Annotated in this window: 55 protein-coding genes and 1 pseudogene (1 of these 56 running past the window's edge); 32 read left to right on the forward strand and 24 right to left on the reverse strand. The window is 68.6% G+C overall.

The annotated features are described in order from the left end of the window. Positions 1 to 350 (forward strand): sugar phosphate isomerase/epimerase family protein (locus tag ABVF28_RS00005; protein ID WP_371029011.1); only part of this gene is annotated, 350 nt, incomplete at its 5' end. Between the two features lie 14 nt (positions 351 to 364). Here ABVF28_RS00005 and ABVF28_RS00010 read toward each other — a convergent pair. After that, positions 365 to 865 carry an Lrp/AsnC family transcriptional regulator gene (locus ABVF28_RS00010; RefSeq protein WP_104310324.1) on the reverse strand — a complete coding sequence of 167 codons (501 nt, stop codon included), beginning with the start codon at positions 863 to 865 and terminating at the stop codon, positions 365 to 367. Between the two features lie 91 nt (positions 866 to 956). Here ABVF28_RS00010 and ABVF28_RS00015 point away from each other — a divergent pair, with 91 nt between their 5' ends. The 4 genes from ABVF28_RS00015 (at position 957) to deoC (ending at position 4,049) form a co-directional block, all read left to right on the forward strand. After that, a complete protein-coding gene (locus ABVF28_RS00015; protein WP_371029012.1) occupies positions 957 to 1,589 on the forward strand; it encodes a YitT family protein in 633 nt (210 codons plus the stop codon). Positions 1,590 to 2,291: 702 nt separating this feature from the next. After that, complete coding sequence (locus ABVF28_RS00020; protein ID WP_371029013.1) at positions 2,292 to 2,897, forward strand: GNAT family N-acetyltransferase; 606 nt, start codon at positions 2,292 to 2,294, stop codon at positions 2,895 to 2,897. 34 nt (positions 2,898 to 2,931) lie between these two features. Next, positions 2,932 to 3,357: an organic hydroperoxide resistance protein gene (locus tag ABVF28_RS00025; RefSeq protein ID WP_104251527.1), complete on the forward strand. Its 426-nt coding sequence runs from the start codon at positions 2,932 to 2,934 to the stop codon at positions 3,355 to 3,357. Next, a complete protein-coding gene (gene deoC / locus ABVF28_RS00030) occupies positions 3,357 to 4,049 on the forward strand; it encodes a deoxyribose-phosphate aldolase (RefSeq protein WP_371029014.1) in 693 nt (230 codons plus the stop codon). Before ABVF28_RS00025 ends, deoC begins: the two co-directional genes overlap by 1 nt. A 93-nt stretch (positions 4,050 to 4,142) precedes the next feature. Here the strand turns inward: deoC and ABVF28_RS00035 are convergent, their stop codons facing one another. The 4 genes from ABVF28_RS00035 to ABVF28_RS00050 all read right to left on the reverse strand — a co-directional run bounded on the left by ABVF28_RS00035 (position 4,143) and on the right by ABVF28_RS00050 (position 7,420). Next, a complete protein-coding gene (locus ABVF28_RS00035) occupies positions 4,143 to 4,508 on the reverse strand; it encodes a hypothetical protein (protein WP_371029015.1) in 366 nt (121 codons plus the stop codon). A gap of 7 nt (positions 4,509 to 4,515) precedes the next feature. After that, on the reverse strand, positions 4,516 to 5,571 hold the full coding sequence (locus ABVF28_RS00040) for a DUF2599 domain-containing protein (protein WP_371029016.1): 1,056 nt from the start codon (positions 5,569 to 5,571) through the stop codon (positions 4,516 to 4,518). A 155-nt stretch (positions 5,572 to 5,726) separates the two neighbouring features. Next, entirely contained in the window at positions 5,727 to 6,362 is a 636-nt protein-coding gene (locus tag ABVF28_RS00045) for a GntR family transcriptional regulator (protein WP_371029017.1), read from the reverse strand. Next, positions 6,359 to 7,420 carry a cation diffusion facilitator family transporter gene (locus tag ABVF28_RS00050; protein WP_371029018.1) on the reverse strand — a complete coding sequence of 354 codons (1,062 nt, stop codon included), beginning with the start codon at positions 7,418 to 7,420 and terminating at the stop codon, positions 6,359 to 6,361. The genes ABVF28_RS00045 and ABVF28_RS00050 overlap by 4 nt, the downstream gene beginning before the upstream one ends. Positions 7,421 to 7,507: 87 nt before the next feature. On the opposite strand from ABVF28_RS00050, the gene ABVF28_RS00055 reads away from it, so the two are divergent. Next, the gene (locus tag ABVF28_RS00055) at positions 7,508 to 7,843 is read left to right on the forward strand and encodes a chorismate mutase (RefSeq protein ID WP_104251534.1); all 336 of its coding nucleotides are present in this window, start codon (positions 7,508 to 7,510) and stop codon (positions 7,841 to 7,843) included. Here ABVF28_RS00055 and ABVF28_RS00060 read toward each other — a convergent pair. Next, entirely contained in the window at positions 7,840 to 9,027 is a 1,188-nt protein-coding gene (locus ABVF28_RS00060; RefSeq protein ID WP_371029019.1) for a MalY/PatB family protein, read from the reverse strand. The genes ABVF28_RS00055 and ABVF28_RS00060 overlap by 4 nt on opposite strands. A 99-nt stretch (positions 9,028 to 9,126) precedes the next feature. Here ABVF28_RS00060 and ABVF28_RS00065 point away from each other — a divergent pair, with 99 nt between their 5' ends. After that, on the forward strand, positions 9,127 to 10,428 hold the full coding sequence (locus ABVF28_RS00065) for an O-acetylhomoserine aminocarboxypropyltransferase/cysteine synthase family protein (RefSeq protein WP_371029020.1): 1,302 nt from the start codon (positions 9,127 to 9,129) through the stop codon (positions 10,426 to 10,428). Positions 10,429 to 10,471: 43 nt separating this feature from the next. Here the strand turns inward: ABVF28_RS00065 and ABVF28_RS00070 are convergent, their stop codons facing one another. Then, positions 10,472 to 11,008, reverse strand: coding sequence for a CGNR zinc finger domain-containing protein (locus ABVF28_RS00070; protein WP_371029021.1), 537 nt, complete (start codon positions 11,006 to 11,008; stop codon positions 10,472 to 10,474). A 26-nt stretch (positions 11,009 to 11,034) separates the two neighbouring features. Here ABVF28_RS00070 and ABVF28_RS00075 point away from each other — a divergent pair, with 26 nt between their 5' ends. Together ABVF28_RS00075 and ABVF28_RS00080 are read left to right on the forward strand one after the other, a co-directional pair. Then, positions 11,035 to 11,334 (forward strand): hypothetical protein, encoded by a 300-nt coding sequence (locus ABVF28_RS00075; protein ID WP_371029022.1) that lies wholly within the window; start codon positions 11,035 to 11,037, stop codon positions 11,332 to 11,334. Positions 11,335 to 11,439: 105 nt separating this feature from the next. Beyond that, complete coding sequence (locus tag ABVF28_RS00080) at positions 11,440 to 11,907, forward strand: hypothetical protein (RefSeq protein WP_104310335.1); 468 nt, start codon at positions 11,440 to 11,442, stop codon at positions 11,905 to 11,907. 250 nt (positions 11,908 to 12,157) lie between these two features. On the opposite strand, the gene ABVF28_RS00085 is transcribed toward ABVF28_RS00080, so the two are convergent. Both ABVF28_RS00085 and ABVF28_RS00090 read right to left on the reverse strand, forming a co-directional pair. Further along, on the reverse strand, positions 12,158 to 12,622 hold the full coding sequence (locus ABVF28_RS00085) for a DIP1984 family protein (protein WP_371029023.1): 465 nt from the start codon (positions 12,620 to 12,622) through the stop codon (positions 12,158 to 12,160). Between the two features lie 45 nt (positions 12,623 to 12,667). Further along, positions 12,668 to 13,219: a hypothetical protein gene (locus ABVF28_RS00090; RefSeq protein ID WP_371029024.1), complete on the reverse strand. Its 552-nt coding sequence runs from the start codon at positions 13,217 to 13,219 to the stop codon at positions 12,668 to 12,670. 107 nt (positions 13,220 to 13,326) lie between these two features. Between ABVF28_RS00090 and ABVF28_RS00095 the strand changes: the two genes are divergently transcribed. From ABVF28_RS00095 to ABVF28_RS00105, 3 genes are all read left to right on the forward strand, one after another. Next, entirely contained in the window at positions 13,327 to 14,400 is a 1,074-nt protein-coding gene (locus ABVF28_RS00095) for an aminotransferase class V-fold PLP-dependent enzyme (protein ID WP_371029025.1), read from the forward strand. Between the two features lie 32 nt (positions 14,401 to 14,432). Next, positions 14,433 to 16,109, forward strand: a complete 1,677-nt coding sequence (locus ABVF28_RS00100) for a threonine/serine exporter ThrE family protein (protein WP_371029026.1) — start codon at positions 14,433 to 14,435, stop codon at positions 16,107 to 16,109. 99 nt (positions 16,110 to 16,208) lie between these two features. After that, positions 16,209 to 17,249, forward strand: a complete 1,041-nt coding sequence (locus tag ABVF28_RS00105; RefSeq protein ID WP_104310341.1) for an NAD(P)-dependent alcohol dehydrogenase — start codon at positions 16,209 to 16,211, stop codon at positions 17,247 to 17,249. Between the two features lie 420 nt (positions 17,250 to 17,669). On the opposite strand, the gene ABVF28_RS00110 is transcribed toward ABVF28_RS00105, so the two are convergent. After that, positions 17,670 to 18,851, reverse strand: a complete 1,182-nt coding sequence (locus ABVF28_RS00110) for a Gfo/Idh/MocA family protein (RefSeq protein WP_371029027.1) — start codon at positions 18,849 to 18,851, stop codon at positions 17,670 to 17,672. A 147-nt stretch (positions 18,852 to 18,998) separates the two neighbouring features. On the opposite strand from ABVF28_RS00110, the gene ABVF28_RS00115 reads away from it, so the two are divergent. After that, positions 18,999 to 21,575 carry an excinuclease ABC subunit A gene (locus ABVF28_RS00115; RefSeq protein ID WP_371029028.1) on the forward strand — a complete coding sequence of 859 codons (2,577 nt, stop codon included), beginning with the start codon at positions 18,999 to 19,001 and terminating at the stop codon, positions 21,573 to 21,575. An 81-nt stretch (positions 21,576 to 21,656) separates the two neighbouring features. On the opposite strand, the gene ABVF28_RS00120 is transcribed toward ABVF28_RS00115, so the two are convergent. Both ABVF28_RS00120 and ABVF28_RS00125 read right to left on the reverse strand, forming a co-directional pair. Next, a complete protein-coding gene (locus ABVF28_RS00120; protein ID WP_179555932.1) occupies positions 21,657 to 21,857 on the reverse strand; it encodes a twin-arginine translocase TatA/TatE family subunit in 201 nt (66 codons plus the stop codon). 77 nt (positions 21,858 to 21,934) lie between these two features. Continuing rightward, on the reverse strand, positions 21,935 to 22,936 hold the full coding sequence (locus tag ABVF28_RS00125; protein WP_371029029.1) for an intradiol ring-cleavage dioxygenase: 1,002 nt from the start codon (positions 22,934 to 22,936) through the stop codon (positions 21,935 to 21,937). 170 nt (positions 22,937 to 23,106) lie between these two features. Between ABVF28_RS00125 and ABVF28_RS00130 the strand changes: the two genes are divergently transcribed. The 3 genes from ABVF28_RS00130 to ABVF28_RS00140 are packed head-to-tail and all read left to right on the forward strand — an operon-like array spanning position 23,107 to position 27,956. Beyond that, a complete protein-coding gene (locus tag ABVF28_RS00130) occupies positions 23,107 to 24,726 on the forward strand; it encodes a phenylacetate--CoA ligase family protein (protein ID WP_371029030.1) in 1,620 nt (539 codons plus the stop codon). 3 nt (positions 24,727 to 24,729) lie between these two features. Beyond that, a complete protein-coding gene (locus ABVF28_RS00135) occupies positions 24,730 to 26,718 on the forward strand; it encodes a hypothetical protein (RefSeq protein WP_371029031.1) in 1,989 nt (662 codons plus the stop codon). Continuing rightward, positions 26,715 to 27,956: a hypothetical protein gene (locus ABVF28_RS00140; protein WP_371029032.1), complete on the forward strand. Its 1,242-nt coding sequence runs from the start codon at positions 26,715 to 26,717 to the stop codon at positions 27,954 to 27,956. The genes ABVF28_RS00135 and ABVF28_RS00140 overlap by 4 nt, the downstream gene beginning before the upstream one ends. Before the next feature lie 49 nt (positions 27,957 to 28,005). Here the strand turns inward: ABVF28_RS00140 and ABVF28_RS00145 are convergent, their stop codons facing one another. Further along, positions 28,006 to 28,902 (reverse strand): alpha/beta hydrolase, encoded by an 897-nt coding sequence (locus ABVF28_RS00145; RefSeq protein ID WP_371029033.1) that lies wholly within the window; start codon positions 28,900 to 28,902, stop codon positions 28,006 to 28,008. 37 nt (positions 28,903 to 28,939) lie between these two features. Here ABVF28_RS00145 and ABVF28_RS00150 point away from each other — a divergent pair, with 37 nt between their 5' ends. The 4 genes from ABVF28_RS00150 to ABVF28_RS00165 all read left to right on the forward strand — a co-directional run bounded on the left by ABVF28_RS00150 (position 28,940) and on the right by ABVF28_RS00165 (position 32,683). Then, positions 28,940 to 29,599, forward strand: coding sequence for a hypothetical protein (locus tag ABVF28_RS00150; protein WP_371029034.1), 660 nt, complete (start codon positions 28,940 to 28,942; stop codon positions 29,597 to 29,599). Between the two features lie 57 nt (positions 29,600 to 29,656). After that, positions 29,657 to 30,706, forward strand: a complete 1,050-nt coding sequence (locus tag ABVF28_RS00155; protein ID WP_371029035.1) for an aromatic acid exporter family protein — start codon at positions 29,657 to 29,659, stop codon at positions 30,704 to 30,706. Between the two features lie 458 nt (positions 30,707 to 31,164). After that, complete coding sequence (locus ABVF28_RS00160) at positions 31,165 to 32,226, forward strand: zinc-binding dehydrogenase (RefSeq protein WP_371029036.1); 1,062 nt, start codon at positions 31,165 to 31,167, stop codon at positions 32,224 to 32,226. A gap of 46 nt (positions 32,227 to 32,272) precedes the next feature. Continuing rightward, positions 32,273 to 32,683, forward strand: coding sequence for a cupin domain-containing protein (locus tag ABVF28_RS00165; protein ID WP_371029037.1), 411 nt, complete (start codon positions 32,273 to 32,275; stop codon positions 32,681 to 32,683). Positions 32,684 to 32,862: 179 nt separating this feature from the next. Here the strand turns inward: ABVF28_RS00165 and ABVF28_RS00170 are convergent, their stop codons facing one another. The 4 genes and pseudogenes from ABVF28_RS00170 to ABVF28_RS00185 all read right to left on the reverse strand — a co-directional run bounded on the left by ABVF28_RS00170 (position 32,863) and on the right by ABVF28_RS00185 (position 35,919). Next, complete coding sequence (locus tag ABVF28_RS00170) at positions 32,863 to 33,744, reverse strand: helix-turn-helix transcriptional regulator (RefSeq protein ID WP_371029038.1); 882 nt, start codon at positions 33,742 to 33,744, stop codon at positions 32,863 to 32,865. Between the two features lie 571 nt (positions 33,745 to 34,315). After that, on the reverse strand, positions 34,316 to 34,684 hold the full coding sequence (locus ABVF28_RS00175; protein WP_371029245.1) for a hypothetical protein: 369 nt from the start codon (positions 34,682 to 34,684) through the stop codon (positions 34,316 to 34,318). 44 nt (positions 34,685 to 34,728) lie between these two features. Beyond that, a pseudogene (locus ABVF28_RS00180) lies at positions 34,729 to 34,863 on the reverse strand (hypothetical protein); the annotation flags it as partial. A gap of 171 nt (positions 34,864 to 35,034) precedes the next feature. Continuing rightward, positions 35,035 to 35,919, reverse strand: coding sequence for an aldo/keto reductase (locus ABVF28_RS00185; RefSeq protein ID WP_371029039.1), 885 nt, complete (start codon positions 35,917 to 35,919; stop codon positions 35,035 to 35,037). Positions 35,920 to 36,194: 275 nt separating this feature from the next. On the opposite strand from ABVF28_RS00185, the gene ABVF28_RS00190 reads away from it, so the two are divergent. The 6 genes from ABVF28_RS00190 (at position 36,195) to ABVF28_RS00215 (ending at position 41,406) form a co-directional block, all read left to right on the forward strand. Beyond that, positions 36,195 to 36,797, forward strand: coding sequence for a PTS glucitol/sorbitol transporter subunit IIC (locus ABVF28_RS00190; protein ID WP_104251554.1), 603 nt, complete (start codon positions 36,195 to 36,197; stop codon positions 36,795 to 36,797). Next, positions 36,794 to 37,873, forward strand: a complete 1,080-nt coding sequence (locus tag ABVF28_RS00195; protein ID WP_104310355.1) for a PTS glucitol/sorbitol transporter subunit IIB — start codon at positions 36,794 to 36,796, stop codon at positions 37,871 to 37,873. The genes ABVF28_RS00190 and ABVF28_RS00195 overlap by 4 nt, the downstream gene beginning before the upstream one ends. A gap of 73 nt (positions 37,874 to 37,946) precedes the next feature. Beyond that, positions 37,947 to 38,321 (forward strand): PTS glucitol/sorbitol transporter subunit IIA, encoded by a 375-nt coding sequence (locus ABVF28_RS00200; protein WP_179555944.1) that lies wholly within the window; start codon positions 37,947 to 37,949, stop codon positions 38,319 to 38,321. A 3-nt stretch (positions 38,322 to 38,324) separates the two neighbouring features. Next, complete coding sequence (locus ABVF28_RS00205; protein WP_371029040.1) at positions 38,325 to 38,810, forward strand: transcriptional regulator GutM; 486 nt, start codon at positions 38,325 to 38,327, stop codon at positions 38,808 to 38,810. A 48-nt stretch (positions 38,811 to 38,858) separates the two neighbouring features. Next, the gene (locus tag ABVF28_RS00210) at positions 38,859 to 40,160 is read left to right on the forward strand and encodes an NAD(P)H-dependent oxidoreductase (RefSeq protein WP_104310358.1); all 1,302 of its coding nucleotides are present in this window, start codon (positions 38,859 to 38,861) and stop codon (positions 40,158 to 40,160) included. 292 nt (positions 40,161 to 40,452) lie between these two features. Then, positions 40,453 to 41,406, forward strand: a complete 954-nt coding sequence (locus tag ABVF28_RS00215; RefSeq protein ID WP_371029041.1) for a sugar-binding transcriptional regulator — start codon at positions 40,453 to 40,455, stop codon at positions 41,404 to 41,406. A 473-nt stretch (positions 41,407 to 41,879) separates the two neighbouring features. Here the strand turns inward: ABVF28_RS00215 and ABVF28_RS00220 are convergent, their stop codons facing one another. From ABVF28_RS00220 to ABVF28_RS00230, 3 genes are all read right to left on the reverse strand, one after another. Beyond that, positions 41,880 to 42,410: a YjbQ family protein gene (locus tag ABVF28_RS00220; protein WP_104310360.1), complete on the reverse strand. Its 531-nt coding sequence runs from the start codon at positions 42,408 to 42,410 to the stop codon at positions 41,880 to 41,882. 89 nt (positions 42,411 to 42,499) lie between these two features. Then, on the reverse strand, positions 42,500 to 43,348 hold the full coding sequence (locus tag ABVF28_RS00225) for a class II fructose-bisphosphate aldolase (protein WP_371029042.1): 849 nt from the start codon (positions 43,346 to 43,348) through the stop codon (positions 42,500 to 42,502). 27 nt (positions 43,349 to 43,375) lie between these two features. Beyond that, positions 43,376 to 44,110 carry a triose-phosphate isomerase gene (locus ABVF28_RS00230; RefSeq protein WP_104310362.1) on the reverse strand — a complete coding sequence of 245 codons (735 nt, stop codon included), beginning with the start codon at positions 44,108 to 44,110 and terminating at the stop codon, positions 43,376 to 43,378. 197 nt (positions 44,111 to 44,307) lie between these two features. Here ABVF28_RS00230 and ABVF28_RS00235 point away from each other — a divergent pair, with 197 nt between their 5' ends. The 3 genes from ABVF28_RS00235 (at position 44,308) to ABVF28_RS00245 (ending at position 46,699) form a co-directional block, all read left to right on the forward strand. Beyond that, positions 44,308 to 45,084, forward strand: a complete 777-nt coding sequence (locus ABVF28_RS00235) for a lysophospholipid acyltransferase family protein (protein WP_371029043.1) — start codon at positions 44,308 to 44,310, stop codon at positions 45,082 to 45,084. Between the two features lie 323 nt (positions 45,085 to 45,407). Further along, entirely contained in the window at positions 45,408 to 46,244 is an 837-nt protein-coding gene (locus ABVF28_RS00240) for a GyrI-like domain-containing protein (protein WP_104310364.1), read from the forward strand. A 101-nt stretch (positions 46,245 to 46,345) separates the two neighbouring features. After that, positions 46,346 to 46,699: a VOC family protein gene (locus tag ABVF28_RS00245; protein WP_371029044.1), complete on the forward strand. Its 354-nt coding sequence runs from the start codon at positions 46,346 to 46,348 to the stop codon at positions 46,697 to 46,699. 87 nt (positions 46,700 to 46,786) lie between these two features. Here the strand turns inward: ABVF28_RS00245 and ABVF28_RS00250 are convergent, their stop codons facing one another. From ABVF28_RS00250 to purL, 4 genes are all read right to left on the reverse strand, one after another. Further along, positions 46,787 to 46,954: a methionine/alanine import family NSS transporter small subunit gene (locus ABVF28_RS00250; protein ID WP_104310366.1), complete on the reverse strand. Its 168-nt coding sequence runs from the start codon at positions 46,952 to 46,954 to the stop codon at positions 46,787 to 46,789. Then, a complete protein-coding gene (locus ABVF28_RS00255) occupies positions 46,951 to 48,510 on the reverse strand; it encodes a sodium-dependent transporter (RefSeq protein WP_371029045.1) in 1,560 nt (519 codons plus the stop codon). Before ABVF28_RS00255 ends, ABVF28_RS00250 begins: the two co-directional genes overlap by 4 nt. 152 nt (positions 48,511 to 48,662) lie before the next feature. Beyond that, the gene (gene zapE, locus ABVF28_RS00260; RefSeq protein WP_371029046.1) at positions 48,663 to 49,883 is read right to left on the reverse strand and encodes a cell division protein ZapE; all 1,221 of its coding nucleotides are present in this window, start codon (positions 49,881 to 49,883) and stop codon (positions 48,663 to 48,665) included. Between the two features lie 25 nt (positions 49,884 to 49,908). Then, positions 49,909 to 52,266 (reverse strand): phosphoribosylformylglycinamidine synthase subunit PurL, encoded by a 2,358-nt coding sequence (purL, locus tag ABVF28_RS00265; RefSeq protein ID WP_371029047.1) that lies wholly within the window; start codon positions 52,264 to 52,266, stop codon positions 49,909 to 49,911. A 270-nt stretch (positions 52,267 to 52,536) separates the two neighbouring features. Here purL and ABVF28_RS00270 point away from each other — a divergent pair, with 270 nt between their 5' ends. The 3 genes in view from ABVF28_RS00270 to ABVF28_RS00280 are tightly spaced (each overlapping or abutting the next) and all read left to right on the forward strand, a layout consistent with a single transcriptional unit that may run on beyond the window. Further along, a complete protein-coding gene (locus ABVF28_RS00270; RefSeq protein ID WP_371029048.1) occupies positions 52,537 to 53,664 on the forward strand; it encodes an ABC transporter substrate-binding protein in 1,128 nt (375 codons plus the stop codon). Then, positions 53,664 to 54,614 carry an ABC transporter permease gene (locus ABVF28_RS00275; RefSeq protein ID WP_371029049.1) on the forward strand — a complete coding sequence of 317 codons (951 nt, stop codon included), beginning with the start codon at positions 53,664 to 53,666 and terminating at the stop codon, positions 54,612 to 54,614. The genes ABVF28_RS00270 and ABVF28_RS00275 overlap by 1 nt, the downstream gene beginning before the upstream one ends. Beyond that, a protein-coding gene (locus ABVF28_RS00280) for an ABC transporter permease (RefSeq protein WP_371029050.1) crosses the window boundary here: on the forward strand, positions 54,611 to 55,358 show its 5' portion. 110 nt of this gene lie beyond the right edge of the window; only the first 748 of its 858 coding nucleotides appear in the window; the start codon lies at positions 54,611 to 54,613; the stop codon falls past the right edge of the window. The genes ABVF28_RS00275 and ABVF28_RS00280 overlap by 4 nt, the downstream gene beginning before the upstream one ends.

Raw genomic sequence — 55,358 nt, forward strand, 5'->3', positions numbered from 1 at the left:
TGGGGTTCTTGTGGGACTTCCAGGACCGCATCTATCACGTGCACTGCAAGGACACGAAGAAGCGCCTCAGCAATGGCCGGAACGGGCGCTTGTCGTCGCACCTGCCGTGGGCTGACCCGAGGCGGGGTTGGGACTTCATCTCGACCGGGCACGGGGATGTGCCGTGGGAGGACTGCTTCCGCATGCTCAACGCGATCGGCTACGAGGGTCCGTTGTCGGTGGAGTGGGAAGACGCGGGCATGGACCGTCTGGTCGGTGCCCCGGAAGCGCTCGGCTTCGTGCGCAAGCTCTCCACGTACCGCCCGTCGGAGGCGGCCTTCGACTCGGCCTTCTCGACGAAGCAGGACTAGCGCACGACCGCGCGTCAGGCAGGCGCGGACGCGGGTGCGCCCTCGGCGATGTCGTCGAGGATTCGCGTCAACCGGTAGGGCACCACCTCGGAGAGCGAAACCGTGGTGCTGGTCCGGGTGACGCCGGGCAGCTCGAGCATCGCCCGCGTCACCCGGTGCAGGTCGCTGGTGTCCTTCGCCACGACGCGCACGAGCAGATCGGCGTCACCGGTCGTGGAATGCACTTCCACCACCTGCGCCATCTCACCGAGCCGCGTGTATGCCTCGTCAGCGGCGTTCTGGCTGAGTGAGAGGGCCACGAACGCGGTCAGGGGAAAACCCAGCGACGTCGCGTCGAGGCGGCGACTCTCAGGGGCGAGCATCCCCTCTCGCTCGAGGCGCGCAAGCCTAGCGTGCACCGTGTTTCGTGCGACGCCCAGCTCGCGGGCGAGGGCCAGCACGGAGGCTCCCGGCTGGTGGTCGAGCGCGCGGATGATCCGCGCATCCAAGGCGTCGAAGCCGCGCTGGCTGGTCATATCTCTCCCTCATGAACGGTCTCCTGGGCAGAATGCTCAACCCCAGCATCTTGTCTTGCGCAGACTATCTTCTGGGCGCGAAGCTTCGCGCATGACCGAAGCAGCTGTCCGTGCGCCTGAACTCGTCGAGCCCCCGCGGCACCGAGCCATCGACGACATCGCCGGCCTCGCGGTCGGTGCCCTCGTCATCTCCTTCGGGCTGTTCCTGCTCAAAGCCGGTGGGCTCGTCACGGGAGGTACTGCAGGCCTCTCCCTGCTCCTTGGCTACGTGCTGCCCATCCCCTTCGGCGTCATCTTCGTCGTCGTCAACCTGCCGTTCTTCGCGCTCGCCGCGAGAGGAAAGGGGTGGCGATTCGTCGCGCGGAGTCTCGTCTCCATCATGCTCGTCTCACTGCTCACCGCACTGCACGCTTCCGCGGTCGGCCCGCTGGAGCTGCACCCCGTCTACGCGGCGGTCCTCGGCAACGTGCTCTGCGGGGTCGGGTTGCTGATCCTCTTCCGGCACAACTCGAGCCTCGGCGGCTTCACGGTGGTCGCGCTCGTCGTGCAAGAACGGTTCGGCTTCCGCGCCGGGTACGTGCTGCTCGCCCTCGACCTGTGTGTCGTGCTCGCATCGTTCACGGTCCTCGCGCCCGTCCTGGTGCTGGTCTCTGCGCTGGGTGCCGGAGTCCTGAGCAGCATCATCATGCTGAACCACCGTCCGGGGCGCTATCGAGCGTCCTGACATTCGACGTCGGTTGATGACGGTCCCGGCATCTCTGCAATGCAGAAGGGCGGCGAACCCGGTGGGTTCGCCGCCCTTGGACTCCCACAAGGCAGAAACGCATGCGCGCGATTGCCTGGTGAAAGTAGTGATGGGCACCAACCTCCCCCGAAGTTGGTGCCCATCGTCCCCTGCCGCGGTCGCCGTGGCGAGTGATGCAGTTGGGCGTCGTCCCCCGATGACGCCCACCCCGATGTCGATTGGGGCCCGCAATTCCTCAAACCGGGCGTTACACGCCGGCGCGGGGAGTATTTGGTTGCTCTCTGTTCCGTTGTTGATCTTGAGTCGAGACTCGAGATCGGGGGAGGTGATGTCGGTACTTCCGAAGCCAACTTCGCTTTCGCGGATCGGCTTGGATTGAGCTTGTCTCGCTCATCACTGGAAGGAAACTAACACGACATGTGGCCGCAAATGCACTTCTTGGGGGTCCGAATAGGCGCATTTAGTCCATGGATATCGTCCGCGTGCCGTCTGGTCGGTCGGGGTTGCGGAATCCGTCTCTGACCGGGGGAGTTCTGGAAATGGCAGCTCGACCGATCCACTCAGGCCAGGGGCGTTATCGCCGCGGCCCGGGGCTCGGATATCTGCCCCGCACGCCCAGTTGCGAAGGCCGATCTGTCGAACCATCGTGGGCCTGGCGGCTGTGTCGTGTTCTATGGACCTATGCAGCTTGATTCCCAGAAGTCGCTCCGCGGTCGCCACGTCGTGCTCCACCCTGCTGACAGTGCGGGGTGGGCTGAGCTCGGCGATGTCCTGTGCGTGCCAGAGGTGTTCGCGTCCGGATGGGGTGGGGGCCCAGCTGGTCTTCCGGCTCGCGCAGACTGGGTCGAGTGGGTGGCGGACTACACGCCCGGTCCGCAGCTCGGCTGCACCTACATCATCCGAGCGGAGGGTGGGCCCCTCGATGGCCGAGCAGTCGGGACCACCTCGATCGGACGTGTCGACCTCGCCAGCCAAGCGGCGGAGATCGGATGGACCGCGTACGATCCGGCCGTCTGGGGCAGCGTCGTGAATCCCGCGACCAAGCTCGTCCTGCTCGACCACCTTTTCGAGGTCGGATTCGGGCGCGTGGCGTTCAGCGCGGACAACCGCAACGAACGCTCGCAGGCTGCACTCGCGAAGCTCGGCGCGACTCGGGAAGGCGTGCTGCGCCGGCACCGCCCTCGTGCAGATGGGAGTTGGCGAGACACGGTTCGCTTCTCGATCATCGAGTCGGAGTGGCCAGACGTTCGCCAGGGCCTTCTGGCGCGCGTCGAGCGCGGGGACTGAGCGTTTCCTTCAGGAGTCGTGGTTCCATGGACTCATGACGACTCCTGTGTACACCGCAATTGCCCACGCTTCCGGTGGTGGCCGCGACGGCCACGTGCGTTCGGAAGACGACCGCATCGACCTCGACACGCGTCCCCCCAAGGAGATGGGCGGCAGCGGCGAGGGTACCAATCCAGAGCAGCTCTTCGCGGCCGGATACTCGGCCTGCTTCCTCGGCGCGTTCCACGCCGCGGGCAAGCAGCTCGAGAAGGACACGAAGGACGCGGCGGTCTCGACCTCCGTGGGGATCGGCAAGCGCGAGCCCACGGGCTTCGAGCTCTCGGTCGTCCACGACGTGTACGCGCCGAACCTCTCCGCCGAGGAGACCGCCGAGGTCGCTCGCGTCGCGCACGAGGACATCTGCCCGTACTCGCACGCCACTCGCGGCAACGTCGACGTGCAGATCAACGTCGTCAGCTGATGACCGAGCTCAACGGACAGACGAACCCTGCCGACCAGGTCACGAGGGCCGAGCTGGCCAGCATCGTGGACCATACGCTCCTGAAAACGGACGCGACGCCAGACCAGGTCGTCGCTCTCCTCGACGAGGCCAAGGCGCTCAAGGCGTTCTCGATCTGCGTCTCACCCAACATGCTGCCCGTGCAGGGTGAAGCCGGAGACGTGAAGATCGCGACCGTCATCGGTTTCCCCTCCGGGAAGCACCACTCGGCGATCAAGGCCGCAGAAGCCGCGAGAGCTGTCGCGGACGGGGCTGACGAGCTCGACATGGTGATCGACATCGGCATGCTCAAGGCGGGCCGCGCCGACCTCGTGCAGGCCGACGTCGCTGCAGTGCGCGTGGCGGCGCCGCACGCCCTGCTCAAGGTCATCATCGAGTCCGCGGCCCTCACGGACGACGAGATCGTCGCGGCCTGCGAAGCCTCCGAGGCTGCCGGTGCCGACTACGTGAAGACGTCGACGGGGTTCTCGGCGGCCGGAGGAGCATCCACCCACGCCGTCGCGCTCATGAGGAAGACGGTCGGCGCGCGGCTCGGCGTGAAGGCGTCTGGCGGAATCCGCTCGACGGCTGACGCGCTTGCCATGGTCGAGGCGGGTGCGTCGCGGCTCGGGCTGTCCGGTACGGCAGCCGTTCTCGACGGCCTGCCCGCCTAGGCACTCGCTTGCGCGCGAAACGCGCGTCGCCCCTTCGGGCGACGCGCGTTCCGCATGTGTGGCGCTCATTCTGCGACGTGCAGGCGCGGACGCCTACTCGGAGGTCCCTGCGTTCCGGAGCATGTACTCGACGTACTCCTTATCCGCTGAGGGAATATCTTGTTTCCAGCGAATGATGAAGATCTCGCGAATCAGTACGTCACCCTCAAGGAGCGCCGCGTCCGCATCCTGCTTCGAAGCGAACTTCAAGAAGAGCCCCTGATCGGCTTGCCATGCTTCTACGCAGTCGAACTGTGCACCGCAGACGGTCTCCGTGACGTCTCTTTGATTTGTCAGCTCTTCCGCGGCTTCCGTGTCCCACACGTACCTGAGTTCGACATCATGTGCGGTACGGCAACCGGTAAGCAGAATAGCGGTTGCAATGAGCACGGCTGCGAGAGACCAGCGCTTCACGGTCACACCTTTCCTACTTATCGCCGTTCGATTTCGTCCAGTTGCACTGGTGCCGGAAGACCTCGTGCCAGTTCTCCTTGGGAAGCGACGGGCGCGTCGGCTCCAGGTCCCAAATCGGGTTCGTCAGGACATCGATGCCGTAAACAGCGTGGCAGTAATACTGCTGCCGGGTCGAGTGATTGATGTTGTAGCGGGCAGGGGATCGGTTCGCGAACTCATTCCACCCGTCGGCCATGATGATCGACAAGCCGATGTTCGGAGCCTGGGGTGTGTTGACAGCTCCCAGGCGAATCGCACGGTTCCAGCCCGAGGGTTTCATGCTGTGCACGCCATTGATCCATCTGACGTAGTCGAACAGGCTGGTGCCCCAGAACGGGTCGGCGACGATCGGGTACTGGAAGTCGCCGGCCAGATGCTCCACGACCTGGACGACCTGGGTTCCTGTCACCTCGTAATGCGTTGGAACCTCGACGCCGTTCGCGTCCTTGGCCCAGGCTGGTGCCACTCCGCCGAGGAGGGAGCCGTCCTCGGCGCGCAGGAACAGGGCGCCGTCATCGGACTGCTGGATGTAGGAGAGTCCGGCTGCGTCGAACTCGTAGGGGATCTCCTGGGTCGTGGTCCCTTCCGCGATGGTGGAGACCACCTGCACCGAGCCGTCTTCCTTGACCACCGCGGTGGAGCTGATGCCACTCGCGTGATCCGCGAAGAGCGTCCCTTCGTTCGTGATGTCGGCTGGCGTCTCTGCCCCCGTCGCCTGCACGAGGGACATCGTGACGGCGCTGCCGTCGGCTGGATCCACCTCGATGGAGCTCGAGCTGGCTTCCAGGGAGACGGTCATTCGCTCCGTCTGGTCGCCTCCGGGGTCGATCTCCGCAGTCGCTTCGGAGTCGCTGGCGACGATGTCCTCATGGAGGTTGTCGAAGACCTCCGGCGTGACCTCCTCGATGGCCTCATGCGACTCCGATTCGCTCGGTGTCTCCCCTGCTTGGTCTGCCTGTGCGGGCGCGGCGCTCATGATGGCGATGCCCATGAGCCCGGCCAGCGCGGCGGCTGCAACTTTTCGTTTCATGTTCCCCCCGGTTCGAAAGTGCTACTTATGAGTAGCGCGATCGACACTACAGGGAATGGGGAAGAATTTGGCCCGGTCCATGACTACGCACGAGAATGCCGGCGTGTCCCGGAACCCGGGCGCCGTCGTGCTCTCGTGCGGGCGCTACAGGCGCTTCAGGCGCGGGTCAGATGTTGGTGCACCGCCGCGTGGATGCCCTCGATGTCGCCCCGCCTCGTGAGCTCGACGAGGGCTTCGTGGTGTGTGCTGAAGTCGCCGTGGGATGGATGCGCGCCGACGCCGTGCGACGAGCAGATCAGCGACTCGGTGGCGATCGTCGCGTACGCGCGGGAGAGTCGTGAGTTGCCGGCGCTGTCCACGAAGCGGCTGTGGAACTCGTAGTCGAGGCGCAGCGAACGCGCCTCCTGGTTCGCTCGGATGGCGGCGCTGAGTTCGGCGGCAATCGAGGACAGTGCGGCTGCGATGCGTGCGCGCTCGCCCGCTGGCTTGGCGGCGATCACGGCTGCCGCGGCGCATTCAAGCACCTCGCGGGCCGCGAAGATCTCCGCTGCGTCATCGTCGGTCAGCTCGCGGACGAACACCCCGCGGTTGCGTCTGCTCTCGAGGAGACCCTCCTGCACGAGTCGCTGCAGGGCTTCGCGGACCGGTCCCCTGGACACCTGGAAGTCGCCGGCGAGGCGCGCCTCGTTCATCTGAGCGCCGGGCGCGTAGCTGCCATCGACGACGCGTTCGCGGAGATGCTCGGCGATGATCGCCGAGGTCGGCTGGCTCTGCAGGCCTGTGGATGTCATGAGTGCAGCTGCCCCGAGTGCGCCTCGTGCCCGACGTGGGCAGCCGGTTCCACCTGGAACGTGCTGTGGCTCGTCTCGAAGTGCTCTTTCAAGCACGCGTCGAGTTCGCAGAGCACGGCGTCGAGTCCACGCTCGTCGAGGGCCTCTGGCGCGACGACGACGTGGGCCGAGAACATGGGGACCCCGGAGGTGATGGTCCACGCGTGGACGTCGTGCACATCCACGACCCCCGGAACGGAGCGGAGGTGCTCGCGGGTGGCATCGAGGTCGACGTTCTTCGGCGTCGCCTCCATGAGCACGTCGACGACTTCGCGGAGGAGGCTGATCGCCCTGGGGAAGATGAGGATGGCGATGAGGATGGATGCGAACTGGTCGGCGACCATCCACCCCGTCACCCAGATGACGATGGCGGCGATGATGACGGCGACGGACCCCAGCAGGTCGCCGAGCACCTCGAGGTACGCGCCGCGCACGTTGAGGCTCTCCTTCTGTCCAGAGCGAAGCACCAGCAGGGACACGAGGTTCGCGAGGGCGCCGATGACGGCGGCGGCCAGCATGATGCCCGACTCGATCTCGACCTCCTGTCCGAATCGTCGGATCGCCTCGATGAAGATCGTCACGGCGATGACGCCGAGGATGAGGCCGTTGGTGAGGGCGGCGAGCACCTCGGCGCGCTGGAAGCCGAAGGTCCGGCGCGAGGATGCGGGCAGTGTCGCGACGTAGCTCGCGAGCAGCGCGACGGTGACGCCGGCCGCATCGGTCAGCATGTGTCCGGCGTCGGCGAGCAGGGAGAGCGAGTTCGAGGCGAAGGCGCCGACCACCTGCACGAGGAACACGCTTGCGGTGATCGCGAGCACGATGACGAGCTTCTTGCGGTGCTTGCCCGTTGCTGTGGTGTGGTCGCCAAGGCCGTGGCCGTGACCGTGCCCGTCATCACCCTCGGTCGCGCGGTCGACGCACGGATGTGCGGGGCTGAACGCCTCGCCGCCCGCGTGGTCGTGCTCGGACGGGTGGTCGCCGTGGTGGCTGGCGTCGTCTGGCTCGTGGGGGAGGGGCATGTGCCCAGGGTAGTCCGACTGTCGATTGTTGACAATCGCCAGCTCGATGACTCCTCGTCGGTTCGTGACCCCCGCTAGGCTCGTCCCATGCCTTCTTCGACCGACGCCCCCACTCACGCAGAGCACGCGGCGGATGACGCGGCGCTGCGTCGCCTGACCTCGATCCGGGGGAGCATCGACAACATCGACGCCGCGCTGGTGCACATGCTCGCGGAGCGCTTCAAGTTCACCACCCTCGTCGGTGAGCTGAAGGCTGAATACGGCCTCCCGCCCGCGGACCCCGACCGGGAGCGTCGTCAGATCCTCCGATTGCGTCAGCTCGCGGAGGAGTCGCACCTGGACCCCGAGTTCGCGGAGACCTTCATCAACTTCATCATCGCCGAGGTGATCCGCCACCACGAGCGCATCGCCGAGCAGGGCTAGCGAGCGGCGAGCGCATCCGCCATGCGCTGGATGATCTCCTCCAGCACCGGCTTGGGGGTCGCGAAGACGATGCGCACGTACTGCTCGAAGCCGGCCCCGCAGGAGGCGCCCGCCGTGAGGGTGACGCCGGCGTTGTCGAGGAAGAACTTCGCAGGCGGGCCCTCGATGCCGAGCGCTGACACGTCGAGCCAAGCGACGTAGGTCGACTCGGGCACGATGGTGCGCACGCCGGGGAGGTGCTCGGCGATGAGCGCGAAGAGGAGCTCTCGGTTCTCGATGAGCGCCCCGTTGACGTCGTCGAGCCACTCGTCGCTGCTGTTGTACGCGGCTTCGGCCGCGAAGCCGCCGAGGATCGAGGATCCCCAGACGACGCCGAAGCCGAACGTTCGGTAGTGCTCGAGGTCGTCGTCGTTCGTGAAGATGATCTGGGCGGACTTGAGGCCGGCGACGTTCCAGGCCTTCGAGGCGGCCGTCGACGTCACGGAGTGACGCGCGGCTTCGGCGGAGATGGATGCGTAGGGGATGTGCGGCGGCCCGTCGAGGGTGAGGGGCGCCCAGATCTCGTCGGCGAAGACGCGGCCGCCGCCGCGTTCGACGATGTCGGCCAGGCGGAGCAGCTCCTCGCGCGTGTAGATCGCGCCGGTCGGGTTGTGCGGGTTGACGAGGACGACGTTCGCAGGCCCGTTCGCGAAGGCGCGCTCGATGCCGTCGAAGTCGAGCGTCCACCGGGCGCCCTCGATCACGCCGGGCACTTCGATGGTCTCGCGCCCCTGCAGCGCCTCGGTCGCGAGGAACGGCATGTAGGCGGGCGTCGGCACGATGATGGGGGAGCCCGGCGCGGTGAAGTGGCGCACGAACACGTCGAAGGCGCCCATGACGTCGGCGATGTGGTGGATGCGCTCGGGTTCGACCGCCCACCCGTAGCGTCGTTCGAAGAAGGCGGATGCCGCGGCCGTGGTCCGCGCCCAGGTCGGCGGGGCGAGGTAGCCGAGCTCGTCCTTGGTGACGGCGCCGAGGATCGCCTCGCGCACGTTCGGGGCCGTCCCGAAGTCCATCTCGGCGACCCACGCGCCGATCGTGCCCTCGTTGAGGCTCCACTTCCGACTGTCGGGGCGGTCGAGCTCGTCGCGGGTGATCGCGTCGAAGCGGGAGGTGGACTCGGTCTTGCTGGTGGGCGAGGGCATGGGGGAAGCGTAGCCACGTGAACACTCGAGGCCCTTCGCGTGTTTCCAAAGGTTTCGCCGCGGCTCCACAAGCGGACGCGACTTCCGTACGTTGACCGTGTGGCCATTGAAGAGCGAAACGAACAGACCTTTGCGACCAGGCAGATCCACGCCGGCGCAGTCGTCGACAGCGACGTCGGCGCGCGTGTGACCCCGATCTACCAGAGCGCGGGGTACGTCTTCCCGTCGTACGACGAGGCAGAGGCGCGCTTCTCCGGTGAGAGCGTCGGGCGGGCGTACTCGCGCGGCGACAATCCGACGAACGTCGTCGCCGGCAAGCGCATCGCGAACCTCGAGGGTGGACGCAACGGCCTCGTCGTCTCGAGCGGGCAGGCGGCCATCGCGATGACGCTCTTCTCGCTGGCCGCATCCGGTGACCACATCCTCTCCACGGCCAGCCTGTACGGCGGCACGCGTCAGCTCTTCGATGGCAGCCTCACTCGGCAGGGCCTGAACTTCGAGTTCCTCACGGCCGAGGCGACCGAGGAGGACTGGCTCGCCCGGGTGCGTCCGGAGACGCGCGCCGTCTACACCGAGTCGATCCCCAACCCCAAGAACGACGTCGTCGACCTCGAGCTCCTCGGCCGTGTCGCGGCGAAGGCTGGCGTTCCGCTCATCGTCGACAACACGGTCGCGACGCCCTACCTGTGTCGGCCCATCGAGTGGGGCGCCGACATCGTGATCCACTCGACGTCGAAGTGGCTGTCAGGCCACGGCTCCGTCATCGGGGGCGTCATCGTCGACGCCGGCAAGTTCGACTGGGCGGCGAACTCGGAACGGTTCCCGCACTTCACGAAAGGCTCCTTCGAGGGGGCGCCGTCGTTCATCGAGCGATACGGCGCCGACACGTTCATCAGCTACGTGAAGTCGGTGACGGTGCTCGACTACGGCCCCACGGTGCCGCCCACGAGCACGTTCCTGCTGCTGCACGGCATCGAGACGCTGTCGCTGCGCATGGAACGGCACGTCGAGAACGCGCAACGCGTCGCGGAGTGGCTCGAGGCGCGACCCGAGGTCGGCTCGGTCGACTACTCGGGCCTGCCGTCGAACGCATACTACGAGCTCGCGCAGAAGTACCTCCCCGATGGGGCCGGCTCGGTCGTCTCGTTCGACCTGCCAGGTGGGCCGGAAGCAGCGCGGAAGTTCGTTGAGGCCCTCGAGCTGGTCAGCCACATGACGCACATCGGCGACGTGCGGACGCTCGCGCTGCACATGCAGTCGACGATCTTCAAGCGCTCCTCGCAGGAGCAGCGCGACGAGGCCGGGGTGACGCCAGGGCTCATCCGCCTCTCCATCGGCATCGAGGGGATCGACGACATCCTCGCCGACCTCGAGCGGGGACTCGCGGCGACCAGGGCGTAACCGGGCGCGCGCATCCCGCCTGCCGGTCGCACCGGTTGCCCCATCACGCACGCTCGCGGGCCCGGTGCCGGCGAACGGCGGCCCGGTTCGCGCATCGCACCGAGCAGTACCGCTGGCGCCCGTTGCGGGTCGTGTCGACGACCACGTTCCTGCACTCGTCGCCGGCGTCCAAGCCGGCCGCGCACCTGCGCAGGCGGTGCATCCCGCGCGTGGTGAGGTGCAGTGCCGTGCCCACGGTGATCACCGCGAGCAGGATCTCGGGCAGCGACATGTCCCAGTCTCGGTAGTGGAGGTGCCATCCCTCGTTGTCGTGGTTCGTGAGGCGAGGGTAGGCGGTCGCGGATGCCATGAGGGTGTTCAGGACGTCAGCGCGCTGCTCGTCGGTGGGCGCATCCACGACCCTCAGCCAGTCGTCGACCACCGCGCGTGTGCGAGTGTGGTCTTCGGCCTCGGGTGGGAACGGCATCGTCATGCCGTGTTCGCCAGTTCGGGCGAGCAGGGCAGGGCGGTCCGCTGGCCAGTCGTTGGCGAGGGATGCGGCGAGTTCGACCGCGTATTCACCGTAAGGGTTGAGATGCACAAGGCTATTACACCAGGCTCGAGGGTATGAAGAAGCTGACCCCCGCAGGCGACTCCGCAACACGCCCCATCCGACTCCCGAACTCGGCCCGCCCCGCCCGCCAGGACTCCCGCCTTCGCCAGGACTCCCGCGCATCCGCAATGGGCTGCGTCGAGCACGGCTGGACGACGGCATCGCGCCACTCGACCTCGCTCGGCACGGTGATCTACAGCGAATGCGCAACCTGCGGGGCGCACCGGGCCGAGCTGCTCGAAGCGCGCGCCCTCGTCCCAGCACCCATCTCGCACGCGATCGCGAGCGCCCCGGCGCGGTCCGCTCGTGCGTGAGTGCGCGCGCACGCGGTCCGTCCGCCCCGCATCCATCTTCGGGATGACCAGGTTCACCACTTCGGATGACGCGTTCGACCCGGTCCAACGCCTAGGGTCGATGACGTGCACCCCCGTCGAGCCGTCGCCTTCGCCGCCCTCAGCGTGCTCGCCGCGACATCGCTCTCGGCGTGCGCGACGCCCGAGCCCGTGCGGCTGCTCGACCACCTCTCGGTGAACGAGCTCTCGGCCACGATGGAGATCGACGAGCTGCTCCCCGACGACGCATCCGCGTTTGTGCTCGGCTGCCCGTACCGCAACGTGGACACGCTCGCCGCGGACTCCGGCATCGACCGCAACCTGTTCCGCATCGGCGACCGCCACCTGCCCGGGCTCAACACCGACGGCCCGATCGCCCTGCTGCCGGTCATCGACGGCAAGGTGCGTCCGGGGGTGTCCTACAACACGCAAGACGTGTCCATGTGCGGGACGCACGACACGACGGTCGTCGAGCGAGGCTCCACCCTCACGTTCGCTCAAGACGGCTACGGGCAGTGGTTCGCTGTCTCCGTGCAGTCAGGCACGCAGGTCTGAGGCGCCGTTGCTCCGGCCAGACGCGGTGAGGTCCCCGATCCCGCCCTCGGCGTCCGGCCAGCACATGGTGATGAGGTGTCCTGCGTGCGCGGTTCCCGGTGAGGGGTGCTGGGCTGAAGTGTGACGGCCGAAGCCGTGACGCTGCCCACCGCGTCGACAGGTGGACTGGAAACCGCCAGCCCTCGGTGTGTGCTCGCGCCGTTCGCCTACCGACTCACCGCGTCTTCGTTCGCATGCTGGTCCTCGGGCCTCAGGCCTCGAGGAGCTCGACCTCCCAGTTCGTGCGTTGGATGACGACATCGAGCTCGCGCAGCGCCTGAGCGAAACCGTCCGCCTTGGCTCGCACGTCGCGCACAGGCAGGGCCGACATCTGCCGCAGCTCGCTGCGCATCTGCCGCTGCCCCCACGACCCCGCCGCCGCATCCGCCGCCCGAACCAGGATGCTGTGCTGACTGCGCAGCGTCTCGCGCGCCGCGAGGAGGGCCGTTATCGTGCGCCCGTCATCCGTCGGCGCGGAGGCATTCGTGATGTTGATCGATGTGACGAGTCGCTCAAGCTGCAGCAGGCGCGTCGCGCACTCGTCGAGGAGCTCGGCGGCGTCTTCCGTCGGCTGCTCGCCCTCCTGATAGGAGGCGTTCGCGACGATGCGAGCCTGCAACGACTCGATGCGCTTCTGCAGGTCGGCGCGCTCCAGGAGCGCTTCGGCGAGTTTCATGGGTCCACGATCTCACGGCGAGGATGCGACCACGCTCTGGGAAGCTCACTGTGCCATCAGGTAGAGCCCGGGCGATGGAATGTTGTCGACCAGCTCCACAGAAATCGGTCGGCCCGTGACTTCGCGGGGGAGCTCGAGCTCGTCGACGACCATGTGGCCGATGGCCAGGCAATTGCCGCCGCCTCCCGGCGCTGTGCCGATGGTGATGCGCATCGCCTCGTCACCGACTACCTCCAAGGTGAGCGGGGCGGTCCCGCACTGGAGGTCGGGGGAGCTGATCCGGACGATACGGAACATCGTGCCGCCTTCGTCGAGGAAAACCGCCCTGTGCGGGATCCCCAGTTGCTCGCGCTCCGTCTCATAACCCTCCGCCCACAGGCTTCGGGCTTCCTCCAGATCCGCATTAGTCGCCAAGCGTGGCGCGACGGGCTCCAGCTCATACGTCGCCGGTACAGGGAGGCCCTCGAGGGGGGTCGGAAGTGGCAGTTTCACGACCGAGTCGGAGGCGCATCCGGTGAGCAGCGCAAGGCACGCGAGCGTTGCGCTGGCCGCTTTCGCGAGCGCAGGTTCCCGTTCTTTCCGCAAGGGGATGGTCATGGTTCTTTCCGCAAGGGGATGGTCATGGCATCAACGTATTGGTCGTGCGCGGACGAAGGAAGCACGGTCAACAGCCGCTGCAACGCTCAGGTGGCTAGCCTGACCTCATGTCCTGGATCCACGCATCCGCCTTCTCGGCGGAACCCCTCTACCTGAACACCGCGTCGATGGGTCTGCCGCCGCAGGCGACGACGGACGCCTTGACGCGTGAACTGGTCGGCTGGAGTGCGGGGCGCAGGCAGGCGAACGACTACGACACCACGGTCAGTCGGTCGCGGCAGCTCTACGCGGAGCTCGTGCACGTGCCCGCCCCGTGGGTGGCGATCGGCAACCAGGTCTCACCCCTCGTCGGGCTCATCGCCGCATCCGTGCCCGATGGCGCCGAGGTGCTCTTCGCGGAGAACGACTTCACAAGCATCAGCTTCCCGTTCGCGGCCCACGCCGACCGGGGGCTGCGCCTGCGCGAAGTGCCCGTGCACCGCATCGCGGAGGAAATCGGACCGGAGACGGCGTGGGTTGTCGTGTCGGCCGTGCAGTCGCGCGCCGGCGCCGTCGCCGACCTCGACGCCATCGAAGCCGCCGCTAAGCGGCACGGCGCACGCACCCTCATCGACCTCACGCAGTCCGCCGGGTGGAAGGACGTCGACGCGAGCCGGTTCGATGCGACCGTGTGCGCCGCCTACAAGTGGCTGCTCTGCCCACGCGGCACCGCGTTCCTGACGCTCACCCCGGAACTGCACGAGCGCATCCGCCCCCTCGCCGCGAACTGGTACGCGGGCGAAGACCCCTGGTCGAGCATCTACGGGCTACCGCTCCGGCTCGCCGCCGACGCACGCCGCTTCGACGTCTCGCCCGCATGGCACGCGTGGGTCGGTACGGAGGCCTCGCTCGACTTCCTGCTCAGCATCGGGGCGCCCGAACTGGAGGCGCACGCGCTCGAAGTGAGCGCCGCGTTCGCGTCTGCGGCGGGGCTCCCGGATGCACGCTCCGCGATCCTCGCCCTCGCCCCCGTCGAGGGAGCTGCGGACGAGATCAGGGACACGCTCGAGCGGCTCGACGTCATGGCCGCGAACCGCGCCGGTAACTTGCGACTCTCCTTCCACGTCCACAACACCGCCGAGGAAGTCGAACCGCTCGGCGCTGCGCTGAGAGGCCTCGTGCACATCGTCACAGGGCGCTGACGCGGACCCCATCCCGCAACTAGACTCCCGCCGTGCGCGGTAAGAACTTCTTCGACAACCTGGCCAGAAAGGTCGGCGGCAAGACCCCGTCGACGACTGTGGGGCGCCGCGCGCAGCGTGCCCTCCTCGCCGAACGCAGCATCCGCGAAGTCCTCGAACTGGCCGTGCGCGTCGGCGAGACGATGCTCGCCCTCGGCGCGTCGGCGACCGACGTGACCGACGCCATCCGCCGAACCACGAAGGCCTTCGGCGTCGACTGCCAGATCGACCTCACGTTCACGTCGATTCTCGTCGTCCACGACGGCGTCAACGACGGGGCCGGCATCAGCCTGCTGCGCGTCGTCAACAGCCGCCTCCCCGACTACGACCGCCTCACGCGCGTCATGGAGCTGTCGCGCGAGATCGCCGCCGACCCGAACGACATCGACGTCGCCGAGACGATCGACGACCCGGCCAAGCTCGAGGAAGCACTCAACCAGCTCGAGTCGTTCCACCAGCGCCTCGACGAGATCCTCGTCGCCCCGCAGCGCTTCCGCCGCTCCATGGTCACCCTCTGGCTTGCGCTCATGGCGGGAGGCGTCGGCTTCCTCCTCGGCGGCGGACCCCTCGTCTGCCTCCTCTCCGCCGCCACGACGGTGGTCGTGGACCTCGTGCTGCAGGCCCTCGGCCGCTGGGGCCTGCCCGCCTTCTTCCTCCAGATCGCCGGCGCCGCGATCGCCACCGGCGTCGCCGTCGGCCTCCTCGCGGCGCTCCCCGTGCTCCCCGTCGAGTTCGCCGCCCTCCCGCCCGCGCTGGTCGTCGCATCCGGCCTGGTCGTGCTGCTCGCCGGGATGTCGTTCGTCGGCGCCGCCGACGATGCCATCAACGGATTCCCCATCACCGCCATGGGCAGGCTCCTCGAAGTGGTGCTGCTCACGCTCGGCCTCATCGTCGGCATCGCCATCGTGCTCGACGTGGCCCGCGGACTCGGCATCGACCTGCGCCTCGTCGAACGATCCGTGCAGCCGTGGCCGTCGGCCGTGCAGGTCATCGGCGCCGCCATCGCGGCCGCCGCCTGGGCGCTCGCCTCCTACGCGACCATGCGCACCGCCCTCGTCGTCATGATCTTCGGCGGCATCGCCTACCTCGGCTACGACGTCCTCGTCACCGCAGGCACCGAGCCGCTCGTCGCGACCGCCGTGCCAGCGCTGATCATCGGCATCCTGGGCGAAGGCCTCTCCCGCAAGCTGCACATCCCCGCCACCATCACGACGGTCTGCGGCACCGTGCCGCTCCTGCCAGGCCTCGCCATCTACCAGGGCATGCTCGACATCACCTCGAGCGACACCTCCGACGACGGCGTGCTGCGACTCGTGCAGGCCGGCTCCATCGGCATCGGCATCGCAGGCGGCGTCACCCTCGGCCGCTTCCTCGCCCGCCAGTTCAGGACCCGCCGTCGCCGCCGCACCGCGACGCCGGAAGCGATGGTCATGTCGAAGCGGCAGTTCCGCGGCACCGCGAGCGCAGGCCCGGAGACGCGCGCGCTCTACATGATCCCCGACGAGGTCGCCGTCGGCCTCGAGACGGGCATGCTGCGCATCGTCTCGGTCGACGAAGTCGTGGATGCAGGGCAGGCGGACGCCGAAGCCGCCGCACCTCCCGCGCCTTCCGCCCGTCCGCATCCCAACGTCGCCCTCAAACGAGGCGACCTGAGCGCCCGCGGAGAATGACTGTCGGAGGCGAGGCATAGAGTCTCCTCGGTCCCGCCGCGCTCTGAGAACCGGAGCAGGCGAGCGAACGACCTCCAAGCACAACCCGAAGGAGCACGAATGACGACCGCGAAGGCATACGCCGCCCCCTCAGCAACCGAGCCGCTCGAGCCCACCACCATCGAGCGCCGCGCCGTCGGAGAGAACGACGTGCTCATCGACATCGCCTACTCCGGCATCTGCCACTCCGACATCCACACGGTGCGCGGCGAATGGGGCAAGGTGCCGTACCCGCTCGCCCCCGGCCACGAGATCGTCGGAACCGTCGCCGAAGTCGGAAGCGGCGTCACCAAGCACAAGGTCGGCGACCGTGTCGGCGTCGGCTGCATGGTCAACTCCTGCCGCGAGTGCGACAACTGCAAGGCCGGCTCCGAGCAGTACTGCACCAACGGCAACGTCATGACGTACGGCGGCAAGGACCGCGACGGCAGCATCACGCAGGGCGGCTACGCCACGAACGTGGTCGTCGACGCCGACTTCGTGCTCAGCGTTCCCGAGAGCATCCCCTACGAGAAGGCCGCGCCGCTGCTCTGCGCCGGCGTCACCACCTATTCGCCCCTCGCGCACTGGCAGGCGGGCCCAGGCAAGAAGGTCGCCGTCGTCGGCATGGGCGGCCTCGGCCACATGGCCGTGAAGATCGCCGTCGCCATGGGCGCCGAGGTGACCGTGCTCTCGCAGACCCTCAGCAAGCAGGAAGACGGGCTGCGCTTCGGCGCCAAGCACTACTACGCGACGAGCGACGAGGCCACGTTCTCCGAGCTGCGGAACACGTTCGACCTCATCATCAACACGGTCAGCGCGAACCTTGACATCGACCAGTACCTGAACCTGCTGACGCTCGACGGCACCATGGTCTACGTCGGCGCACCAGCCCAGCCCATCCCCGTGACCGCGTTCACGCTGTTCAACAACCGCCGCTCCTTCGCGGGGTCGACGATCGGCAGCATCCGCGAGACGCAGGAGATGCTCGACTTCTGCGCCGAGCACGACATCGCACCCGAGGTCGAGCTCATCGAAGCGGCCCAGATCAACGAGGCCTACGAGCGGGTCCTGAAGTCTGACGTCCGCTACCGCTTCGTGATCGACGCGACGACCTTCTAGCGGCGGCGCGGCCGCCGCGGCCGACGCTCTCGGCCAGACTGAAGCCTCGGGCTGGAGAACTCGCCTCGTGATGGGAACCTTCCCGCAACGAAGTGAGTTCCCCAGCCCGAGATTCGTGACGTCGCCAGCCCGAGACTCGTCGGAGTAGTGCCGCGGGGTTTCGGGGTGGGTTGCACGCATGCAGATGCGTTGCAATCCATCCCGAAGCGCGGAACCCATCCCGAGATGCGCCAATCGGGCCGAAGCGTGGAACCCATCCCGGGGCTGGTAGTCGATTCGCGACCCGTCCGGCCCTGCGCGCACTGGTGTGTGCTGCTCGTCTCGGGATGGGAAAGTCGCTACGTGCTGGCAACCTTCCCGCAACGAAGCGAGTTCGCCAGCCCGAGTCGGCAGCCGGGAGTCGGGAGCCGGCAGCCGCAGTTACGCGCGGGCCGGGACGTCGTGCCAGCGGCCGTCTTCGATGGAGGCCTCTGCGGCCTCGACGATCTGCGCGGCGACGAGCCCATCGGCGACCGACGGCGCGACCTGCTTGCCGGTGACGACGCTCTCCAGGAAGCGGGCGGCCTCGATCGTCTTGAGGTCGTCGAAGCCCATGCCGGTTCCGCCGCCCGGCTGGAAGCGGTGGAACTCGCCGTGGCCGGGGGACATGTAGACGGTCGTGTAGCCGTAGGGGTTCGATGAGTCGAGGCAGACCTCGAGCTCGTTGAGGCGCTGGAAGTCCCACCGCAGCGAACCGTTCGTGCCGTAGACCTCGAGGGCGTACTCGGCGCGGGGCCCGCGCATGATGCGGCTGGAGTCCATGATGCCGATGGCGCCGTTGTCGAAGCGCATGAGCAGTGCCGCGTAGTCCTCGTTCTCGACGGGCTTCAGCTCGCCCGTACCCGGCGCCGAACGGTCGACGATGCCCGTGCCCGGCGCGGGACGCTCGGTGATGAACGTCTCCGCCGTCGCGGAGACGCTGCCGATGCGGCCGACGACGTGCTGGGCGAGGTCGAGGCCGTGCGAGAGGAGGTCTCCGAGCACGCCAGAGCCGGCACGTTCGCGTTTGAACCGCCACGTGAGCGGCGCGAGGGCGTCGGATGAGTAGTCGGCGAGGAGCGCGCCGCGCACGTTCGTGACCCGGCCGATCGCGCCCTCTTCGATGAGCTGCTTCATGTGCGCGATCGCGGGGGCGTTGCGGTAGTTGAACCCGACGGCGGTGACGATGCCGGCTGCATCCACTGCGGATGCGATGCGCCGCGAGTCGGACGCGTAGCGCCCCATGGGCTTCTCGATCCAGAACGGCTTGCCTGCTTCGGCGGCCGCGATCGCCATCTCGGCGTGGAGGAAGTTGGGCGAGCAGATCGAGACGACGTCGACCTCGGGGTCGGCGAGCACCTCGTGGTAGTCGGCGACGGTGCGCTCGAAGCCGAGGCGCTCCTCGGCCTGCGCGCGCGCCTCTGGCACGGGGTCGGCGGCGACGACGAGGCGCGTCTTGATGCCGAGCTCTGGGAAGTGGTCTGGCACGGCGCGGTAGGCGCGCGAGTGGAGGCGGCCCATCCAGCCGACGCTGATGAGGCCGACCCCGATGGTGCGGGGGCTGGTGGCGGTCTGGTCTGTCATGGGAACTCCTTTGTCCAGGTTGGAGCTGTCATATGTTCGGACAACGAGACATTTCTACTCCGTTCGCCCCCGTCGTAGCTCTGCGTAACCTTGCGTTACCTGAAGGGCGCCCAGTTTCGGCGCACGCACGGCCGTCATGCTGGGTCGATGGTTTTCGCCGAGGGACAGATGTCAGCTGGGGCACCGGATCGAGTGGTCGTGCGGGGCGCGCGCGAGCACAACCTTCGCGGCGTGAACGTGGACATCCCGAGGAACGCGCTGGTCGCATTCACGGGCGTCTCCGGTTCGGGGAAGAGCTCGCTCGCCTTCGGCACGCTGTACGCGGAGGCGCAGCGGCGCTACTTCGAGTCGGTCGCCCCGTACGCGCGCCGCCTGATGAACCAGGTCTCCCCACCCGACGTCGACTCGGTCGAGGGCCTGCCGCCGGCGGTCGCGCTCCCGCAGCAGCGGGGCGGTGGCAGTGCGCGCTCGACGGTCGGCAGCACCTCCACGATCGCGAACGTCGTGCGGATGCTCTTCTCGAGGGTGGGCGAGTACCCGGCGGGCGCGCCCATGCTGCTCGCGGAGGACTTCTCGGCGAACACCGTGCAGGGTGCCTGCCCGAACTGCCACGGTCTCGGCCGTGTCTACGAGGTGCCGGAATCGCTCATGGTCCCAGATGCGTCGCTCAGCATCCGCGATGGGGCGATCGCCGCCTGGCCGACGGCCTGGCACGGCAAGCAGCTGCGCGACAGCCTCGTCTCGCTCGGCTACGACATCGACATCCCGTGGCGCGAGGTGCCCGCCCAGCAGCGGTCCTGGCTGCTGCACACGACCGAGAAGCCGCAGGTGCCGGTGTTCACGGGCAGGTCGCCGGCGCAGGTGCGCGCGGCTGTCGCGGCGGGAGACGAGCCCTCCTATATGAGCACGTTCGTCGGCGTGAAGCGGTACGTGCTCGACACATTCGCGAACTCGAAGAGCGAGCGGATGCGCGAGAAGGCCGCCGCGTTCATGGAGAGCGTGATCTGCCCAGACTGTCGCGGAACGAGGCTGAAGCCGGATGCGCTCGCAGTGACGTTCGAGGGGCGCGACATCACGCAGATCGCGGCGATGCCGCTTCGTGAGCTGGCCGCACTCATGAAGCAGGTGCTAGGCCCCGAGTGGGAGCGCTCGCGGGGAGCAGCGCTGGCGCCGGAGCAGGTGCTCGCCGCCCGACGCCTGGCGGGCGAGCTCTGCGCTCGCCTCGCGCCGCTCTCGGACCTCGGGCTCGGCTACCTCTCCCTCGACCGGCAGACCGGCACGCTGTCCGGCGGCGAGCTCCAGCGGCTGCGCCTCGCCAACCAGCTCCTCGCCGGGCTCTTCGGCGTCGTCTTCGTGCTCGACGAGCCCTCGGCCGGCCTGCACCCCGCGGACACCGAGGCGCTGCTGGGAATCCTTCGGGGCCTCCGGGACCGCGGCAACACCGTCTTCTACGTCGAGCATTCGCTCGACGTCATCCGCGAGGCCGACTGGATCGTCGACATCGGCCCGGGGGCCGGCGCTACCGGCGGCCGCATCGTCTACTCCGGGGGCCTCGACGGCCTGCGCGGCGCCGAGGAATCGGTGACGCGTCGCTACCTGTTCGACGGCCCCGACTCTCCCAGGCCGACGATCCGCGCGCCGCGGCCCCGCGACCAGCGCGTCGCCCTCGACGGGGTCGTGCGCAACAACATCCGCGGCCTCTCGGTGGAGTTCCCGCTCGGCTGCCTGACCGCGGTCACCGGTGTCTCGGGGTCGGGCAAGACGACGCTCGTCAACCAGGCGCTCCCCGACCTGCTGCGCGCGAGTCTCGCCAGCGAGGTCGGCGAGACGACCGCCACCGACGAGCCGGACCGCAACGACCCGATGCTCGCCATCGAAGCGTCGGCGACACAGGGTCGGGCCGTCGGGCCAGCCGACCGACTCAAGCGGATCGTGCAGGTCAGCCAGGCGCCCATCGGCCGCACCTCGCGCTCGAACGTCGCGACGTACACGGGGCTGTTCGACCGCATCCGCTCGCTGTTCGCGTCGACGGATGAGGCGAAGCGGCGCCGCTACAGCGCCAGCCGTTTCTCGTTCAATCTGCCAAGCGGCAGGTGCCCGACCTGCAAGGGCGAGGGCACGATGGAGGTCGAGCTGCTCTTCCTGCCCACGGTGCAGGCGCCCTGCTCGACCTGCGGCGGCAGGCGCTACAACGCCGAGACGCTGGAGGTCGAGTTCGAGGGCTCCTCGATCGCCGACGTGCTCGACCTGAGCGTTACCGCGGCGCGAGAGAAGTTCGCCGGTCGCGCCGACGTGCTCCAGCACCTGGACGCCCTCGCGGATGTGGGCCTCGGCTACGTCTCGCTCGGCCAGCCCGCGCCTGAGCTGTCGGGAGGGGAGGCGCAGCGGGTGAAGCTCGCCTCGGAGCTGCGCCGCGCGCAGCAGGGGGACACGCTCTACCTGCTCGACGAGCCGACATCCGGGCTCCACCCCGCCGACTCCGATCGCCTGCTCGGGCACCTGCACGACCTCGTCGACCTGGGGAACACCGTCGTCATGGTCGAGCACGACATGCGCGTCGTCGCGGGGGCCGACTGGGTCGTCGACATGGGGCCGGGCGCGGGGGATGAGGGCGGCGAGATCGTCGCGCAGGGCACCCCGCAGGAGGTCGCCGCGGTCGAGGGCAGCGCGACGTCCGCGTACCTGAAGGCGGCGGTGGATCGGCTCGCGGCGACTGGGGTGTGAGGGCGGCGGATGCGCGGGCGAGGCTCTGCGGGCGAGCGTGAGGGATTCGGCCGACCGGCGCATCCTGTCGTCACGAGGGTCTCAGCGCCCGCGCGGGGCTGAACCGTCCGCACCGCCGGCCTCTGGCGTCAGCTCCGTGTCGAGGTCGCGCACCTCCGTCTTGAGGATGCGCATCGACTGACCGACGCTCTTCGCGAGGGCCGGCAGCTTCGATGCGCCGAAGATGAGCACGATGATGGCGAGCACGGCGATGCCGTGCCAGCCCGTGAGGTTCGCGAGCATGATGGTCGCCTTCCTTTCTGTGGGTCTGTCGGGGTCGCGGGCGCTTGAAGTGCTCCGCCAGATGGGATGCGCGGGGCTCAGCTGCCGGGGCCTCCAGAGTTTCCGGGGCCGCCGGAACCGCCAGGCCCACCTGCGCCCCCGCCGCCTGACGGCGCGGCTCCCGCGGTCGGGGCGGTCGCGGTGTCGACGCGCACGGTGAGTGCGACGTTGTAACCGCTTGTCGCATCGCCCGTGACCGTCGCGAGCTGCAGCGCACCGCCGTCGTCGCCGAACACGTTGTCGGAGTCGAGGCTGACCTGCGCCAGGTTGGACGCGGATCCCTCGTAGCCGGCGAGCGCGTAGACGGCGCTCGAGGCGTACTCGGGCAGGGCGACCTGCGAGGTCGAGATGGCGTTCGTCGACTCGGTGATGTCGTCGATCGTGGGGTACACCTCGAAGTGGATGGGCGGCCATCGCCCCGTGTAGCAGGCGGGGAAGATCGAGGTGAAGGTGACGCTGCCAGAACCGTCGGCGACCTGCACGCCGCGCAGGAACGTCTCGTTCTCGATACCCTCCGAGTACATGGAGTAGCCGCCGGTCGCGTCGCAGTGCCAGACGTACACGGCGACGTCCTCGAAGGGCCGGTCGCCGTTCGCCATGTCGAGCACCGTCAGGGTGAGGGTCATGGGCACGCCGGCCGCGGCCATGGTGCTGCCGATGCTCGTGCGGATGTCGCTGCGCACGACCCCGGACTGCTCGAGCACGTCGGCACCGTTCGAGCCATCGCCGGGGTAGGGGCCGGCCGTCTCGTCGGGGATCTCGCTCGCTGGCAGGGAGCCTGCCGTCGCTGTGGCGCTCGCGGATGGGGTGGCGCTGGCGGTGGCCGTGCTTGAGGCGCCTGATCTCGTCGGCGCGCAGGCGGCGAGTGCGACCGTCCCGACTCCGACGCCGAAGATGCTGAGCAGTCCCCGCCGCGACATGAGCGTGCCGAGGTCGAACGCGACGCCCTGGTCGACGACCTCCTCGTCTGCGCGGTCGAGGAGCCTGCCTTCGTAGGCGGGGCCGTCCGGCGTGAGGTCGGGCTCGGGGATCTTGATCATGGTGGCTCTCCTGGTCTGTTTCACGGAACTTCGGACAGCCTCGGTTGCTCATCAGGCAGGGGGCTATGGCGCAGCTATGTCTGAGCTATGGCGGAGATCCCAGGCCGAATGTCCGTGGCTCGTGCTTAGCTATGCGCACACTTCAGGGAAGACGTGAACGGGGGAGCGACGTGACTCAGCAGCTCGATGTCCGGGAAGCGAGATCAGGCAGCACGGCGGCGCCGGGACCAGCCGGTCTGCAGCGTGCGTCGAAGCTCCGGCAGTCCCTCCTCCGGCTCGGGTCTGGGGCGCTCACGAAGACCTACGACCTGTACCACCTGCACCCGGCCGTCTGGCGGTGGACCGCCCGCCACTACGTGCCCGTGATGGGCGACTTCGCGAAGTTCAACGCGTGGATGATCTGCCAGCGCGCGAACCTCGACGTGCCCGCCTACCAGCGGTGGCTGCACGAGAACGACTTCAGGTTCCGGTGGTGGCAGCTCTCGAGCTACCCGGAGACGAACAAGGACGACTACGTCAAGCGCTACACGGAAGACGAGCGCTGCTGGGGCGGCGAGATCGACACGATCGGCACGGTCGTCGACGAATCGAGCGGGTCGAGCGGGTCACCCTTCAACTGGATCCGCGGTCGGCACGAGCTCAAGACCATCCACAACAACGTGGCGGGATACATCACGCTGCTGTTCGGCACGAAGAAGCTCTTCGGCATCAACGCCTTCTCGATGGGCGCCTGGGCGACCGGCACCAATACCGGGCATGCGCTCTCGAAGATCTCCATGGTGAAGAACACCGGTCCAGACATCGACAAGATCGTCGACACCATCCGCCACTTCGGGCCGAAGTACCAGTACCTGGTGAGCGCCTACCCGCCCTTCCTGAAGCACCTCCGCGACCGGCTCGACGGCGAGGAGTGGTTCGACTGGTCGAAGCACCGCCTCAACGGCTTCGTCGGCGGGGAGGCGATGACGGAGGGCCTGCGCGACTACCTCGAGGAGCGCTTCGGCCGCGTCTACTCGGGGTACGGGGCCTCCGACCTCACGATCGGCATGGCCGGGGAGTCGGATGCGTGCGTGTGGCTGCGCCGCGCGTTGTTCGCCGACGAGCGGCTGCGGCGGGCCCTCCTCGGCGAAGATGAGTCGCGCATCCCGATGGTCTTCCAGTACAACCCGCTCGAGACCTACCTCGAGACCAACGACGACAACGAGCTCGTCGTGACGCTGAACTCCTCCGCGGTGCTCAGCCCGAAGCTGCGCTACAACATCGGCGACGAGGCGAAGATCCTCTCGTTCCCCGAGGTGCGAGAGAAGATCGCCGAGCTCGACCCGGCGCTGTCGAGGGCATTCCACCGGGCGTTCGCGGTGCAGCGGATGAAGCTGCCGTTCCTCTTGCTCTTCGGTCGGAAGGACTCGACGATCTCCTACATGGGGGCCAACCTGTACCCGATCGACATCGAGAACGGGCTCTACCGCGACAACCCGCACGCCGGCGACATCGAGTCGTTCAAGCTCGGCCTGCTCGAACTCGACGGGCACGAGCAGCGGCCCGTCGTGCACCTCCAGCTGCGCGACGGAGCGATGCTGACCGACGACGAGGTCGCGAAGCTCAGCGAGACGACCAGGCTCGGCATCGTCGAGCACCTGGCCTCGGTCTCGCGCGACTTCGCGCAGTCGCTCGACGAGGACCCGTCGACGGGCGACCTCCGCATCGAGGTGCATCCCTTCGGCACGGGGCCGTTCACGGGAGGCAACGCGAAGATCAAGAACGTCTACGTCGTCAAGAACGCCGAGTAGGCCGTGTTCACGACAGACTTCTCGAAGGCGCCCATTCAAGGACGGGCCGAGGCGCTCGTCATCGTCGAGGGGCGCAGCGCCGACCACGACGGCGTGATCTGGCGGCAGCGCTTCCGCGACCGACGAGTCGTCGGTGAGCTCCTGCTCTTCGAGAGCATCGAGCGAGCGCGGGAGGTCGCCGCCTCGCATCGGGGACGCACGAAGCTGCTGCTCGCAGAGGCCCGCGGCTACTCGAACGGCATCTGGCGGGCTGACCCCGAGCCGCCGCCCGGCGAGATGGCGCACAACCCGCACTTCGCGCCGGTCACAAAGGAACGGGAACAGGGTCGCATTCCGCCGCTCGTCGCCGAGCCCACGCGCAAGCCGAAGAAGCTGACCACCCCCATCCCGCCGGCGTCGCACACGATCTTCGACACTGCATCGATGTTCGTCGGTGCAACCCGCTACACGACCCCCCTCGCCTGGGCCGTGACGGGTCGCATCTGGGGGCAGATGACCGGCAAGATGCGACGGATGCCCGACTACTGCTGGCACGGCATCTACTGGGAGGCGCCATGGACGCTCGGGACCCTCGCGAACTTCTCGACGCGCGACGCCCTCATCCGCTTCGCCAGGATGCCCGAGCACCGCCACCTCATGCAGTGGATCGTGAAGGACACGAAGAACGCCGACGCCGGGTTCATCCGCCTCTTCGCCAGCGAGGAGGAACTGGCGAGCGTCGAGGGTGGCGCGACGCAGGCGGCTGACTCGGCGGGGCCGGGGGCCGACGCAGCCCGTGCCCGCACTCCCGCTGTGACAGGCAGTGCCGACCGGTCCGCGCGCCAGCACACCATCGAGGTGAAGCGCGTGGAGTCCGAGCTCGAGTTCCTGGAGTTCGTCGAGCTGCCGGGACGTGTGTCCAACCCGAGCCGCGAGGTGCCAGTGCTCGAGTCGACGCTCCGTTCCTGGTGGAAGGGCAAGGGGGCGCACGAGTCGACGGTCGAGCTGCTCATCGCCTACCGGGGCGGCGAGCCGGTCGCCCGAACGGTCGCGCACACGAGCGCCGCGTTGGACGCGAAGCTCGACTCGAGTCTGCAGCTGTTCGGAGCCGTCGCGGCCGCCGATGCGGAGGCGCTCGGTGCGATCATCACCGCCCTCGAGGGGCGTGCCAGGAAGGTCGGGCGGCGGGAACTCCTCGGCCCCGTCACTCTGCTCCCGAACCAGGTGGGCGGCGTCATCACGAGCGGCTTCGGCGAGCGGGGCTTCGTGGAGGGCGCCTGGAACCCCGACTGGGTGCCCGCCGCCTACGAGCGGCTCGGCTTCACGACCTGGAACGAGTCGGCGACCTGGATCGCGCGCCTCGAGCAGGGGCGCCTCGGACAGATCGAGGGCGACGCCTTCACTGCCCCCACCGATGCGGAGCTCGCCGCCGCCGGCGTCGTCATCGAGCGGGCGTCGCGGTTGCGCTTCCCGCGCGACGTCGCGCGCCAGCGGGAGCTGGTCAACGCCGCGTTTGCCGAGCTGCCCTACTACACGCAGATCTCTCCGGCCCAGATGCGCGAGGCGACCAGCGGGCTCGTCGCCATCATCGATCCCAGCATCTGGGCGTTCGCGCTCGACGCGAAGACCCGCGAGCCGCTCGGGTTCCTGCTCTGCGTCCCCGACGTCACGCGCATCGTGCAGCGCTCCTCCGGCCGCATCGGCCCGAGGCAGCTGCTCGAGATCTGGCGGTCGAAGCGGGAGCCGAGAGAAGCCGTCCTCACCATCCAGGGCACCGTCCCCGAAGCGCGGGGGCGCGGCATCAGCACGCTCCTCGGTCGGACCGTCGGGGAGGCGCTCATCGAAGGCGGGTACACGGCGCTGCGCTCGACCTACATCGGACACGACAACCCGGCGTCGGCGCGGCAGCTCAGCCGAATGGGCGGCGAGGTGCTGCACAAGACCGTGTTCTACAGGAAGCAGGTGGGCGCGGTGCCCGGCCCGCGCACAAGCAACGAAGGGGAGCAGCGATGACCAGCATCCACACGCTGAACCAGATCATCGCCGACGCGGCGTCGGCGCCATCGGCCCACAACACCCAGCCCTGGTCGCCGCGGATGATCGGCGACGGAGAAGCGGTCGAGCTCCGAGTCGCGCGCACGCGGACCCTGCCGGCCTCGGACCCAACCGGGCGTGACACCCTGCTCGGCCTGGGCGCGTGGCTCGAAGCGTTCAGCGTCAGCGCGGCCGCGCACCGAGTGGACTTCGATGTCGAGCTCCTGCCCGCGCTCGCGGACCCGGAGGCCATCGTGCACGCGAGGAGCGACGAGCCCGTGCTCCGCATCCAGCTGAGCCAAGCCCCGAACGACGGTGCCCACGGCCAAGGGAGCGGCACCCCGAACGAGAACGCCAGCGCGAGCGGCAGCTCCACCGGCACCGGCGCCCACGACCAAGGCACCGCGGTGGATGCGTCTGGCAGCAGGAGCGCGGCCGCCGGGGGCGCGGCACCTGCATCTTCGGCAGGTCCGGATTCCGACCGACAGCTGCTGGCGTCGCGGAAGACGGTGCGCAGCGATCTCGCGCCAGCGAAGGGGCTCGTGATCGAGCTCGCCAGTTCGCTGCCCGACTGGCTGCGGCTCGTGCCCGTCGACGCCGACGACCTGCGGCACTTCTCCTCGCTCGGCACCGCCGACACTCTGCGGGATCCCGCCGTTGCGCGCGAGCTCGCGCACTGGCTGCGGCTGCACCCCACGCATCCGCGTTACCACGTCGACGGGCTCAACGACCGGGTGCTCGGGTTACCCGCGGTCGCCTCGCGCCTCGTGTCGCCCTTCACGCGCAATCGCCGCCTGCGCGAGGCCGCGGTGCGCATCGTGACCCCGGTCGGGGAGCTGTGGCGCCGCGCGCTGCTCGAAGTGCCGGTCTCGGCGGCGGGCGAGGATGCGCCCGCCGCGGCGACCGCCTTCGTGCTGGTGGCCGACAGCAAACTGCTCGACCTCGGATCGGGTGCAGAGGTGACCCGCGTGCTCAACTCCCCGCTCGGACTCCCACCGGAACGGGTGCTGGAGGCCGGCCAGGCGCTCATGCGGCTGTGGCTGATGGCCACGGCCCGCGGAGCGGCATTCGCGCCAACCTCCGAGATCATCGACTCGTCGCTCGCGCAGGGCGAGCTGCGCTACCGACTCGGGCTCTCGCGCCGCGACGTGCCGCTCTTTGTCACGCGGGTCGGTGCTGCGCGGGCCCCGAACCCGCCGCGCGCGCCGCGCCGCTGACCGGCTCGGCCAGCCGAGGGGCCTGGTTTGAGGAAGGCACGCTGACAGCTCAGCCCAGCCCGCGCATCCACTCGGAAATCAAGTCGATGCCGCGCGTGAACGCGGGGTCGCGCGGCCGGTTCAAGAACGCGTGCGTACTGCCGGGCAGCACGCGATACTCGGTTTGGACCCCTGCGTCGGCGAGCTCGCGGGCGAAGAGAGACCCGGATGCGCGCATCGCGTCGCGGTCCGCATCCACCACCAGACAGGGCGGGAAGCCGCTCAGGTCGTGGCCTCCGGGGAACGCGTCGGGACGCGGCAGGACCTCCTCGCTGCCCGCGTAGTTGAGGTTCATCGCACCGATCAGCCACGGTGTGTGGACGTAGCGGCGGCTGCCGCGCAGACGACTCATCAGCTCGGGCGAGCGCTCGGGCAGCTCAGCGTGGAACGTGCCGTACGTGAAAAAGAGCCCGCGTAGGGGCGACGCCCCAGCACGCTCGTAGCGGTAGGCCGCCGCTGCCGCGAGGCACGCCCCGGCGCTCGCACCGCCGAGCACAACCCCATCGTCGCTCCGTGCGCTGACCCCGTCGATGACCGCCATCACATCGTCGAGCGGGATCGGGAAGCGGATCTCCGGCCGACGCTGGCGGCGGGAGCTCCTCGGAACCGGTGCGCCCCTGCGCTCCGCCCGCTCTCTCCCGCCGAGGGTCACGAGCCGGTAGTCGACGGTCGTCACCTCGAACCCCGCCCGTGCCAGGGCAACCGCGACCTCGTGCGTCTCCGGCTGGTCGAGGCCGCCAGAGTAGAAGCCGCCCCCGTGCAGCCAGATGACGGGGCGAAGCGGCGAGCGCGCAGCACTGCCGTCGGCGGGGGCGTAGGTCCGCACCGGGACCTGGCCGTGCGGTCCGGCGACTACGGAGTTCGTCGCATCCACCCCGTGCGGTGCAGCCGGCGAGCGTCTTGGCATCCGCCCACAATACGGGCCCACGCCCTAGGCTCTTCTGATGCACGAGCTACGCCTCTCCCCGGACACCCAGCGTCGGGCCATCGCTCTGAACATGAGGCAGTCCTGGATCAGCCTGGCCATGCTCGCGCCCATCCTCCTGACGCTCGTCGTCATCTTCTCCCTCCAGGATTTCTGGCTCGGTTTCGGCTACGGCATGCTCGTCGTCGTGCTCGTCGGCGGGTCCGTGCCGCTCTCGATCTGGCTCGCCCGCACATCGATGCGCGAGACCTACATCCGGTTCGGCGACGGCTGGATCGAGCACAGGTGGATGTTCCGCATACGCCGGTTCGCGGCGGCCGAGGCGACCAGCGTCGTCACGGTCGACCAGATGACGCTCGGCGGCTTGATGGGCGCCCCCACGCACCACCTCATCGTCACCGGTCGCGACCGAAGGCTGCTGATCCTCGTCGGACAGATGTGGACTCAGCAGCAGCTCACCGCGATCATGCACGACCTCGCGAGCCGCGGAGTGCCGTGGATCTCCGTCCCCGAGCCAATCACCCCTCCGCAGCTGCGCGCCCGCGACCCGCGCCTCGTGCCCTGGTGGCAAGCGCATCCCGTCGCCTTCGCGCTGCTGATCGCCGGTGCCAGCTTCGTCTTCGTGATCATCCTCATCACCGTCCTGGCCTTCGTTGTCTTCACGGCGGTCATGGGCTGAACCCGCCGCTGGGCGACGCCTGGGCGTTGGCCCCGCCCGGCGTCCTACGCTGAGCACGTGCGCTCCCTCACTCGTCTCACCGGCCTCGACCGGATCCAGGCGACCAAGCGCGTGCCCGTCCTGCAGGTCGCGAAGACCGCCATCGCCGCCGTCGGCGCATGGCTGCTCGCCGGCTGGCTCATCCCTGGCCCCCTGCCAGTTTTCGCGGCCGTCGCCGCCCTGCTCGTCGTGCAGCCGAGCGTCAACCAGTCGTTCGCGAAGGCCCTCGAGCGAAGCGCCGGAGTGGTCATCGGCGTCGCCGTCGCGAGCGCCATCTCGCTGGTCCTCGGCCCGCAGTCGTGGGTGATCCTCCTCGCGATCGTCGTCGCGATGATCGTCGCCTGGCTGCTGCGCATGACCTCCACAACCAGCAACCAGGTCGCCATCAGCGCCATGCTCGTCCTGGCGCTCGGCGCATCCACCCCCGAGTACGCGCTCGACCGCATCCTCGAGACCCTCATCGGCGCCGCCTTCGGGCTGCTCATCAACGCCGTGATCCTGCCACCAGTGCTCGTCGGTCCGGCCCAGCGTGACACCGCGATGCTCGGCAACGAGATCGCCGCGTCGCTCGAGCGCCTCGCCGACGCCATCGAGCAGCCGCAGACGCCCGCGAGCCTCACCGAGCTGCTCCTCAAGGCGCGCCTCCTGCGTCCCATGGCGGGTGTCGCCGAGAACTCCATCGCCGACGGGCTCGAGTCGCTCACCTTCAACCCGCGGAAGTCGAGGCACCACGAAGAGCTCGTCGAATGCGAAGAGCTGCTCGACCGCTTCCGCCCCATCGTCACGCAGCTCACCGGCATGACCCGCGCCGTCGCCGAACACTGGGAGCCGACGCTCGCCGACGAACCGCAGGCCATCGCCATCGCCGAGCAGCTGCGACGGGCCGCGCACGACACGCGCATCCTCATCCCGAGCGAACCGGGGGAGCCGCAGTCGTTCATCCTGGAGCCGCCGGCCCTCACCGCGCCGCTGGTCGTCTCAGCGCCGAAGGGCGGCAGCTGGGTGCTGATCGGCTCGCTCATCGAAGACCTCCGCCGCATCCACGAGGGCCTCACCGCAGAGGCGTAGGCGTGGTGGCAGGCGCTGTTCTGGCCCGAGTCGCCGCGTCCGCCCGCCCCCGCTGGCCATCTTCCGGGATGGGACGGCCCGGATGCGCCCTTCGCGCCCGGGGAGCTCGCATCAACACGGAAGCTGGCCGCCGTCGCCGTCGCCGTCGCCGTCGCCGTCGCCGTCGGCGTTGTCGTCGCGGCGCGCCGCCGCGCAGCGCCGTGCCCCGCTCTGCCTGTCCAACATCAGTGCAATATCAGCCCCTGAGTCGCAAAAACGTCGCCTGGAGCCCGATTCTGCACTGATGTTGGACACGCGTCGTCGGCCCACCGTCCCAGGCAGGGCATGCCAGTACCTGGCACGACCGCCCTTTCCGGGCGCAGGCTGGTAGCGATCCAATGGAGGAACGGCGGCGGCCGGCGCTCTCGAGAGGGCGGCGTGGCCCGCCGCAGTTCCCGGAAGCGCAACGAGAGGCACCCATGAAGGCCACGTTCATGTACGCAGCAGGCGACGTCCGAGTCGAGACCGTCGCCGACCCGACCATCAAGCAGCCGACCGACGCGATCGTCCGGGTGACGCAGGCGTGCATCTGCGGCTCGGACCTGCATCCGTATCACTCGATGCAGGCCAGCGAGCAGGGCTCCCCGATGGGCCACGAGCTCATCGGCATCGTCGAGGCGATCGGCGCCGCCGTCACGACCCTCAAAGTCGGCGACTTCGTCATCGCCCCGTTCGCGTTCCAGGACAATACGTGCGTGTTCTGCCGCGAGGGTGTGCAGACGTCGTGCGTCCACGGCGGCTTCTACGGCAGCCCAGAGATCGGCGGTCTGCAGGCCGAGCTCGCGCGCATCCCGCAGGCCGACGGAAGCCTCGTCGTCGTGCCCGGCGTCGACGCGAACGCGCTCGCCCGCGGTGAGAACGCAGACCTCGCCGCCAGCCTCCTCACCCTGTCCGACGTGTACCTGACCGGCTACCACGCAGCGCACATGGGCCGCGTCGAGGCGGGCAAGACCGTCACCGTGATCGGGGACGGCGCCGTCGGCCTCTCCGCGGTGCTCGCGGCCAAGCAGCTCGGTGCCGAGCGCATCATCCTCATGGGCCGTCACACCTCGCGCACCGACCTCGGCGTCGAGTTCGGCGCGACCGACGTCGTCGCCGCGCGCGGCGAGGACGGCATCGCGCAGGTCATGGACCTCACGAACGGCGAAGGCAGCCACGTCGTGCTCGAGGCAGTCGGCCACATGCCCGCCTACGAGCAGGCGTACGGCATCGTCCGTCCCGGCGGCGTTATCTCGCGCGTCGGCGTGCCCCAGTACGAGGAAGCGCCCATCGGCTTCGGGTCGCTCTTCGGCAAGAACGTCACCCTCACGGGTGGGCCAGCTCCCGTGCGCGCGTACATGGAACCTGCCATCCAGCAGGTCCTGAACGGTGACATCAACCCGGGTCGCGTCTTCGACCGCACGATCGGCATCGACGAGGTGCCGGCCGGCTACGCAGCCATGGATGCACGCGAAGCCCTCAAGGTGCTCGTCCAGATGTAGTCGCCCCGCGGCCGTACGCACCACAACCCGAGAAAGGAACCTCCTCGTGAGCACAGAACTCCAGCCGAAGAGCCCGACCAACAAGGGGCCAGCCGAGTGGTTCACCGGCGACGTCTACTTCAACGCCTACTACGCGGGCACCGAGCCGTCGCGCACCCGCCTCAACCTGGTGCGCTTCACACCTGGTGCGCACACGGCCTGGCACCGCCACGCGGTTGGCCAGACGCTGCACGTCACCGAGGGCTACGGGTACGTGCAGTCGCGGGGCGAAGAGCTCATCGAGCTGCGGCCCGGCGACACCGTGTACACGCCGGCCGGCGAGTGGCACTGGCACGGCGCGTCCGCCGACAACTTCATGTGCCACCTGGCGCTGTGGGAAGGACCGGGCCCTGACTCGGACGAGCCCGAGACGGTCTGGGGCGAGCTGCTGACACTCGAGGAGTACCCACAGGCCTAGCGGCTGAGGAGCAGCGACGAGGGGTGGGGATAACGCTGGCGCCGATGCTCCGTCCCCCGGACTTCGCCTCGCAAAAGTGAGCCAGACGCATCCGGAAGCGACGACTCCGGATGCTTCTGGCTTACTCTTCCTGCCTGAGGGGTGCCGGGCAGGAGGCGTGCCGCGACGCGATCGCGCTCCTACTGCTGGTGGGCCAGCGACACACCTGCGGGGAGTTCCGTGGCCGCCCAGGACGCGAGCATCCGCAACCCGTCGGCGCTCGGGCTGCCCTCCGCGGCCGTGTAGACGTTCATCGTCAGGCCGGGCTCGCTCGGCAGGGGCAGCGACTCGAAGTTCAGCTCGAGCAGGCCGACGACCGGGTGGTTCAGGCGCTTCACGCCGCTGCGATGGAACTTCACGTCTTTCGCCGCCCACATCTCGCGGAAGAGCTCGCTCTGCGTCGACAGCTCGCCGATGAGCTGGTGCAGCTTGGGGTCGTGTGGGTTCCGGCCCGCCTCCATACGCAGCATCGATGCGGCATCGGCGGCGATGCGGTCGAAGTCCGGCCAGAAGTCGCGGGCGGCCGGGTTCAGGTAGATGTACCTCGTCGTGTTCACTGGGCGGCGCGGGTCGTCGAAGACCGGGGAGTACAGCGCCCGACCGAGACGGTTGGCCGCGAGCACGTCGTGCCGGTCGTTGCGCACCCACGCGGGAGCCTCGGAGAACGCGTCGAGCATCTGGCGCACAGCCGGACGCAGCTCGCCGCCGCTCTGCTTCTTCGACGCTCGGCGCGACGGTGCGCTCGCCCTGGCGAGGTTGAAGAGGTGCTCGCGCTCGGCCTCGTCGAGCTGCAGGGTCGAGGCGATCGCGTCGAGCACGCTCTCGGATGCGCCGGAAAGGTTGCCGCGCTCGAGCCGCACGTAGTAGTCGACCGAGACGCCCGCGAGCATCGCGACCTCCTCGCGACGCAGCCCCGCGACGCGGCGATTCCCGCCGTACGCGGGCAGGCCGGCCTGTTCGGGGGTGATCTTCGCTCGGCGGGAGCTGAGGAACTCCTTCACCTGCTCGCGCACATCGTTCATGCGTCCAAGCTACGCCTGGCGGCGCTGCCAGGGGAGGTCCCGCGAGTACCTGTCACCCGTGCGAGTGAGGGGTTCCTCGTGAGTTGACAGCCAGGGTGACGTCAGGGGGCATCGGGAGTACGTGAGGGTGGGATCTCCCGCTCACGTCACCTTCACTGTCACGACCGGAGAACGAGAGGCTGTGGTTGGGGTTGCCGAGGTCGGAGGCATCTCCAACCGAAGGCCCAGACGTCGCAGCCTTCGCGAGCCGACAGCCAGGGTGACGTGGGTCTGCGTGCGGCCAGGTAGCTGCGCATGCCTTCGCTCACGTCACCTTGACTGTTAGCAGTATGGGAACGCAACAGCGCGTGAACTCGGCAGTATGGGAACTCAGCAGTGCGGGAACTCGGCAATGCGTGAACTCAGCAGTGCGGGAACTCGGCAGCGGGGAACTCAGCAGCGACAACGAATCAGTGCGGGCCGCATCGAACTGCGGCCCGCACTGCGAAAGGTGCTGCACTTGTGCGCACCTGTGTGCCCGTAAGTGTCAGGAGCGAGGCCGCCGCGGGGCAGCCTCGTGGAACTCTCGCCTTCAAGGCACGCCCTGAACGTCAGTTCGCGGATGCTGACTGCCCGCGGCGTGCGACCTCGGCGATTTCCGCCGGGAAGGCGGCAGGCTCCCGGTCGAGGGGGGCGTGTCGGGGTCGAGGGCTGCGTCCAGCGCGCCTTCGGCGTCTGCCTGCAAGGCTGCGAAGACGGGGTCGAGGTCGGGCTGACGGGGGCCACGCTCTGCGACGAGTTCGAGCGTCTTCCGGTTCGCCGCCGCGGCCGTCACGCTCTCGACGAGCATCCGCGCGATCTGCGAGCGGGCGACTGAGTCGTTCTCGGGCGAGCCAGCGCGCCGCGTATCGCCCTGCAGGAACAGCAGCTCGGGATGCGCGGCGGCGCTCTCGTCGAACACCCCGGACGCACGATCGTGTCGTCGCTGCCGCTCGCGCGCACGAGGCGCTCAGCGCGACGCTTCCAGTCGTGCGACTGCGAGGCCCGGTTGTAGCCGCTGTCGTGGACGGTCACCCCGATCGAGGTCATGAGCGCGACACGGACGCGTCGCCCGTCAAGCGCCTCGAAGGTCGCGCGCACGATGCCGTAGTCGATGGCTTCCGCCTCAACAGCGGGGTTGCTGGCCAACTTCCGGGACCAGACCGGTGCAGGCGCACGCTTCGGGCATGTTCTTGAGGTCTCGTCCCGGAAGCTGGACCCCCGCGGAGGAGCCAGCGCCGCGCCCCGGGTTCAGGCGCGTGCCGCAGCCGATCAGGCCTCGGGGATGGGCATCCCGTACGCCTCGAGAGTCAGCGACTCCGGTTCCGGCCCGCGGCGCACTGCCTTGTCGAGGGCGTCGATCTGGGCGACCTCGTCGGCGGTGAGCTCGAAGTCGAAGATGTCGAAGTTCTCGGCGATCCGGTGCGGCTTGACCGACTTGGGGATCACCGAGCGGCCCTCCTGCACGTGCCAGCGCAGCATGACCTGCGCCGGGCTCTTGCCGTGAGCGCCGGCGATGGCGCCGATGGTCGTGTCCTCGAGGGTGCTTCCGCCGTCCCCGTCGCGGTAGAACGTGATGCCGCCGATGGGCGACCAGGCCTGGTCGAGGATGCCGTGGCGCGCATCCGCGTCCTGGACGTCCCGCTGCTGGAAGTAGGGGTGCAGCTCGATCTGGTTGAGGGCTGGCACGACGTCGGTCGCCTCGAGCAGCGCCGCGAGGTGGTCGGGCATGAAGTTGCTCACGCCGATGGCGCGCACCTTGCCGTCGGCCAGGAGGCGTTCGAGGGCCTGGTAGGCGCCGATCGTCTTCTCCCAGGCGGTGGGGAGGGGCTGGTGGAGGATCAGGAGGTCGATCTGCTCTACACCCAGCTTGCGGGCCGACTTCTCGAAGGCGTGCAGCGTCTCGTCGAAGCCGTAGTCGCTGATCCAGATCTTGGTCTCGATGAAGATCTCGTCGCGGGGGAGCCCGGATGCGGCGATCGCCTGACCGACTTCGCGCTCGTTCCCGTAGGCGGCGGCCGTGTCGATGTGTCGGTAGCCGACGCGTAGGGCTTCGGCGACTGCGGCCGCCGTCTCCTCTGGCGCTGACTGGTACACGCCGAAGCCGATGGTGGGCAGTTCGACGCCGTTGTTGAGGGTCAGGTTCGTGGTGCTCATGCTGGAAACGCTAGGTCGCGGGGCTGATGGGAGACAGGTTCTGTCAGGGCCCGTCAGGGGAATCGAAGCCGTTTCGAACGGCAGTAAATCTCCTCTTGCGCATGGTGGCGCTCGTGCCTACACTTTCGGCAGGTGCACAAACGATCAGATCTATTTGCAACTTCGTGCACACCCCGACAAAGGAGTCAGAACATGCGGTCTAAGTCGCCGCTCGCCGCCCTCGCGGCCAGCACCGCCGAGCACAGCTCGGCGAACACGTCGGGAGGGAAGCCGGCATGGAAGTAATCACCTGGATCGCCGAGAACTTCATCGGCCTCTTCAATGCCTCCGCAGAGAGCCTCATGGGTCTCATCACGGGCATCCTCCCTCTGCTCCTCGTGCTGCTCACGGCAATGTACGCCGTGACCACGTGGATCGGCGAGGAGCGCGTCACCCGCGCTGTCCGCTGGGCAGGCAAGTACGCGATCACGCGCTACACGGTGATGCCGATCATCGCCGTCATCATGCTGACGAACCCCATGGCGTACACGTTCGGTCGCTTCCTCCCCGAACGCTACAAGCCGGCGTTCTACGACTCCGCGGTGTCGTTCGTGCACCCCGTCACGGCGTTCCTGCCGCACGCCAACGCAGGTGAGCTGTTCGTCTGGACCGGCATCTCCGCCGGAGTCCTCTCGATCGCGCCCGACAAGTACGCGACCCTCGCCGCCCTCTACTTCATGGTCGGCATCGTCGTCATCTTCATCCGCGGCATAACCACGCAGTGGATCACGAAGGTGCTCATCAAGCGCGGTGGCCACGAGGCGACGTTCGCTCGCTTCGACGAGATGTACGCCGAGGGCCACCTCCAGGGCTCCAAGACCGAAGGTGGTGTCCTGTGAGCACAGACGCTGACAACACGAACGCAGGCGCTGCCGACAAGGGTGGCGCGGGCACGGCCGACTACAAGGGCGTCAAGGTCAACCGCGGTCGCGGCGGCTGGGGCGACGGTCTGACCCTCGTTCCGAACGCCGAGAAGAACATCGTCCTCTCGGTCACCGGCGGCGGCATCCACCCCGTCGCGCAGAAGATCGCGGAGCTGACTGGCGCCGAGGCGGTCGACGGCTTCAAGAACAACGTGCCGGACGCGAACGTGCTCTGCGCGGTCATCAACTGCGGCGGCACGGCGCGCATCGGCGTCTACCCGAAGAAGCGCATCCCGACCGTGGATGTGTACCCCGGCGAACCGGGCGGCCCGCTCGCCCAGTTCATCACCGAGGACATCTTCGTCTCCGACGTCGCGCCCCGCGACGTGGTCGCGCTCGATGCCGAGGCAACCGCAGCGGCTGGCGCACCCGCCGCGGCAGCGGCGCCGGCGCAGAGCCCGGAGGAGATCGCAGCGAAGGCCAAGGCGGATGCACGCGCCAGGGTCGCCGCTCAGGGAAGCGGATTCACGGGCTTCGTCGTGAAGTTCGGCAACGCCATCGGCTACTTCATCAACACGCTGCTCTCCTCGGGCCGCCAGGCGATCAAGCTGACGCTCAACACGATCCTGCCGTTCATGGCGTACGTCTCGCTCCTCATCGGAGTCGTCACGTACACGGGTGCCTCGGACTTCATCGCCAACGCGGTGTCCCCGCTCGCGTCGAACCCGATCGGCCTGATCCTGCTCGGCGTCATCACGGGCCTCCCGTTCCTGTCGCCGATCCTCGGCCCAGGTGCCGCGATCGCCCAGGTCGTCGGTGTCCTCATGGGTACGCAGATCGCGGCCGGCGCACTGCCGGTGCAGTACGCGCTGCCGACGCTCTTCGCCGTCAACGGCCAGGTCGGCTGTGACTTCATCCCCGTCGGCCTCTCCCTCGGTGAGGCAGAGCCCGAGACGGTCGCGGTCGGTGTCCCCGCCGTGCTCTTCTCCAGGCAGATCACGTCGCCCCTCGCGGTCGTGCTCGCCTACTTCGCCTCCTTCCTCCTCGTCTAGGTGGTGTCGGGCGGGCCGAGACCGGCCCGCCCGCGCATCCGCTGCACCCCTGAACCAAGAAAGGGACCACAACGTGTCCACGACCATCTGGCAGTCAGAAATCGCCCGCATCGGACCCGACGCGAACGACATGTTCGAGGGCGGCGTCTACATCCTCTTCGGCGAACCCGTGCCGGACGCCCTCGCCGAGGTCAGCCTCGTGCACAAGGGGCACACGGGAGAGTTCGTTCCGGTGCAAGCGGGTGACGAGTTCGTGATCGGCGACGAGGCGGTCACGGTCACCGCGGTCGGCGACCTCGCCAACCCGAACCTGCAGGAGCTCGGCCACGTCGTGCTCTACCTGAACGCGGAAGACACCGCGCTCCTCCCCGGCGCCATCCAGGCGACCGGCTCCCTCTCCACACCCACCGAAGGCGCATTCGTCAGCGTGCGCCGGAACGAGGCCTAGATCATGGACTGGAGATTCCCCGCCGTCCTCGTGCTCGCACTGGTCCTGAGCATGGTCATGTCCGGCGTCCAGATGCGCGCCTACATGCGGCAAGTCAACGAGATCGCGAAGGCCAACGCAGGCAAGAACCTGAACCTCGTGAGCGGCCGCGGCAAGGGCGCCTTCCGCGGCGCGATCGCCGTGCTGCTCGTCGACCCCACGACCCTCGAGGTCGTCGAGGCCCGCGCGCTCGTCGGCTTCAGCGTCTTCGGCCGCCTGAAGCCGGCCCCCGACCTCGAGGGGCCGCTGAAGACGGTCTTCGACCGTGCGGCGGCCCGCCACAAGCACCTCGGAACGGCCGTGCGCCAGGCCATCAGCATGCTGCCCCACCAGGTGCGCGCGCAGGTCCAGCTGCCGCCCGTGAAGGGCAAGGCCAAGCGCGGTCAGCCGACCGCCATCAAGGGCGCCGCGCCGAAGCAATTCGCCGGCCTCTCCCGCGTCAGCAACTAGCCCCGTATCAGCCACCAGGCCCACGACCCAAGCACCAAAGGAACGCACATGAATTACACGCAGCGCCTCATCCAGCGCGAAGCCGAGCTTGGCCGACCCATCCGCGTCGGCGTGGTCGGGGCAGGTCAGATGGGCTCAGGCCTCATCGCCCAGATCGAACGCGCCAAGGGCATGGAAGTCGCCGTCGTCGCCGACATCGCCGTCCAGCGCGGTGTGGATGCGTACACTCGCGCCGGCCGCACCGACGTGCAGGTCGAGAACGACCTCGCCGTCGTCGCCGAGCACATCGAGGCCCGCCGCCCCGTCGTCATCAACGACGGCCTGCTCATCCCGAAGCTCCCCGTCGACGTCGTCCTCGAGGTCTCCGGCGTCACCGAGATCGCCGCGCAGGTCGCCTACGCGTCGCTCCTCGGCAAGAAGGACGTCGCGCTCATGACCGTCGAGGCCGACGTGACCGTCGGCCTGTTCCTCGCTAGCATCGCCAACGCCGGCGAGCAGGTCTACACGATCTGCCGTGGCGACGAGCCCGTCGAAGCGCTCAAGCTCGTCGAGCACGCGACCGACCTCGGCCTCACCGTCGTCGCCGCCGGCAAGGGCAAGAACAACCCCAACCGCCCCACCGACGTGCCGGAAGACGTCATGGAGGAGGCGAAGGCGAAGAACATGAACCCGCGCATCCTGTGCGAGTTCACCGACGGCACCAAGACGCAGATCGAGATGGCGTCGCTGTCGAACGCCACCGGCTTTCCCGTCAACAAGCCGGGCATGCACGGCCCCGCAGCCGACATCGCGACCCTCGCGACGACCCTCATCCCCGTCGAGGACGGCGGCGTCCTCACCTCCACCCCGGCCGTCGAGTACACCGTCGAGGGCGACGTCGCGCCAGGCGTCTTCGTCGTCGTGAAGTCGGAAGACGACGTCGTCACGCACGAACTCGACTACCTGAAGCTCGGCAAGGGCCCCTACTACGCGCTCTACCGCCCGTACCACCTCGCGTCCGTCGAGGCGATCCTCTCGATCAGCGAGGCCGTGCTCGAACGCCGCGCCGACTTCCAGACCATCACCTGGCGCACCGAGGTCGCCTCGAAGGCGAAGTTCGACCTCACCGCCGGCACGAAGCTCGAGGGCATGGGCGGGCACCACGTGCACGGCTGGGCCGTCGACGCCGATGAGGCTCGCGCCAACAACTCCATCCCGATCGGCCTCATCTCCGGCGGCATCCTGAAGCGCGACATCAAGGCCGGCGAGATCGTCTCCTACGACGACGTCGAGCTCGACGAGACCCGCCCGCTCATCGCCATGCGCCGCCTGCAGGACTCGCTCGTCGCCGCCGGAGTCATCGGCGTCTGAGGGCTTCCTCATCCTGCCGCGCCGTTGCCGCTCGGTAGGATCATGTGAACCGGACCACCGGTGCCGCGCCTCGCGTGCGGCACCGGGACGGCTCCCGAACGGTGCGGATGCACGGCTCGGGAGCCGTGGTCGTCCGGCCTCGCCTGCACGCAGGACGCGGGTCGACCACGAGACTGGGGCAGGCGGAACGGGAGCGAGCAGCGTCGCGCATCGCTCCGCAGCCGGGCCGGCGCGGGCCGCCGCACGCCGCACGCCGCACGAACCGCCGCACCACGACGAAGGAGCAGACGAGATGCCAGCACCTCGCAACGCCGAGACCCTCGTCCGAGCGGCGCGCCTCTACTACCTCGACGGGCTCTCCCAGAGCGACGTCGCGAACGCCCTCGGCGTCTCCCGGGCGAGCGTCTCCCGCATCCTCTCGGCAGCCCGCGACCAGGGCATCGTCGAGATCCGCATCCACGACCCGCACGTCGTCGGTCGCGTGAGCGAGCTCGAGCAGCAGATCGTTGACGCGTTCGGCGTGGGCGCCGCCGTCGTCGTCGCGAACCTGCCCGGCCGGCATCCGCTCGACGTGGTAGCTGGCGCGGCCGCCGACTACTTCGCGGAACGAGTGCCATCCGTCGGTTCGGTGGGCCTCAGCTGGGGCAAGTCGATCGACGCGTTCGTCGAGCAGATCCACGTCGAGTCCACGGGGCGCGCGCTGACCCTGTGCCCGCTGGTGGGCGGCATGCCCTTCGACTCCGGGCCCGCTGGCAACACCGCCCTCGAGCGCCTGTCGCAGAAGTCGGGTGCGAAGGCGTTCCGCTTCGAGTCGCCAGCCGTCGTCGAGTCGCCGCAGACCTGGGCGGCCCTCACGCGCGAGTCGTCGATCTCGTCCGCGATCAAGCGGGCGACGGATGTGCAGCTCGCGTTCGTCGGCATCGGCTCGTACGGCCTCCACGCGTCGCGGCACATCGTCTCCGCCATGCGCCTCAGCGACGACGAGCGTGCGGACCTCGACGCGCAGCAGCCGGTCGGCGACATCTGCGGCCGCTTCTTCGACGCATCCGGTCGCGCCCTCGGCTCGCCCGTCTCGGAGCGCGTCATCGGCATCACGCTCGAGCAGCTCGCCGCCATCCCCGAGGTCGTCGGCTTCGCGGCCGGCGCCGAGAAGGCCCCGGGTTTCGCGGGATCCCTGCACACAGGCGCCCTCGACAGCGTCATCCTCGACGAAGACCTCGCCCGCGCCCTCGTCGAACTCGTCTAAGCGAGCGGCCGCAGCTGCTGCTGCCGCGCGACCGCAGCAGCGCTGCCGCACCGCCGTGCCGCCGCTGCCGCGCCGCCGCCGGCCGCATTGCCGCTACCGCATTGCGGTTGCCGGTGCTGCCGGGTCGATCTGCGCTGGTGGCTGCGGTTCCGGGTTCGGTGCGAACGCTGCCAGTCAAGTAGCCCTTTTGCGCGGCGTGGCTGCCATCGCTGCCAGCGATGTGGCCCTTTTCGCGCAGGTATTTGGGCCATTCGACTGGCAGCGTCCAGCGCGCAGGCTGCGGAGTCGGGGCTCGTGGCAGAGCACAGAGCACAGAGCACAGCGCACAGAGCACAGAGCGCGGAACCAAGAGCCCAGGACGCAGAACGCCGCCGGCCGAACGCGCCGCTGACGGGGGAGTCAGGGCGAGACCGACCGGCGGTGTTGGTGCGCCGACATCGTCGGCGGCGCTCAGGAGCGAGGAAGCCGGGGGCCTACTCGCCCATGACGACGACCTGGCATTTGCGCGCGCGGGCGCGGGTGCGGTCGAAGTCGACGAAGTAGATGTAGCCGGTGACGCCGACGCCGAGCTTGCCGTCGATGACGGCGAACACCTCGCTCGAGCCGAGGATCGTCGCCTTGATGTGGGCCTCCGCGTTGAGCAGCGCCGTCTTGTCGCCGCCGGGCAGGTACACCTCGGCGTCCGGCCACGACTCGACGTCTGCGTAGTGCTCGGGCCCCGGGTAGCGGTACTCGCCCTCGGGGGGTACGGCCGTCTGGTTCGGGGCGATGCGGTTCAGGACGTCATCGAGGTCGGCCTGCAGGAACTCGGTGCCGTCGTCAAGGCGGTCGTGCACGAACTCCTCGAAGAAGACGGCGCACGTCGTGTGGGGCGAGATGACGGTGACCGTGCCGGTCGTGATGCCACTCGCCGCGATCGCCTCCTTCACCTCTGCGGTGACGTCGATGTAGCTGGGGGTGCCGCCGTGTGACTGCAGCTGGAGGGTGGTCTGGGTGACGGTCATCGGTGTTCCTTCGTGGTCGTGGATGCGCGTGCTTCGACGAACGCGCGGATGTCGGTGGATGCGGTGGGTGAGCGGATGCGCGGCGTCGCTCAGGCGCCCGGTCGCAGCGCCTGGATGAACTCGGCGACGTCACTCTCGACCTGCGCCGACACGGCCTTCGCGACCTTGGGGAACAGGATCGTGTTGGGCTCGTCTGCGGCCCGGAGCGCAGCATCCAGTGCCGCCTTCGCCGCGTACGTGTAGTAGTTGATCTTGCGGACGCCGCGGGTGATGGAGCGGTGGTACTCGTCGAGGGTGAGACCGGAACCGCCGTGCATGACGATGGGCACGCCCGTCGCGTCGCGGAGCTGCTCGATGAGCGCGTAGTTGAGCTTCGGCTCCTGGTGGTACATGCCGTGCACCGTGCCGAACGAGGCGGCGAGCGCCGTGACACCGGTGCGCTCGACGAACTCCTTCGCCTGGGTCGGCTCGGTGTAGAGGGTCTCGTCGGCGATGCCCTGGCTCGGGTCGCCGTTCTCGTTGCCCGTCATGACGCCGAGCTCGCCCTCGACGCCGACACTGCGTTCCTTCGCGAGCTTCACGACCTCGGTGGTGCGGGCGACGTTCTCCTCGTAGGGGAGCGTGGAGCCGTCGATCATGACCGAGTTGAAGCCGATGTCGAGGCCGCGGGTGATGTAGTCGATGTCCTCGCCGTGGTCGACGTGCAGCACGAACGGCGCCTCGCTGCGCGTCGCGAGCGCGAGCATGGCGGGCCCGATGTCGTCGATCGAGAGGGTGCTCTCGTGCACCTGCGCGTGCTGCAGGATGACGGGGACGCCGGCCTTCTCGGCTGCCGCGATGGTGCCGAGCAGCCCCTCGAAGTAGGGGGTGTTGACCGCCGCGATGGCGATGTTGTTCTTCTGTGCGTAGCGGAGCGCTTCGTCGAGTCCGATGAGCATGGGTGTTCTTCTCTCTGGGAGGGTGAGTCAGCTGGCCGGTGCGGCAGCGGATGAGTTGGTGCCGGTGGCCTGCGAGTCGCGGTGGTCGGCGAGCGCCTGGAACATCTCGGTGAGGATCTCGCGCCAGTCGGGGTGCTTGATGATGCCGCTTGTGCCGCCCGAGCAGTCGGCGCCCTGCTGGAGGACGCGCGTGATGTCGGCGCCGCGGCTCACGCCGGCGGCCTGCACGACGAGGATCGACGGGTCGACGTTCTTCACGATCTGGGTGGTGCGCTCGATGTAGTCGCCCGCATCCATCTGCCCGGTGCCGATGTTCGCGGTCGGCTCGCAGATCATGCCCGACGGGTCGAGGTCGGCGACGGCCCGGCACTGCAGGTCGGAGTCGGCGCAGACGATGGTTGCAAGACCGACCTCTTCGCAACGGCGCATCGTGGCGTCGAGGTCGGCCAAGGTGAGGGGGTGCTCGGCGTGGTTGAGCACGACGGCCTTGACGCCGGCCTCCGCGAGGCCCTCGGCGAGGATGTGGCCCATGCCGCGGCCCGGCACGATCGGGTCGACGTGCTGGGCCGTGACGCAGAGGTTCGTCGTCTCGGCGACGACGGACCGCAGGTCGATGTGCTGCGCGGTGAAGACGACGTCGATGTCGAACGCGCCGGCCAGCTCGTCGGTGAGGTGGGCCAGCTTCATGAGCTCGCTGCCCGTCAGGTAGGCCTTCGGGTTGACGATGAGAAACGGGCTCCGTACAGGGATGGGGACAGCCATTGTCAGTTGCTCCTAGCGGATGAATGCACAAAGTTGCACTGTGAATCGTACGAACGTGCAGTTAGGCAAGTATCGCATCCGCGGAACGAAACTGGCAAGGCTTCGGATGCCGGACCTCGCGAGCAGCGCCGTTCGCACCGATTTCGTCTCAGCTGCCCCGAATAAGCTGGCCCCTCACACTTGGATCAGGGAGCCACATGACTCGCGAACCCGTCTACTCATTTGCGATCGGGGTCGGCCGCACGGTGTTCGCCGCGCTTCGCGTTCGCCAGACGGTCCACGGCGCGCAGCACATCCCGGACACCGGCGGCGCCGTCATCGCGATGACCCACTTCGGGTACCTGGAGTTCGCCCTCGTCGAATGCGCCACGTGGATGCACAACCGACGGCGCATCCGCTTCATGGCGAAGCAGAGCGTCTTCGAGAAGCCCGTCGTCGGCAGGCTCATGCGGAGCATGCGGCACATCCCCGTGAACATGAAGGCGGGTGCCGACGCGTTCGCGGCGGCCGCGACCTCGTTGCGCGACGGCGAGCTCATCGGGGTGTTCCCCGAGGCGGGCGTCAGTGCGTCGTTCACGATCCGCGACTTCAAGACCGGGGCGGTGCGCCTCGCGGCGCAGGCCGGGGTTCCCATCATCCCCGTCGCTGTGTGGGGCGGGCATCGGCTGCTCACGAAGAACCGCAAGATCAGCTTGAGGGAGCGCCTCGGCATTCCCGTGCACTTCTCATTCGGCGCGCCCATCCACGTCACTGCCGGTGATGACCCCGCCGTCTCCACGGCGAAGCTCAAGACGACCATGGAGGGATTGCTCAACGAGCTCCAGTCGAGCTACCCGGAAGACGGAACCGACAAGTGGTGGCAGCCGCGCGCACTCGGCGGCACGGCCCCCACGCCGGAGGAAGCCGCGGCCGCCGACGCCGCGCGCGACCTCAAGCGCGAAGCGGCACGGGCCGCGCAGGCCGCGCGGAAGTAGGACGCGCGTCCGCAACGGGTCGCGGTCGCACGGCGCGTATCGTCGTGGCCAACTCGCGTGATGGATGGGCGCATCCAGGGCCGAAACCGCGTCCGGCGGGGCGTTCGTCACGGATGTTGGCCGGTGGGCGAGGGCTGCGGACGCTGGTGCGGCGGCGGTGATCCGTTCCGGGCCGGCAGCGGTGGTGCGGTGACCCGCGATCCGTGTCCAACATGAGTGCAGAATTGGCCCATCCGGGGGCGGAAACCGGGCCGAGGGCCAGATATCGCACTGATGTTGGACAGTGATCGGCGGCAGATGGAACCCGGTGTCAGACTTGGCGCATGAACCGTGAGCTTCCCGGAACCCTGATGAGCATCGGCGAGTTCTCGCGCTACTCGGGGTTGAGCGTGCGCATGCTTCGGCATTATGCGGAGCGGGGTGTGCTTGCCCCGGCCGAGGTCGACGAGTTCAGCGGGTACCGACGCTACGCACCCGGTCAGCTGCAGGACGCGGGGCGGGTGCGGATGCTCCGCGACTCGGGGTGCGGGATCCCGGCGATCGCCGAGCTCCTGCCGCTCTTCGACTCGCCTGACCTGCTGCGGCTTCGGCTGCAATCGCACCTCGACGAGCTGAAGGCAGAGGCACGACGGGTGGCCGAGCAGCAGGCGCTCGCAGTGAACCTGCTTGGGGAGCTCGAGGCGCGAGCGCGGCGGCTGGACGTCGTCGAGCGCACGTTCCCGGCGCTGCGCGTGCTCTACCTGCGGCGGACCGTCGCCGACTACCCGTCTGAGGGGTCGCTCTGGGGCAACTTCCGCGGCCCGGTCGCCGAGCTCACCTCCCGCGACCCGGAGGCCTTCGGCGACGTGGGCGGTGCCACCTACTTCGACGATGAGTACCGCGATGCCGACGTCGAGATGGCGATCTGGCGCGAGTACCGCGGCGCCTCCGTACCGGATGGGTATGAGGTCGTAGAGCTTCCCGAGCAGCGCGTCGCGACGGTCACACATCGGGGCGGCTTCGAGACGATCAACGAGGCGACTGCCACCGCGGGTGCCTGGGTTGCCGATCAGCAGCGCACGAGAGTCGGGCCGATCTTCAACGTCTACGTGCGCGGCCCCGGCCGCGACCCGAACCCCGAGAACTGGGTCACCGAGGTGAACGTGCCGATCGCGGTTTGACTCTCACACTGTGTGAGACCTCACGATCGGATCACCGGCGCACGAGGCCGGCGCCGCAGCGCAGGGGCGCGGCGGCTGATCCGGACGAGAGGACAACGACCATGTCGAACACTGTGAACTACTTCGAGATCGGCACCACCGACCCAGAGGCCGCGAAGGCCTTCTATGGCGACACCTTCGGCTGGACGTTCGGCTCACTCGAGCCGGGCGGTTACGGCATGGTCGACGCTGCTGGCAACGGTGGCGGCCTCTGGGACTCGAGCACCGTCGGCGGTGGCAGCTGGGCGGTCTTCTACGTCGAGGTCGACGACATCGAGGCGAAGCTCGAGCAGGCGGCCGCCAACGGCGCGGAGACCGTCATCCCGCTGGTCGACAACGGCACCATCAAGTTCGCGCACCTCCGCGACCCGCTCGGCAACCGCTTCGGCGTCTGGCAGCGCAAGGCGCAGGGCTGAGCGGCGCGGGCGTACAAGCAGAACCCCGCCCGCGAGAGACTCGCGGGCGGGGTTCTCTCGGTGCTGAGAAGAACCGAGGCTCGCCGATCAGGTGTCGTGCGTGACCGGGGCGTGTTCGGCTCGGCCGTCGTCGTGACCACCCGACGGATAGTCGGCGCGTTCCGGGTGCCGACGGAGCGCGATGACGGAGGCGGCGCATCCGCCCCATACGATCCCGATCGCGACGATGAGCATCGTGATGGCTTCTGGGGTCATCGGGCCGTCTCCTTCTCGCGCAGCTCAGCCGACGTCGGCCAGGCGGTGAACTTGTCTGGGCTGTTGCGCCAGCGGATCAACGTCATGACCGCGCTCGCGAGCAGCATCACGAGCACAGCGCCCCAGCCGAACACGCCGATGTACCAGAGCGGGTAGCCCTCGTAGCCGTCGACGATGAGCGTCCTGATCTGCTCGATGAGCATGTACGTGAGGACGACCGGCGCGATGATGCCCGTCAGCACGAGCCACCACTTGCCGACCTGGAACGTGGACACGGAGTTGAGGTGCAGCCGCATCTCCTCGCCGCGGCGGGCGACCCAGATGACGCCGACGCAGGTGGCGATGGCGGACGCGATGATGCCGATGTTGTTCGTCCACATGTCGACCGTGTCCAGGGCGATGAGGCCCGTCGTCGTCGAGAAGAGGAGGATCGAGATGACGGCGCTCACGCTGCCGAGGATGACCGCCGCCTTGCGAGGCGACCAGCCGAACTTGTCCTGGAAGGCTGACGAGACGACCTGCAGGATCGACAGCAGTGAGGTGAATCCGGCCATGACGAGCGACCCGAAGAACAGCGCCCCGAAGATCTGCCCGCCTGGCATCTCCGAGATGATGGCTGGGAAGGTCACGAACGACAGGATCGGGCCGGTCAGCCCCTCCAGCTCGCCCACCGCGACGTTCTGCTGATGCGCCATGAAACCGAGCGTCGCGAAGACGCCGATGCCCGCCAGGATCTCGAACGACGAGTTCGAGAAGGCGACGACGAGTCCCGGGGACGTCATGTTCGAGCGACGGTTCCGGTAGGACGAGTAGGTCACCATGATGCCGTAGGCGATGGACAGCGAGAAGAAGATCTGGCTGTACGCGGCGATCCAGACGCTCGGGTCGCCGAGCGCGACCCAGTCGGGTGTGAACAGTGCGTTGAGCCCATCTGCCGCGCCGTCCAGGAAGAGCGCCCGGACCACGAGGATGAGGAACGAGACGAGCAGTAGCGGCAGGAAGATGAAGTTCGTGCGTTCGACACCCTTCGCGATACCCGCCGCGAGCACGAAGATCGTCACTCCCCAGACGGCGACGAGTGGGATCAGGACCGAGGGCACGAACTGCATCGAGACCCCGGGGTCGCTGAGCTGCAGGAAGTCGCCGGTGAAGAACGCCGCCGGGTCGTCGCCCCAGCCGAGGTTGAACGAGAGCACGAAGAAGCTCAGCGCCCAGGCGATGATCGCCGTGTAGTAGAGGCCGATCACGAAGCAGATGAAGACCTGGAACCAGCCGAGGCTCTCCATCCACTTCGCGACGCGACGGAAGGCGGTCGGTGCGGCCCCGCGCATCCGGTGGCCGATCGCATAGTCGAGGAAGAGGATCGGGATGCCTGCGGTGATGAGCGCGACGAGGTACGGGATGAGGAACGCGCCCCCGCCGTTCTCATACGCCACCCCCGGGAAGCGCCAGATGTTGCCGAGCCCGACGGCGGAGCCGATGGCGGCGAGGATGAACCCGGTCTGGCCGGTCCATTGCTCGCGAGGCTTGACCTCGGTTGTTGTGGATTTCGTCATTGAGAATCCCCCAAGAGCGTCGTGAGCGGGTGCGCGTGCGACGACAAGCGCTCTGCTTGCCCGACGAGCCTAGTGAATTCGAGGTGCACCTCGCATGCCCGGCATCGAATCGTGATTCGCGACGGGGCGCGGAACTCTCCGAACGTCGGGCCCTAGCGCTCCAGGAGGTGCAGGCGGCTCACCATGCGGAACGCGTCGGCGCGGCCCGCGGCGGCGGCCACGAACTCTTCGAACGACGCATCCGCGGAGAAGTGCGCCTCGATGTCGTAGTCGACGAGCACGTCGATCGCAGTGACGAAGCGCTGCTGTGGATCGCGGCCGACTGAGGCGAGGAGCGGGACGTCGAGCACGTGCCACGTGTCGAAGTCGCGCGCCCACTGCAGGTATTCGAGCGACGACGTCTTCGCGACGAACAGCTCCGCGAACGTCGCCCAGAGCTCGCGCCCGCGCACGGCCGTCACTTCGAAGGTGCGCCCGCCGAGGTCGAGCGACGTCGCCTCAACCGGCGACGGCCGTTCGGCACCGAAGGTGAGGTCCGACTCGGCGGCAGAACCTCCGTCTGCGGTGCCAGCGGTTGTGGACACGGCGCTCGGCACGTGAGTCCACGACCCGGTCGCGAATCCGCGACGCTCGACCGTTGCCGCTCGCGAGCGGCGGTAGTCGACGTCGCCAGTCAGCTCGACGACGTCGAGCTCACGCTCGATGAGCTCGATGCCCGGCTCGAAGATGTGGTGGTAGACGGGGCTCGGGAGGAGGCCCTGTGGCGGGTAGTTCGAGGTCGCGACGATCGTGATGCCGTGCTCGCGCCCATACCGCAGCAGGCCGGTGAGCAGCGTCGCGTGGCCGGGGTCGTGCACGTGGAACTCGTCGAACAGCAGCAGGTGAGCATCGCCGATCAGTTCTTCGACAGCATTCGCGAAGACGCTGTCCGAGCCGCGGTTCGCGAAGATGCGGGAGTGCAGCTCGTTGAAGAACGAGTGAAAGTGGACGCGCAGCTTCCGCTCGATCGGGACCGCGTCGTAGAAGGCATCCAGCAGCCACGACTTGCCGCGGCCCGCCGGCCCCCACAGGTAGAGCCCGCGCGGGGGCGCCGAATGGGGAGGAGTGGCGGTGGCGTGATCTGCCCCGTCCTCGCCGGGATGGGTCTCCCCGGCCGCACGCGCCTCGCGCTCGACGATCTGCGCGCCGAGGCCCGCGAGACGCAGGGCGACCATCCGCTGCCCATCGTCAAGCGCGAAGCCGGCCGATGCGGCTGAGGCGACGACGGCTTCGAAGACTCCGGCCGCCGCTTGGCTCGCTCCCGCCTCGACAGTTTCGGGATGGGCTTCTCGCTTCGGGATGGGAAGCAACCCATCCTGAAGCGAGGAACCCATCCCGAGACTCACAGCGCGGCGGTCCTTAGGAGGTCGCAGCCGCGACGGCGGCGGAGATCGGCGCGGAGTTCGGTCCGACGACGTCGCCGAAGCGCTTCGGCAACGTGGCGCCGCGCGCCTCGGAGAGCTCGGCGAGCGTGAACTCGAAGAGGCCCTGGACCTCGAGCTTCGCGTCGGCACCCATGCCGTCGCTGACGCCGACGCGGGTGACGGGGAAGTCGCGCGCCTCGCACATCGCCTGGAAGCGCACGTCGTCGTCGTGCGGGACGGAGACGAGGATGCGCCCGGCCGACTCGCTGAACAGCGCGGTAGCCGCATCCACCCCCTCCTTCTGCATGAGGCCATCGAGCACGATGCGCGCGCCGACGCCGAAGCGGGTCGAAGACTCGACGATCGCCGCCGCGAGGCCGCCCTCGGAGAGGTCGTGCGCCGAGGTGAGGAGGCCCTGCTGGCCTGCTCCGATGACGAGGTCGGCGAGTGCCTTCTCGCGCTCGAGGTCGACCCGCGGGGGCAGCCCGCCGAGGTGACCGTGCACGACGTCGGCCCAGATGGAGCCGGACAGCTCTTCGAGCGTCGTGCCGAGGAGGTAGAGGTTGTCGCCCTCCTCCTGCCAGCCGGACGGGACGCGGCGGGCCACGTCGTCGATGAGGCCGAGCACGGCGACGACAGGCGTCGGGTGGATGGGCACGTCGCCGGTCTGGTTGTAGAACGACACGTTGCCGCCCGTGACGGGGATGCCGAGCTCGAGGCAGGCGTCGGCGAGGCCCTCGACGGCCTGCGCGAACTGCCACATGACCTCGGGGTTCTCGGGGCTGCCGAAGTTGAGGCAGTCGGAGACGGCGGCCGGGCGTGCACCCGTGGCTGCGACGTTGCGGTACGCCTCGGCGAGGGCGAGCTTGGCGCCCGCGGACGGGTCGAGCTGCGCGTAGCGGCCGTTGGCGTCGAGGCTGATCGCGAAGCCGAGACCGGACTCCTCATCGATGCGCACCATGCCGGCGTCCTCCGGCGTGCCGAAGGCCGTGTTGCCGAGCACGTAGCGGTCGTACTGCTGCGTGATCCACTCGGGGTCGGCGAGGTTCGCCGACGAGATGAGGGCGAGCACCTGCTCGCGGAGCTCCTCGCCCGACTGCGGGCGGGGGAGCGCGGATGCGGAGTCGGCCTGGAGCGCGTCGATCCACGTCGGGTAGGCGACGGGGCGGTCGTAGACGGGGCCGTCGATCGCGACGGTGCGCGGGTCGACGTTCACGATCTCGACGCCGCGCCAGTTGATCACGAGACGACCGGTGTCGGTGACCTCGCCGAGCACGCTCGTCTCGACGTCCCACTTGTCGACGATCGCCATGAACGCGTCGAGCTTGTCTGGCGCCACGACCGCCATCATGCGCTCCTGGCTCTCCGACATGAGGATCTCCTCAGCCGTGAGGTTCGGGTCGCGCAGCAGCACCTTGTCGAGCTCGATGTACATGCCGCCGTCGCCGGCCGCTGCGAGCTCGCTCGTCGCGCAGGAGATGCCGGCGGCGCCGAGGTCCTGGATACCTTCGACGACCTTCTCGCGGAACAGCTCGAGGCAGCACTCGATGAGCACCTTCTCGGCGAACGGGTCGCCGACCTGGACTGCGGGGCGCTTCGTGGGGCCCTTCTCGTCGAACGAGTCGGAGGCGAGGATGGAGGCACCGCCGATGCCGTCGCCACCCGTGCGGGCGCCGAAGAGCACCACCTTGTTGCCTGCACCGCGCGCGTTCGCGAGGTGCAGGTCCTCGTGGCGGAGCACGCCGACCGCGAGGGCGTTGACGAGCGGGTTCGCCTGGTAGACGCTGTCGAACCACGTCTCGCCGCCGATGTTCGGCAGGCCGAGGCAGTTGCCGTAGAAGGAGATGCCGCTCGTGACGCCATGCACGACCCGCGCCGTGTCGGCCTCGTCGATGGCGCCGAAGCGCAGCGCATCCATGACCGCGACCGGGCGGGCACCCATCGAGATGATGTCGCGGACGATGCCGCCGACACCGGTCGCGGCTCCCTGGAACGGCTCGATGTAGGAGGGGTGGTTGTGCGACTCGACCTTGAAGGTCACCGCCCAGCCCTCGCCGGCGTCGATGACGCCCGCGTTCTCGCCCATGCCGACCATGAGGTTCTTCTTCATCTCGTCGGAGACCTTCTGGCCGAACTGGCGCAGGTAGTTCTTCGAGGACTTGTAGGAGCAGTGCTCCGACCACATGACCGAGTACATGGCCAGCTCGCCCGACGTGGGGCGGCGGCCGAGGATCTCGCGGATCTTGTCGTACTCGTCAGGCTTCAGTCCGAGGGCGCCGTACGGCTGCTCCTTCTCGGGAGTCGCCTTCGCGTTGTCGACGGTGTCCGGGACGTGGGTGGTCTGGCTGCTCACTGGCGAGGCTCCTTCTGGCGGCGCGATGCGGAGAAGTCGGGGCGTGTCCGCACCGGACGAGTCTACGGCGTTCGGGGGCGCCCGCGCGAAGGGGTGTGGATGCGCATCGGGTGGGCTGTTCAGATGCGCGTCCGTCGGCGTTCATCCGGTGACCGCTGGCGTTCACGCTGGCGTGGTGGCCTGTGTTCGCCCGGCCAGTCGGCAGGGTTTCGCCGGCTGGCCTCTCGGTCTCCGGCCCCACCACGATTCCGAGAAGGACATCGACTTCGCATGAACAAGCGACTTTCAATTGTGGCGACGCTCGCCCTGGCTGGGCTTGCCCTGGCGGCGTGCTCGCAGAGCCCGGCGACTGGCACGACCGGCGACACCGCGGAAGCGGCCACCGCTACGAGCCTGCAGGACTTCGGCAGCATGGATGCGCTCGTCGAGGCCGCGCAGGCCGAAGGCACCATCAACGTCATCGCGCTTCCCGACGACTGGGCGAACTACGGCGAGATCAAGGCGGGCTTCGCCGAGAAGTACGGGATCACGGTCAACTCGATCCTCCCCGACGCCTCCTCGCAGGAGGAGATCGCCGCGGCCGACGCCAACAAGGGCACCGACCAGGCGCCTGACGTCTTCGATCTCGGTGCGAACGTCGCCCTCGCGTCGACCGACTACTTCGCGCCGTACCAGGTCGAGAACTGGGAGCACATCCCAGACGCCAACAAGGAAGCCACGGGCCTCTGGGTGAACGACTACACGGGCATCATGTCGGTCGGCTACAACGCCACCAAGTACGGCGAGATCACGTCGATCGACCAGCTCACCGACCCGAAGTTCGCGAACTCGGTGGCCCTCAACGGCAAGCCCGCCGAGGCCGGCGCGGCCTTCAACGGCTTCCTCTCGGCCAGCAACGCCTCCGGCGGCGACTTCGCCGACCTGCAGCCCGGCCTCGACTACTTCGCGAAGCTCAAGGACGCCGGCACGCTCAACCTGAAGGACGTCACCGCTGGCACCGTCGACGCCGGCGAGCACGGCGTCGTCTTCGACTGGAGCTACAACCAGCTCTCGACCGTCGAGCGCCTCGAGGCGAAGGGCGTCGAGTGGGCGACCTTCGTGCCGGAGGGCGGAGAGATCGCCGCGTACTACAACCAGGCCATCAACGTCGACGCCCCGAACCCCGCCGCGGCCCGCCTCTGGATGGAGTACCTGTACTCGCCGGAGGTGCAGAACATCTGGCTCGCGGGCGGTGCGATGCCCGTGCTCTTCGACTGGATGGAAGCCGAGGGCACGCTCGACCAGGCGGCCCTCGAGAGCCTCCCGGAGGTCGATGGCACACCGGTGACGCCGACCTCGGAGGAGGCAGAGGCCGCCAACGCGTTCCTGGCCGAGAATTGGGACTCGACGATCTCCTGATGACTGCCACCGCACCCCTCGCGGCGGCGACCGAGCCGGCATCCGCAGCTGCACCCGCAGCCGCGCCTGTCGCGCCCGGCCGCCGCCCGCGGGGCGCACCCTGGTCGGCGTCGCGCACGTCGCTCATCGGTGTCGCCCCCTTTCTGATCTACACGGGAGTCTTCCTCCTATTACCGACATTGCTGGTCGTCGTCGGCGCGTTCTTCACCCGCCAGGGCGTCTTCACGACGAGCGGGTTCGAGCGGCTCCTCTCACCCGCATCCGTCAACATCTTCTGGACTTCGACCTGGCTCTCTGCGGTCACCGCGGTGCTCGGCGCCGTCATTGGCGCCATAGTCGCGTACGCGCTCTCCACGAGCCCGGCGAACAGCATCGGCCGTCGTGTGTTCACGGCCTTCAACTCGGTGCTCGCGCAGTTCGGCGGCGTCATGCTCGCGTTCGCGTTCGTCGCGACGATCGGCATGAACGGGATGCTCACCCGCTTCCTCGAGGGCGCGGCCGGGTTCCAGGTCGACTCGGGCTTCCTCTCGAGCGTGCCCGGCCTCGTCGCCGTCTACCTCTACTTCCAGGTGCCGCTCATGGTGATCGTGTTCCTCCCAGCGGTGGATGGCATCCGCCGCGAATGGCGCGACGCCACCGTCATGCTCGGCGGCAGCTCGCTCGTCTACTGGTTCCGCGTCGCGGGCCCGCTGCTCGCGCCGAGCTTCCTCGGGTCCGTGCTCCTCCTGTTCGCGAACTCCTTCTCCGCCTTCGCGACCGCGGCGGCACTGATCTCGCAGCAGACGATCATCGTGCCGATGGAGATCGAGGCGGCGCTCCGCAACGAGAACACGGCGGGCCTCGAGTCGTACGCCCAGGCGCTCGCGCTCGGCATGATCGTGGTCGTCGCGATCGTCATGTCCCTCTACGCGCTCCTGCAGAAGCGCAGCGCACGGTGGTTGTCGCGATGACGCAGACGACCTCGCTCGGGCCCAGCTGTGGCCGCCGCGGCCTCGTCGACCGTGCACGCCGGCGCCAGCAGGCGTTCCGCATCACGGTGCTCACGCTCACGACCGTCGCCCTCCTCGTGCCGCTCGTGAGCCTCTTCGAGTTCTCCATCCGCTTCCCGCTCACTGGCGAGGTCAGCTTCGACGCCTGGGAGCGGGTCCTCGCCGGCAACACGGGGGAGTACTCGACGCTCGACGTGCTCTGGTCGGGGCTCACGAACTCCCTCATCATGTGCGTGCTGACCGTCGTCATCGTGCTGGTGCTGCTCGTGCCGACCATGGTGTGGGTGCGTCTCAAGGTGCCCACCATGGACCGCGCCGTCGAGTTCGTCTGCCTGCTGCCGCTCACCATCCCGGCCGTCGTGCTCGTCGTCGGCCTCGCGCCGATCTACCGCTTTCTCGCCTCGACGCCGCTCGGCTCCAACACGGTGTGGCTCGCGTTCGCCTACGTCGTGCTCGTGCTGCCGTTCGCCTACCGCTCGATCGACGCGGGGCTCAGGTCGATCGACCTGAAGACCCTCACCGAGGCGGCCCGCTCGTTCGGCGCATCCTGGCCCGTCATCATCCTGCGCGTGATCCTCCCGAACATCCGCAGCGCGCTCATCTCGGCGAGCTTCGTGACCATCGCCGTCGTGCTCGGCGAGTTCACCGTCGCCCGCTTCCTCGCGCGCGACAACCTGCAGACCGCGCTCTTCCAGATCAACCTGT

Origin of the sequence: Pseudoclavibacter sp. JSM 162008 (genome assembly GCF_041366455.1) — a bacterium.
In the GTDB taxonomy this organism is placed as follows: Bacteria; Actinomycetota; Actinomycetes; order Actinomycetales; family Microbacteriaceae; genus Pseudoclavibacter.

Coding starts and splice junctions, on each gene's coding strand:
- ABVF28_RS00040 (WP_371029016.1), bottom strand. CDS start 5,571: ATGAAACGAAAAGTTGCAGCCGCCGCGCTGGCCGGGCTCATGGGCATC.
- ABVF28_RS00220 (WP_104310360.1), bottom strand. CDS start 42,410: ATGACCGTCACCCAGACCACCCTCCAGCTGCAGTCACACGGCGGCACC.
- ABVF28_RS00025 (WP_104251527.1), top strand. CDS start 2,932: ATGACGACTCCTGTGTACACCGCAATTGCCCACGCTTCCGGTGGTGGC.
- ABVF28_RS00160 (WP_371029036.1), top strand. CDS start 31,165: ATGAAGGCCACGTTCATGTACGCAGCAGGCGACGTCCGAGTCGAGACC.
- ABVF28_RS00090 (WP_371029024.1), bottom strand. CDS start 13,219: ATGACCATCCCCTTGCGGAAAGAACGGGAACCTGCGCTCGCGAAAGCG.
- ABVF28_RS00205 (WP_371029040.1), top strand. CDS start 38,325: ATGGACTGGAGATTCCCCGCCGTCCTCGTGCTCGCACTGGTCCTGAGC.
- ABVF28_RS00215 (WP_371029041.1), top strand. CDS start 40,453: ATGCCAGCACCTCGCAACGCCGAGACCCTCGTCCGAGCGGCGCGCCTC.
- ABVF28_RS00210 (WP_104310358.1), top strand. CDS start 38,859: ATGAATTACACGCAGCGCCTCATCCAGCGCGAAGCCGAGCTTGGCCGA.
- ABVF28_RS00105 (WP_104310341.1), top strand. CDS start 16,209: ATGACGACCGCGAAGGCATACGCCGCCCCCTCAGCAACCGAGCCGCTC.
- ABVF28_RS00230 (WP_104310362.1), bottom strand. CDS start 44,110: ATGGCTGTCCCCATCCCTGTACGGAGCCCGTTTCTCATCGTCAACCCG.
- ABVF28_RS00225 (WP_371029042.1), bottom strand. CDS start 43,348: ATGCTCATCGGACTCGACGAAGCGCTCCGCTACGCACAGAAGAACAAC.
- ABVF28_RS00045 (WP_371029017.1), bottom strand. CDS start 6,362: ATGACATCCACAGGCCTGCAGAGCCAGCCGACCTCGGCGATCATCGCC.
- ABVF28_RS00240 (WP_104310364.1), top strand. CDS start 45,408: ATGAACCGTGAGCTTCCCGGAACCCTGATGAGCATCGGCGAGTTCTCG.
- ABVF28_RS00275 (WP_371029049.1), top strand. CDS start 53,664: ATGACTGCCACCGCACCCCTCGCGGCGGCGACCGAGCCGGCATCCGCA.
- ABVF28_RS00170 (WP_371029038.1), bottom strand. CDS start 33,744: ATGAACGATGTGCGCGAGCAGGTGAAGGAGTTCCTCAGCTCCCGCCGA.
- deoC (WP_371029014.1), top strand. CDS start 3,357: ATGACCGAGCTCAACGGACAGACGAACCCTGCCGACCAGGTCACGAGG.
- ABVF28_RS00020 (WP_371029013.1), top strand. CDS start 2,292: ATGCAGCTTGATTCCCAGAAGTCGCTCCGCGGTCGCCACGTCGTGCTC.
- ABVF28_RS00085 (WP_371029023.1), bottom strand. CDS start 12,622: ATGAAACTCGCCGAAGCGCTCCTGGAGCGCGCCGACCTGCAGAAGCGC.
- ABVF28_RS00075 (WP_371029022.1), top strand. CDS start 11,035: ATGAAGAAGCTGACCCCCGCAGGCGACTCCGCAACACGCCCCATCCGA.
- ABVF28_RS00120 (WP_179555932.1), bottom strand. CDS start 21,857: ATGCTCGCGAACCTCACGGGCTGGCACGGCATCGCCGTGCTCGCCATC.
- ABVF28_RS00010 (WP_104310324.1), bottom strand. CDS start 865: ATGACCAGCCAGCGCGGCTTCGACGCCTTGGATGCGCGGATCATCCGC.
- ABVF28_RS00050 (WP_371029018.1), bottom strand. CDS start 7,420: ATGCCCCTCCCCCACGAGCCAGACGACGCCAGCCACCACGGCGACCAC.
- ABVF28_RS00235 (WP_371029043.1), top strand. CDS start 44,308: ATGACTCGCGAACCCGTCTACTCATTTGCGATCGGGGTCGGCCGCACG.
- ABVF28_RS00015 (WP_371029012.1), top strand. CDS start 957: ATGACCGAAGCAGCTGTCCGTGCGCCTGAACTCGTCGAGCCCCCGCGG.
- ABVF28_RS00250 (WP_104310366.1), bottom strand. CDS start 46,954: ATGACCCCAGAAGCCATCACGATGCTCATCGTCGCGATCGGGATCGTA.
- ABVF28_RS00110 (WP_371029027.1), bottom strand. CDS start 18,851: ATGACAGACCAGACCGCCACCAGCCCCCGCACCATCGGGGTCGGCCTC.
- ABVF28_RS00185 (WP_371029039.1), bottom strand. CDS start 35,919: ATGAGCACCACGAACCTGACCCTCAACAACGGCGTCGAACTGCCCACC.
- ABVF28_RS00140 (WP_371029032.1), top strand. CDS start 26,715: ATGACCAGCATCCACACGCTGAACCAGATCATCGCCGACGCGGCGTCG.
- ABVF28_RS00255 (WP_371029045.1), bottom strand. CDS start 48,510: ATGACGAAATCCACAACAACCGAGGTCAAGCCTCGCGAGCAATGGACC.
- ABVF28_RS00055 (WP_104251534.1), top strand. CDS start 7,508: ATGCCTTCTTCGACCGACGCCCCCACTCACGCAGAGCACGCGGCGGAT.
- ABVF28_RS00145 (WP_371029033.1), bottom strand. CDS start 28,902: ATGCCAAGACGCTCGCCGGCTGCACCGCACGGGGTGGATGCGACGAAC.
- ABVF28_RS00115 (WP_371029028.1), top strand. CDS start 18,999: ATGGTTTTCGCCGAGGGACAGATGTCAGCTGGGGCACCGGATCGAGTG.
- ABVF28_RS00095 (WP_371029025.1), top strand. CDS start 13,327: ATGTCCTGGATCCACGCATCCGCCTTCTCGGCGGAACCCCTCTACCTG.
- ABVF28_RS00060 (WP_371029019.1), bottom strand. CDS start 9,027: ATGCCCTCGCCCACCAGCAAGACCGAGTCCACCTCCCGCTTCGACGCG.
- ABVF28_RS00270 (WP_371029048.1), top strand. CDS start 52,537: ATGAACAAGCGACTTTCAATTGTGGCGACGCTCGCCCTGGCTGGGCTT.
- ABVF28_RS00245 (WP_371029044.1), top strand. CDS start 46,346: ATGTCGAACACTGTGAACTACTTCGAGATCGGCACCACCGACCCAGAG.
- ABVF28_RS00125 (WP_371029029.1), bottom strand. CDS start 22,936: ATGATCAAGATCCCCGAGCCCGACCTCACGCCGGACGGCCCCGCCTAC.
- ABVF28_RS00150 (WP_371029034.1), top strand. CDS start 28,940: ATGCACGAGCTACGCCTCTCCCCGGACACCCAGCGTCGGGCCATCGCT.
- zapE (WP_371029046.1), bottom strand. CDS start 49,883: ATGGGTTCCTCGCTTCAGGATGGGTTGCTTCCCATCCCGAAGCGAGAA.
- ABVF28_RS00190 (WP_104251554.1), top strand. CDS start 36,195: ATGGAAGTAATCACCTGGATCGCCGAGAACTTCATCGGCCTCTTCAAT.